At 65.6% G+C, this 56081-nt stretch carries 59 protein-coding genes (2 of these 59 only partly in view); 34 read left to right on the top strand and 25 right to left on the bottom strand.

Annotated features, from left to right (window positions below; translation table 11 throughout):
• The 3 genes from QGN30_RS19030 to QGN30_RS19020 form a co-directional block, all read left to right on the top strand.
• Nucleotides 1-35, top strand: partial view of a class I adenylate-forming enzyme family protein gene (locus QGN30_RS19030; RefSeq protein WP_014379521.1) — the 3' portion only. 1465 nt of this gene lie to the left of the window's left edge; the window shows 35 of its 1500 coding nt (coding positions 1466-1500); its start codon lies beyond the left edge, outside the window; it ends in the stop codon at nt 33-35.
• 33 nt (nt 36-68) lie between these two features.
• Nucleotides 69-371, top strand: a complete 303-nt coding sequence (locus QGN30_RS19025; protein ID WP_009953773.1) for a hypothetical protein — start codon at nt 69-71, stop codon at nt 369-371.
• A 69-nt stretch (nt 372-440) separates the two neighbouring features.
• Nucleotides 441-1172: a spirocyclase AveC family protein gene (locus tag QGN30_RS19020; protein WP_009953774.1), complete on the top strand. Its 732-nt coding sequence runs from the start codon at nt 441-443 to the stop codon at nt 1170-1172.
• 45 nt (nt 1173-1217) lie between these two features.
• Here QGN30_RS19020 and QGN30_RS19015 read toward each other — a convergent pair whose 3' ends face one another.
• Both QGN30_RS19015 and QGN30_RS19010 read right to left on the bottom strand, forming a co-directional pair.
• Nucleotides 1218-2159, bottom strand: coding sequence for a class I SAM-dependent methyltransferase (locus tag QGN30_RS19015; protein ID WP_009953775.1), 942 nt, complete (start codon nt 2157-2159; stop codon nt 1218-1220).
• Between the two features lie 98 nt (nt 2160-2257).
• The gene (locus QGN30_RS19010) at nt 2258-3487 is read right to left on the bottom strand and encodes an amidohydrolase family protein (protein WP_009953777.1); all 1230 of its coding nucleotides are present in this window, start codon (nt 3485-3487) and stop codon (nt 2258-2260) included.
• A gap of 147 nt (nt 3488-3634) precedes the next feature.
• Here QGN30_RS19010 and QGN30_RS19005 point away from each other — a divergent pair, with 147 nt between their 5' ends.
• From QGN30_RS19005 to QGN30_RS18990, 4 genes are read left to right on the top strand one after another with little or no spacing between them, the layout of a single operon-like run.
• Nucleotides 3635-4246 (top strand): TetR/AcrR family transcriptional regulator, encoded by a 612-nt coding sequence (locus QGN30_RS19005; RefSeq protein WP_009953778.1) that lies wholly within the window; start codon nt 3635-3637, stop codon nt 4244-4246.
• A complete protein-coding gene (locus QGN30_RS19000; protein ID WP_009953779.1) occupies nt 4243-4683 on the top strand; it encodes a pyridoxamine 5'-phosphate oxidase family protein in 441 nt (146 codons plus the stop codon). Before QGN30_RS19005 ends, QGN30_RS19000 begins: the two co-directional genes overlap by 4 nt.
• A gap of 25 nt (nt 4684-4708) precedes the next feature.
• Entirely contained in the window at nt 4709-5035 is a 327-nt protein-coding gene (locus QGN30_RS18995) for a hypothetical protein (RefSeq protein ID WP_009953780.1), read from the top strand.
• A 36-nt stretch (nt 5036-5071) separates the two neighbouring features.
• The gene (locus QGN30_RS18990) at nt 5072-5218 is read left to right on the top strand and encodes a hypothetical protein (protein WP_009953781.1); all 147 of its coding nucleotides are present in this window, start codon (nt 5072-5074) and stop codon (nt 5216-5218) included.
• A 5-nt stretch (nt 5219-5223) separates the two neighbouring features.
• Here the strand turns inward: QGN30_RS18990 and QGN30_RS18985 are convergent, their stop codons facing one another.
• The 3 genes from QGN30_RS18985 to QGN30_RS18975 are packed head-to-tail and all read right to left on the bottom strand — an operon-like array spanning nt 5224 to nt 7886.
• On the bottom strand, nt 5224-6252 hold the full coding sequence (locus QGN30_RS18985) for a DUF2889 domain-containing protein (RefSeq protein WP_009953782.1): 1029 nt from the start codon (nt 6250-6252) through the stop codon (nt 5224-5226).
• A gap of 10 nt (nt 6253-6262) precedes the next feature.
• On the bottom strand, nt 6263-6697 hold the full coding sequence (locus QGN30_RS18980) for a Zn-ribbon domain-containing OB-fold protein (protein WP_009953784.1): 435 nt from the start codon (nt 6695-6697) through the stop codon (nt 6263-6265).
• Nucleotide 6698: 1 nt separating this feature from the next.
• Nucleotides 6699-7886: a thiolase family protein gene (locus QGN30_RS18975; protein WP_009953786.1), complete on the bottom strand. Its 1188-nt coding sequence runs from the start codon at nt 7884-7886 to the stop codon at nt 6699-6701.
• 110 nt (nt 7887-7996) lie between these two features.
• Here QGN30_RS18975 and QGN30_RS18970 point away from each other — a divergent pair, with 110 nt between their 5' ends.
• The 3 genes from QGN30_RS18970 to QGN30_RS18960 are packed head-to-tail and all read left to right on the top strand — an operon-like array spanning nt 7997 to nt 11211.
• Nucleotides 7997-8455 carry a MaoC family dehydratase gene (locus tag QGN30_RS18970; RefSeq protein WP_009953787.1) on the top strand — a complete coding sequence of 153 codons (459 nt, stop codon included), beginning with the start codon at nt 7997-7999 and terminating at the stop codon, nt 8453-8455.
• Nucleotides 8449-9645 (top strand): thiolase family protein, encoded by a 1197-nt coding sequence (locus QGN30_RS18965; RefSeq protein ID WP_009953788.1) that lies wholly within the window; start codon nt 8449-8451, stop codon nt 9643-9645. The genes QGN30_RS18970 and QGN30_RS18965 overlap by 7 nt, the downstream gene beginning before the upstream one ends.
• Before the next feature lie 3 nt (nt 9646-9648).
• Nucleotides 9649-11211 carry a class I adenylate-forming enzyme family protein gene (locus tag QGN30_RS18960; protein WP_009953790.1) on the top strand — a complete coding sequence of 521 codons (1563 nt, stop codon included), beginning with the start codon at nt 9649-9651 and terminating at the stop codon, nt 11209-11211.
• 10 nt (nt 11212-11221) lie between these two features.
• On the opposite strand, the gene QGN30_RS18955 is transcribed toward QGN30_RS18960, so the two are convergent.
• Together QGN30_RS18955 and QGN30_RS18950 are read right to left on the bottom strand one after the other, a co-directional pair.
• Nucleotides 11222-12520 (bottom strand): TetR/AcrR family transcriptional regulator, encoded by a 1299-nt coding sequence (locus tag QGN30_RS18955; RefSeq protein ID WP_009953791.1) that lies wholly within the window; start codon nt 12518-12520, stop codon nt 11222-11224.
• Nucleotides 12521-12549: 29 nt separating this feature from the next.
• On the bottom strand, nt 12550-12864 hold the full coding sequence (locus tag QGN30_RS18950; protein ID WP_009953792.1) for a hypothetical protein: 315 nt from the start codon (nt 12862-12864) through the stop codon (nt 12550-12552).
• A gap of 121 nt (nt 12865-12985) precedes the next feature.
• Between QGN30_RS18950 and QGN30_RS18945 the strand changes: the two genes are divergently transcribed.
• On the top strand, nt 12986-14185 hold the full coding sequence (locus QGN30_RS18945) for an amidohydrolase family protein (RefSeq protein ID WP_009953793.1): 1200 nt from the start codon (nt 12986-12988) through the stop codon (nt 14183-14185).
• On the opposite strand, the gene QGN30_RS18940 is transcribed toward QGN30_RS18945, so the two are convergent.
• Nucleotides 14182-15336, bottom strand: coding sequence for an acyl-CoA dehydrogenase family protein (locus tag QGN30_RS18940; protein WP_009953794.1), 1155 nt, complete (start codon nt 15334-15336; stop codon nt 14182-14184). The two genes, QGN30_RS18945 and QGN30_RS18940, sit on opposite strands and share 4 nt — an antisense overlap.
• A 220-nt stretch (nt 15337-15556) precedes the next feature.
• On the opposite strand from QGN30_RS18940, the gene QGN30_RS18935 reads away from it, so the two are divergent.
• The 3 genes from QGN30_RS18935 (at nt 15557) to QGN30_RS18925 (ending at nt 19357) form a co-directional block, all read left to right on the top strand.
• A complete protein-coding gene (locus QGN30_RS18935; RefSeq protein WP_009953795.1) occupies nt 15557-15751 on the top strand; it encodes a ferredoxin in 195 nt (64 codons plus the stop codon).
• Between the two features lie 76 nt (nt 15752-15827).
• Complete coding sequence (locus tag QGN30_RS18930) at nt 15828-18122, top strand: acyl-CoA dehydrogenase family protein (RefSeq protein WP_014379524.1); 2295 nt, start codon at nt 15828-15830, stop codon at nt 18120-18122.
• A 44-nt stretch (nt 18123-18166) separates the two neighbouring features.
• Complete coding sequence (locus tag QGN30_RS18925) at nt 18167-19357, top strand: acyl-CoA dehydrogenase family protein (RefSeq protein ID WP_009953797.1); 1191 nt, start codon at nt 18167-18169, stop codon at nt 19355-19357.
• Nucleotides 19358-19360: 3 nt separating this feature from the next.
• Here the strand turns inward: QGN30_RS18925 and QGN30_RS18920 are convergent, their stop codons facing one another.
• A complete protein-coding gene (locus QGN30_RS18920; protein ID WP_009953798.1) occupies nt 19361-20368 on the bottom strand; it encodes an acyl-CoA dehydrogenase family protein in 1008 nt (335 codons plus the stop codon).
• Nucleotides 20369-20461: 93 nt separating this feature from the next.
• Here QGN30_RS18920 and QGN30_RS18915 point away from each other — a divergent pair, with 93 nt between their 5' ends.
• Genes QGN30_RS18915 through QGN30_RS18885 form a run of 7 tightly spaced genes read left to right on the top strand, consistent with a single transcriptional unit; the run spans nt 20462 to nt 27745 of the window.
• Nucleotides 20462-21979 carry a class I adenylate-forming enzyme family protein gene (locus QGN30_RS18915; protein WP_014382032.1) on the top strand — a complete coding sequence of 506 codons (1518 nt, stop codon included), beginning with the start codon at nt 20462-20464 and terminating at the stop codon, nt 21977-21979.
• A gap of 37 nt (nt 21980-22016) precedes the next feature.
• Nucleotides 22017-22826, top strand: a complete 810-nt coding sequence (locus QGN30_RS18910; RefSeq protein ID WP_014379527.1) for a crotonase/enoyl-CoA hydratase family protein — start codon at nt 22017-22019, stop codon at nt 22824-22826.
• A 1-nt stretch (nt 22827) separates the two neighbouring features.
• Nucleotides 22828-23679 carry a mycofactocin-coupled SDR family oxidoreductase gene (locus tag QGN30_RS18905; protein WP_020188806.1) on the top strand — a complete coding sequence of 284 codons (852 nt, stop codon included), beginning with the start codon at nt 22828-22830 and terminating at the stop codon, nt 23677-23679.
• A gap of 8 nt (nt 23680-23687) precedes the next feature.
• Nucleotides 23688-24983, top strand: coding sequence for an FAS1-like dehydratase domain-containing protein (locus tag QGN30_RS18900; protein WP_009953803.1), 1296 nt, complete (start codon nt 23688-23690; stop codon nt 24981-24983).
• A gap of 9 nt (nt 24984-24992) precedes the next feature.
• Nucleotides 24993-26135: an acyl-CoA dehydrogenase family protein gene (locus QGN30_RS18895; RefSeq protein ID WP_009953806.1), complete on the top strand. Its 1143-nt coding sequence runs from the start codon at nt 24993-24995 to the stop codon at nt 26133-26135.
• Between the two features lie 10 nt (nt 26136-26145).
• A complete protein-coding gene (locus tag QGN30_RS18890; protein WP_009953808.1) occupies nt 26146-26901 on the top strand; it encodes an enoyl-CoA hydratase in 756 nt (251 codons plus the stop codon).
• Between the two features lie 46 nt (nt 26902-26947).
• Complete coding sequence (locus QGN30_RS18885) at nt 26948-27745, top strand: alpha/beta fold hydrolase (protein ID WP_009953810.1); 798 nt, start codon at nt 26948-26950, stop codon at nt 27743-27745.
• Nucleotides 27746-27907: 162 nt separating this feature from the next.
• Here QGN30_RS18885 and QGN30_RS18880 read toward each other — a convergent pair whose 3' ends face one another.
• Genes QGN30_RS18880 through QGN30_RS18820 form a run of 13 tightly spaced genes read right to left on the bottom strand, consistent with a single transcriptional unit; the run spans nt 27908 to nt 39772 of the window.
• The gene (locus tag QGN30_RS18880) at nt 27908-28759 is read right to left on the bottom strand and encodes a thioesterase family protein (protein WP_014382034.1); all 852 of its coding nucleotides are present in this window, start codon (nt 28757-28759) and stop codon (nt 27908-27910) included.
• A gap of 7 nt (nt 28760-28766) precedes the next feature.
• Nucleotides 28767-29519, bottom strand: coding sequence for an alpha/beta fold hydrolase (locus QGN30_RS18875; protein ID WP_009953812.1), 753 nt, complete (start codon nt 29517-29519; stop codon nt 28767-28769).
• On the bottom strand, nt 29516-30451 hold the full coding sequence (locus QGN30_RS18870) for an LLM class F420-dependent oxidoreductase (protein WP_009953813.1): 936 nt from the start codon (nt 30449-30451) through the stop codon (nt 29516-29518). Before QGN30_RS18870 ends, QGN30_RS18875 begins: the two co-directional genes overlap by 4 nt.
• Before the next feature lie 11 nt (nt 30452-30462).
• Nucleotides 30463-31626, bottom strand: a complete 1164-nt coding sequence (locus tag QGN30_RS18865; protein ID WP_009953814.1) for an acyl-CoA dehydrogenase family protein — start codon at nt 31624-31626, stop codon at nt 30463-30465.
• The gene (locus tag QGN30_RS18860) at nt 31626-32216 is read right to left on the bottom strand and encodes a flavin reductase family protein (protein ID WP_009953816.1); all 591 of its coding nucleotides are present in this window, start codon (nt 32214-32216) and stop codon (nt 31626-31628) included. Before QGN30_RS18860 ends, QGN30_RS18865 begins: the two co-directional genes overlap by 1 nt.
• Before the next feature lie 19 nt (nt 32217-32235).
• Nucleotides 32236-33726, bottom strand: a complete 1491-nt coding sequence (locus QGN30_RS18855; protein WP_009953817.1) for an aldehyde dehydrogenase — start codon at nt 33724-33726, stop codon at nt 32236-32238.
• 10 nt (nt 33727-33736) lie between these two features.
• Nucleotides 33737-34519, bottom strand: a complete 783-nt coding sequence (locus QGN30_RS18850) for an enoyl-CoA hydratase/isomerase family protein (protein WP_009953818.1) — start codon at nt 34517-34519, stop codon at nt 33737-33739.
• The gene (locus tag QGN30_RS18845; protein WP_014379531.1) at nt 34516-36123 is read right to left on the bottom strand and encodes a class I adenylate-forming enzyme family protein; all 1608 of its coding nucleotides are present in this window, start codon (nt 36121-36123) and stop codon (nt 34516-34518) included. The genes QGN30_RS18850 and QGN30_RS18845 overlap by 4 nt, the downstream gene beginning before the upstream one ends.
• Before the next feature lie 14 nt (nt 36124-36137).
• Nucleotides 36138-36653, bottom strand: coding sequence for an aromatic-ring-hydroxylating dioxygenase subunit beta (locus QGN30_RS18840; protein WP_009953820.1), 516 nt, complete (start codon nt 36651-36653; stop codon nt 36138-36140).
• A complete protein-coding gene (locus tag QGN30_RS18835; protein ID WP_009953821.1) occupies nt 36650-37945 on the bottom strand; it encodes an aromatic ring-hydroxylating oxygenase subunit alpha in 1296 nt (431 codons plus the stop codon). Before QGN30_RS18835 ends, QGN30_RS18840 begins: the two co-directional genes overlap by 4 nt.
• Complete coding sequence (locus QGN30_RS18830) at nt 37942-38382, bottom strand: Zn-ribbon domain-containing OB-fold protein (protein WP_009953823.1); 441 nt, start codon at nt 38380-38382, stop codon at nt 37942-37944. The genes QGN30_RS18835 and QGN30_RS18830 overlap by 4 nt, the downstream gene beginning before the upstream one ends.
• Complete coding sequence (locus tag QGN30_RS18825; protein ID WP_036390512.1) at nt 38379-39497, bottom strand: thiolase family protein; 1119 nt, start codon at nt 39495-39497, stop codon at nt 38379-38381. The genes QGN30_RS18830 and QGN30_RS18825 overlap by 4 nt, the downstream gene beginning before the upstream one ends.
• Before the next feature lie 29 nt (nt 39498-39526).
• Entirely contained in the window at nt 39527-39772 is a 246-nt protein-coding gene (locus QGN30_RS18820) for a hypothetical protein (RefSeq protein WP_009953826.1), read from the bottom strand.
• A gap of 195 nt (nt 39773-39967) precedes the next feature.
• On the opposite strand from QGN30_RS18820, the gene QGN30_RS18815 reads away from it, so the two are divergent.
• Genes QGN30_RS18815 through QGN30_RS18780 form a run of 8 tightly spaced genes read left to right on the top strand, consistent with a single transcriptional unit; the run spans nt 39968 to nt 48212 of the window.
• Nucleotides 39968-40894, top strand: coding sequence for an alpha/beta fold hydrolase (locus tag QGN30_RS18815; RefSeq protein ID WP_009953827.1), 927 nt, complete (start codon nt 39968-39970; stop codon nt 40892-40894).
• Nucleotides 40891-41712: a 2-oxo-hept-4-ene-1,7-dioate hydratase gene (hpaH, locus tag QGN30_RS18810; RefSeq protein ID WP_009953829.1), complete on the top strand. Its 822-nt coding sequence runs from the start codon at nt 40891-40893 to the stop codon at nt 41710-41712. The genes QGN30_RS18815 and hpaH overlap by 4 nt, the downstream gene beginning before the upstream one ends.
• A complete protein-coding gene (locus QGN30_RS18805) occupies nt 41709-42473 on the top strand; it encodes an aldolase/citrate lyase family protein (protein WP_009953831.1) in 765 nt (254 codons plus the stop codon). Before hpaH ends, QGN30_RS18805 begins: the two co-directional genes overlap by 4 nt.
• A gap of 45 nt (nt 42474-42518) precedes the next feature.
• Complete coding sequence (locus tag QGN30_RS18800) at nt 42519-43691, top strand: acyl-CoA dehydrogenase family protein (protein ID WP_009953832.1); 1173 nt, start codon at nt 42519-42521, stop codon at nt 43689-43691.
• 6 nt (nt 43692-43697) lie between these two features.
• Nucleotides 43698-44726, top strand: coding sequence for an acyl-CoA dehydrogenase family protein (locus QGN30_RS18795; RefSeq protein ID WP_014379533.1), 1029 nt, complete (start codon nt 43698-43700; stop codon nt 44724-44726).
• Nucleotides 44723-45883, top strand: a complete 1161-nt coding sequence (locus tag QGN30_RS18790; RefSeq protein ID WP_009953835.1) for an acetyl-CoA acetyltransferase — start codon at nt 44723-44725, stop codon at nt 45881-45883. The genes QGN30_RS18795 and QGN30_RS18790 overlap by 4 nt, the downstream gene beginning before the upstream one ends.
• On the top strand, nt 45884-47383 hold the full coding sequence (locus QGN30_RS18785) for a class I adenylate-forming enzyme family protein (RefSeq protein WP_009953836.1): 1500 nt from the start codon (nt 45884-45886) through the stop codon (nt 47381-47383).
• Between the two features lie 13 nt (nt 47384-47396).
• Entirely contained in the window at nt 47397-48212 is an 816-nt protein-coding gene (locus QGN30_RS18780) for a mycofactocin-coupled SDR family oxidoreductase (protein WP_009953837.1), read from the top strand.
• A gap of 9 nt (nt 48213-48221) precedes the next feature.
• On the opposite strand, the gene QGN30_RS18775 is transcribed toward QGN30_RS18780, so the two are convergent.
• The gene (locus QGN30_RS18775; protein WP_009953838.1) at nt 48222-48758 is read right to left on the bottom strand and encodes a PaaI family thioesterase; all 537 of its coding nucleotides are present in this window, start codon (nt 48756-48758) and stop codon (nt 48222-48224) included.
• A gap of 224 nt (nt 48759-48982) precedes the next feature.
• Here QGN30_RS18775 and QGN30_RS18770 point away from each other — a divergent pair, with 224 nt between their 5' ends.
• Nucleotides 48983-51448 (top strand): CaiB/BaiF CoA transferase family protein, encoded by a 2466-nt coding sequence (locus QGN30_RS18770; RefSeq protein ID WP_014382035.1) that lies wholly within the window; start codon nt 48983-48985, stop codon nt 51446-51448.
• A gap of 4 nt (nt 51449-51452) precedes the next feature.
• Here QGN30_RS18770 and QGN30_RS18765 read toward each other — a convergent pair whose 3' ends face one another.
• Nucleotides 51453-52139, bottom strand: coding sequence for a TetR/AcrR family transcriptional regulator (locus tag QGN30_RS18765; RefSeq protein WP_009953840.1), 687 nt, complete (start codon nt 52137-52139; stop codon nt 51453-51455).
• 136 nt (nt 52140-52275) lie between these two features.
• Between QGN30_RS18765 and QGN30_RS18760 the strand changes: the two genes are divergently transcribed.
• From QGN30_RS18760 to QGN30_RS18745, 4 genes are read left to right on the top strand one after another with little or no spacing between them, the layout of a single operon-like run.
• A complete protein-coding gene (locus QGN30_RS18760) occupies nt 52276-53412 on the top strand; it encodes an amidohydrolase family protein (protein WP_009953842.1) in 1137 nt (378 codons plus the stop codon).
• A gap of 4 nt (nt 53413-53416) precedes the next feature.
• The gene (locus QGN30_RS18755) at nt 53417-54616 is read left to right on the top strand and encodes a thiolase C-terminal domain-containing protein (RefSeq protein WP_033722644.1); all 1200 of its coding nucleotides are present in this window, start codon (nt 53417-53419) and stop codon (nt 54614-54616) included.
• Entirely contained in the window at nt 54613-55068 is a 456-nt protein-coding gene (locus tag QGN30_RS18750) for a Zn-ribbon domain-containing OB-fold protein (protein WP_009953845.1), read from the top strand. Before QGN30_RS18755 ends, QGN30_RS18750 begins: the two co-directional genes overlap by 4 nt.
• A 4-nt stretch (nt 55069-55072) precedes the next feature.
• Nucleotides 55073-55282 (top strand): hypothetical protein, encoded by a 210-nt coding sequence (locus tag QGN30_RS18745; RefSeq protein WP_009953846.1) that lies wholly within the window; start codon nt 55073-55075, stop codon nt 55280-55282.
• A 280-nt stretch (nt 55283-55562) separates the two neighbouring features.
• Here the strand turns inward: QGN30_RS18745 and QGN30_RS18740 are convergent, their stop codons facing one another.
• On the bottom strand, nt 55563-56081 hold the 3' portion of the coding sequence (locus tag QGN30_RS18740; protein ID WP_020188803.1) for a TetR/AcrR family transcriptional regulator. Its footprint extends 84 nt past the window's final position; only the last 519 of its 603 coding nucleotides appear in the window; its start codon lies off the right edge, out of view; its stop codon occupies nt 55563-55565.

Here is a 56081-nt window from a genome sequence, read left to right as displayed (position 1 = left end):
TCGAAGACCTCAAGCCGGCGGCAGCCGAGCACTGAATCCGTCTCCCAGACAACAACAAGGAGTCCGACATGATCAAGAACGGCACGCGCATGCAGAGCCAGGTGTGTGACACCCAGGTGATCGTCGTCAAAGCCGCTGAGAGCCTGGACGATCTGCGTTGCGGGGGCCGGCCCATGCTGCCGCTGGACGCCGAGCGGCCTGCCGACGCCGCGCCCGACCCAGCCTTCGCCGACGGCAGCACGATGGGCAAGCGGTACGTCGACGACGGCGACGCCGAGGTGCTGGTCACCAAGGCCGGCGCCGGTTCACTCAGCGTCGGGACGACGCCGCTGGTGCTCAAGGAAGCCAAGCCGCTGCCGGCGAGCGACTGATAGACAATGACACATCTAGGCCGCGGCGCGTACGCCGCTGGGCCGTTACCTCCGTCGAACGTCCCGTGGATGGTGGAGGTTGGCGGGTGGATCGCCTTCGGCCTGGTGGCCGTGTTCCTGCTCTACCGCTGGCGCAAGAATGGCCGGCCCGACACGGCTGCGCTGCTGTTCATCGGGTGCTTCACCATGTGGTGGCAGGAGTTCTACGCCGACTGGGGTGCTTACCTGTACTACAACCCGGATCTGGCGCTGCTGCCCTGGGGAAAGACCCCGTACACCACCCCCAACAAACCGGTGTACGTGCTGGCCGGCTACGGCTGGTTCTTTGCCGGCGGATTCGCAGCCGTGTTGAACCTGTTCCGATGGTTCCGGCGTCGCTATCCCTCAGCGAACTACCTTGCCGCCCTGGCGATCACCGTGTTCGTTCCGTTCATCCTCTGGAACTTCGTGACGGCGGACGGAGTTTCCTACGTGACGAACTGGTTCCAGTACCTGGAATCGATCGGACCGACCATCCACACCCACAAGGGTGGTCTGCAGCTGATCTATCAAGGTGTCCCGCTGGCCATCTTCGCCGTCGCAGTGGTCGCCAGCCTCGACCGGCGCGACGTCGCCGGGCGCACGTGGTTCGAGCGGATGCTGGGCGTGCGACCCGTCATCACCAGCTGGGCGCAGCGCGCACGCCAGGTCGTCGCCTGGATCGTCGGGATGAACGTCCTGTACGCGGTGTTCCTGACCCTCCCGCTAGTGATCGCGCGCATCCTGTTCTTCCCAGACCATCCCTGGGTGCCCAACCCGTGACGTCCGAGCAGGCGATCGATGCGTGGATCGCCAATCACGGTCACCTCAGCGCAGCCGGCCTTCGATGAACACGCTTTCCGGGACGGCGGCATCGAGGCCTGCCGGGACGGCTCGGTTGCTTGCGGCCATCAGATCCTCTGCGCTCGTCGCAGCGGTGACAGTCCAGCCATGCGCTTGCAGCCAGTCGACGACCTCGGTTCGCTCTTCTTCATAGAGCAGGTTGCCAGACTCGGTAATGTCTTTGCCGCCCAGCCTGATTGCGGCCTGTCGGTAGCGTTCCGTCTGCTCCTCGCGGCGCGCGAAACTCTCTGGGCTGAAGAACTCGTTGGTGAACGCTTCGACCGCGACACGGCTCCCGGGAGCGCTGAGCGACTGGATTCGATCGAACAACAGGCCCTGGGCATCGGCTGTTAGATAAGGCAACAGCCCTTCCGCCGACCACGCCGTCGGGGCCGACGCGTCAAACCCGGCCTGCGCCAGTGCCTTCGGCCAATCCAGACGGAGGTCGATGCCGACGCTGACATGAGAAGCGATCGGGTCGACCGCATGCGATTTCAAGGTGCCGATCTTGAATTCCAGCACCTTCGGCTGATCGATCTCGTAGACCACACACCCAGCCGGCCAGGCGAGTCGCCAGGCGCGTGAGTCCAGACCGGCCGCCAGGATCACGATCTGCCGGATACCTTCGCCGGCCGCCGCCAGAAAGTAGTCGTCGAAGAACTTCGTCCGGCACGCCGTATAGCCCAGCATCGCCTGCATCCGGTCCTCGAATTGTGGATCGGCACCGACCAATTCGGCCGGTAACTCATCGTCCAGATAAACCCGCCAGATGCCGTCGCCGGCCGCTTCGAGGAACAGTTTTGCGTAGGGATCGCTGATCAGCGGATCGGCGCTTCTGGTCTCCGCGGCCCGCCCGCCGGCAACCCCTAACGCGGTAGCGCCGACGCTCTCATTGATGTCCCACGTGTCATTGTCGGTTCTGGCCATCACGGTCCCTTTCGTGGCTCTCGGCGAAACGAGCTATTCCGAGCCTACCCGAAAAGTTAGCCGTGCTTACTAAATGGACCATTAGCGCTGCGTGTACCTCAGGCGTTCGCCAATTGCGGGGGCTTGACGGCCTCCGGGTCGGGGTTGGCGATCGGCAGCCCCATGAAGCGACGGGCGTTGTCACCCATGAAGTCATAGGTGCGACGCTCGTCCATACCCTCGGCGTACTGCCAATAGCGCTTCGGCTCCGCCAAGCCTTCGGGATGCGGCCAATCCGAGCCGAACATCACCTTGTCCCATCCGACGGTCTGCACGACGTCGGCCACGGAACCCTCCCAGAACGGGCTGACCCAGATGTTGCGTCGGAACACGTCGTGCGGATGCTCGGGGAAATTCTGCGGCATCTTGCCGTATGTCGACTGCAGGTCGTCGAACAGCGGCTTGATCCACGCGCTGCCGTTCTCGACGCTGGCGATCCGCAGCTTCGGGAATCGGGTCAACGTGCCGTGGCAGATCAGGCTGGTCAACATGTCGGCGATCTCTCGGTGGCCCAGCGCGGTCCACTTGAACGCCGACATCTCGAACGCGCTGCTGGTCGACGGCGGCTCCCACCTGTCGATGTACTCCTGCAGCGGAGGTTGGCTGGCGTGCAACACGATTGGCAGACCTGCGTCCTCGACGTCGCGCCAGAACGGGTCGAACTCGGGAAGCGCGGGGGAGCGCCACCCCTTGTAGCCATTCACCGGCGCCGGCTTGATCAGCGCGACCTTGGCGCCGTTGTCGAGGATGTACTCGAGTTCGCGACGCGCTTCGTCCACGAGTCCCAGGGTGAGTACCGGTGTCGAGTAGACGCGGTTGGCATGGCTGAACCCCCAGTGCTCCAGCATCCATTGGTTCAGCGCATGGATGATCGCCACGGTCAGGTCGGGATCCTCGGCGGCCGAATGCTCGACCAGATTGGCCAGCGTGGGGTAGTTCAGGCACGCGTCGACGCCCTGGCGGTCGAGTTCGGCAATTCGGTCTTCGGGGTTGCGCGCTCCCGGGGGGGTGTCGATGCCGCGGCCGGACATCTCTCGCATCGACAGGCCCTCGGGGTTCTGACCCGAGTAGAACTTCTCGTGCGCGCCGGGGGCCGCGACCCGTTCGAACGTCGGGTTCGGCATGTAGTCGGTGATCTTGTTCAGGATCGCGATGCGGGTGTGCCTGCCGATCTGGACGAACTGCACCTTGGGCTGGAACTCCTTCGGCAGATATTTCGTCAGCGCATCGGGGGTCTCATACATGTGCTGATCGGCATCGAAGATCGGTGCGTCGGTGAACTGCGTCATCGTGGTGCCTCTCGCTATTCGACTTTGGGCTTGGCTATGAGCTTCGCCTAACTTGACACTTGTGTCAAGTTCAGACGATTCCACGTCATGATTCGTCTAATAGGTGCATTGATTGCAGTTGACGACACTGTCATATAAAGTCGCCGCATGACGGTGACCTCGGCTTCGGCCGCCGAACGGGAATCGGACCCCACCCGCGGTGAACGCACCCGCGCGGCGATCCTGAACGCCAGTCGCCGTCTGTTTCTGGAACGCGGCTACGCAGGCACGCCGATCAATGCGATCACTGAGGCGTGTGGCATCTCTCGGGCCGGCTTCTACACCTACTTCAAAGACAAGCGCGAGATCTTCAACGTCCTCGGCAAGAACGCCTACCGCGAAGCCCTAGCCGTCATCGGGGAATGGGCCGAGGCCGACGCAGCGTTCGGCCCAGCCGACATCCGGGCCTGGGTCGGTCATTACTTCGACTACATGGATCACCACGGTGCGTTCGTACTCGCTTCGGCGCAGTCGGCGCCCGACGACGACGATTTCCGAAACTCCCGCAACCGCATGGTGACTCGGGCGTCGTGGAAGCTTGGCCAGGCGATTGCCGGAAACGGCACACACTCGCCAGACGTCATCGGCGTCGCGGTGATGGGGCTGCTGGACCGCGCCTGGCACACGGTGCACCGGCAGACCGTGGCCGTCGACCGCGACGAGATGATCGCGGTGGTCGCGGAGATGATCGTCGCGATGGCAACGCCTCTCGCGTCGTGACCCCGCTGTCGCTCGACGCGCCGGACGTCATCGAGCTCCTCCATGCCCACCACCGCGTGTTTCTCTTCTGCCGCGATGGCGCCGGACGTCCGATCGGCTACGCCATGCGTTCGGTCGCCTATCGCTCCGCCACCCGCTGCCTCTACTTCGCCACCTACGCCAAGAGCGCCAAGGTCCGACACCTGCGCTCCGCTCCCGAGGTCGCCTGCTTGGTCGGCGACCACGAGGGTTGGGTCTCTGTTTGCGGTCATGCGTCCGTCTACCAACCGTCCGCAGCCGAGGTCGACGAACTCATCGGCGAAAGCTCACCGGATCAACGCGTGCCGGAGGCGGTCGTGACGAACGTCCGCGACCGCCTCCTCAGCGGCAAGCGGTGCTTCATCGGCCTGAAGCTCAACCAGATCCGCGCAGCCGATCTCCCCGATCGACGTGCCTAATCCGCGCAGCTCCGGCCCGATTGCGATGGCCGAGGACGAACTAGCCGAGTTTTTGGCGCAAGGGCCGTCCGGCGCGATCTGTGTCGTCGACACCGACGGCCAGTTGCTGGCGCTACCGGCGCGGGTGGTCGACTTCGATTCCGCCACAATCGCCGTCATCGTTGACGGTGTGAATCGTGAGGCCGCACAACGCGCTGAAATCCAGGCGTGCGTGGTGGCTGACACCTTCACCGCCTATCGGGACATTCGCGGTGTGATTTCGCAGGGAACAGTGATCTGGCCACCCGCAGCGAATCACGTGACCACGCTGACGGTTAGCCGCACACGGACGTTCTCGTTCGCCAACGCTTAGAGGATTGAGCGCCGGGATTCTGGCTATTCAGTAGCCATGTCAGGATTCGATACCAGCCAACCGATCACCGACGAGGCGTCCCTCGAGGACATCGACGAGGTTGACGGCGCGACCAGGCCGAAGTCGGCCACACCTCCCGCTCAACCCGACGAGCTGGGTGACGCGACGCCGGGCCCGCGCTGACGCGCTCAGGCTGCTTTCACTAGGCGTATCAACGCCTCAGCGTCGGCGACGCTGCGCAGCAGGTCGTTGAGGTGGGTGCACGTACTGGTGCCCGATAGTTCTCGACGCACACGAAAGTGCAGTTCCTGCAACGTCATTCCGGTGATTCGCGCAGCGCTGGCGACGGCTCCGGGGCATTCCTGCCACGGCAGCACGCGCGGTGTGGCCCGCGAATCGACGATGACGCCGGTCTCGGTGTCCACGACGGCGTCCAGGGTGTACTCGTGGATGATCGTCTCCACCCCGTCACCGCGCACGTAGGTGTCGCGGAACATCGCATCGATGCCGACCCGCCGAGCGCTCTCTTCATAGACGTCGACGCGCCGTCTACGGCGCATGGCGTGGCGCGGCAAGGCCGCCACTTCGTGCCAGGCCCAGGGGTCCCCAGGATCTTGGCCGTGGTCGAGGTCGGGAGCCGCCGGGCCGGTGACGATCACCGGATCGCCCGCCTCGAAGGACGTCATTAGCAGACCCCCGGTCGCGAAACCCGCACACTGGTCTGCGACCGGCAGGTAGTACCCGGACTTCGCGACGTCGCCGAGCAGGTTGGATGCCGACAGCGCGTGGCCGGAGATCAGCGTCGCGACCGGAACGTCGTCGAGCAGCGTATAGCGCAGATCGCGGGCTTGCCGCAGCTCGGGAGCCACCTTGTCGGCCGCCGCGCGAAACCCGCTCATCGCGGGCGCGCCCGCCAGCCGGGACATCGCGGCGACGGCTGGCGTCACCTCGACGTGACGGACGACGCGGGCGACCAGCTCGATGGTGGCCGAGAGTGTCGCGGAGCCGAGTTCGGTCGCCGTTTCGTCGCCGGCTGTCCACAGATCGCGCGCCCGCCCACTCAGATACACCGGATCCAGCGAGCCCTCGTCGCGGGTCATGTCGATCGAGGTGGTCCGGCGCGCGGATCGCGGCCGGCGCGGCGGATTGCCGGTCGTGGGTTCGTGCACGCCGTGCAGGGGATGAAGCCCGAATTGCGGAGAGCCCAGGTCCGTCACCGAATGGACTCTAACTCTCCTCGGCCGGTCGGAACGCGAACGTCAGCAGCGACTGACCGTCGGCGGTCTCCAGGGTGGTGGTGGTCGAGACCAGGCGCTGGCCGATGCGCAGTTCGTCGGCAGTCGCGTCGACGATCAGCGTCTCCACCAGCACGCCCTCGGCCAGCTCGACGAAGCCCACCACATACGGCTGGAACACTTTCGGATCCCGATTGCCCTTGTAGGGCAGCGGTGGCGGGAACTCCTGCGTCGTATAGGTGTACAACGTTCCCGCGGTGGACAATTCGATCGGCTCGATGTCCTGCTGAATGTCGGAGTCGCCGTCGAACAGCTCGGGCCGCTCTGCAGGGAACTTCACCGCACCCGACGAACGCCTGCGCGACGCGAACAGCACCGCACGGCCGCCGTCGACCCGGAACAGTCCCTCGGTGATCAGTGCGGTCATCTCAGGCCACCTCAATGACCATCGCGGCACCCATACCACCGCCGGCGCACATTGACAGCACGCCGATACCCCCACCGCGCCTGCGCAATTCGTAGATCGCCGAGGTGACCATGCGGGCGCCGGTTGCGGCGATCGGGTGGCCCAGGCTGATGCCCGAGCCGTAGACGTTGACGATCTCCTCGTCGAGACCGAGTTCGCGCGCACACGCCACCGCCTGAGCGGCGAACGCCTCGTTGATTTCGAATAGTGCAACATCCTCGAGCTTGCGGCCCGCCAACTCGAGCGCCTTCGGGATAGCTTTGATCGGCCCGCTGCCGGTCCGCGTCGGGTCCAGTCCGACCTGTGTCCAGGACAGCACGCTTGCCAGCACTTCCTGCTGGGTGTCCGGGCTGGCCAGCGCGACCACTGCCGCGGCATCGTTGATCCCGGAGGAGTTTCCTGCCGTCACGGTGAAGCCTTCGATCTCAGGATGCAGCACCTTCAGCCCGGCAAGCGACTCCATCGAACTCCCGCGCCGTGGATGCTCGTCCTCGGCGAAGGTAATCACGCTGCCGTCGGCCTGGGGCACCTGGAGCGGGATGATCTCGTCGGTGAACGCCCCGGTGTCGATGGCCCTGATCGCGCGCTGATGGCTGCGCAGCGCCCACTTGTCCTGGTCCTCGCGGGTGATCCCGTACTGAAGGTTGCAGTTGTGCGCGACGGTGATGGACATGTCCATGGCGGGCGCTTCCGCAGTCGGCGGATGCGACTCGGGGAACCACTGCGCGTAGTCCTCGGGCGACTTGCCTGCGGTGAAGAGCTTGCGCTTCTGCATGATTGGGCCGGTCGACAGCGACTCCATACCGCCGGCCAGGATGGCGCGGCTCATCCCGGACGCGATCTGCCCGGCGCCCACGGCGATGGCCGAAAGACTCGATGCGCACTGGCGGTTCACGGCGAGCCCGGGAATGTCGAGCATGCCGAGGGCCACCGCGATGTAGCGGGCACTGTCGCCGCCGCCCTGCATGCTCTCGGCCAGCACCAGGTCGTCGAAGTCCGCCGCGTCCAGTCCGGAGCGTTCGACGACGGCCTGCACGACGGGTTTGGCGAGCTCGATCGCGGGCATGTTGGCCAGCGTGCCCTTGCGCGCCGTTCCGATCGGTGTGCGGGCAGCGGCCACGATCGCTGCGCGGGACGTGGTGGTGGCCATGTGTCTCCCAAGATCGTTAGAGTTGACGGGCTGCTTGCCCGACGAGCGAGGCCAGTCTATACCGTTAAATAGATATCGGTATATCGGCGCAGGCGACGTTGGGAGCAGCGGTGAAAATGATCAGGTCCGTGGACGATGCACTCGCGACGATCGGTGAGGAACTGGGCGTCAGCCGGTGGGTGGAAATCGACCAGAGCCGGATCGACGCCTTCGCCGACGTCACGATGGATCATCAGTGGATCCACGTCGACGTCGAGAAGGCCAAGGCCGAAAGTCCTTACGGCGCAACGATCGCGCACGGCTTTCTCACGCTCTCGCTCATCCCCGGTGTGAGCAAGGACAACTACCGCGTCGAGAACGCCAAGATGGGCATCAACTACGGCCTGAACAAGGTGAGATTCCTGTCCGCGGTCACCGCCGGTAGCCGCATCCGAGTCCGGTCCGAGCTCGCCGACGCCACCAAGGTCGCCGACGATACCGTGAACCTGACCGTGCGACACACCGTCGAGATCGATGGAGTCGACAAACCGGCCGCCGTGGCCGAACTGATCGCGCGGTTCGTATGGTGACCGGTGGTCCGTTCGACGGCAAGGCCGTCCTGACCGGAGCGGGTAAGTCGCAGGTCGGCCGCAGGCTGGGCCGGACGGGATTGGACCTCACCCTCGAGGCGGTGCTGCGGGCGATCGCCGACGCCGGGCTGAGCGTCGACGACGTAGACGGGATCGCGAGTTACCCGGGACCGGGTGTGCCGGACGCGGGGTTCTCCGGAGCGACCGTCCAAGAGGTCCGCAACGCACTCGGACTGCGCACCCGCTGGTACGTCTCCGCGATGGAGACAGCGGGGCAGATCGGCCCGGCGATCGAGGCGTGCATGGCGGTCAGTCTCGGGCTGGCCAACCACGTCGTGGTCTACCGGTCGGTATGGGAATCCACCGCCGCGCAACAAGCCGGCGGCGGTCGGGCCTCGGTGCTGTTCGGCGGCGGGGAATTGCCCCCGCACCTGGAATGGACGGCGCCCTTTGGCGCACTGTCGGCGGCGAACTGGCTGGCGATGCCCGCCCAGCGCTACATGCACGACTTCAGCCTGACGCGCGAGCACCTCGGCCGCATCGCGATCAACGCCCGCACCAATGCCGGACTCAATCCCGATGCGGTCTATCGCGAACCGATGACGATGGACGACTACCTCGGTGCGCGGATGATCTCCGAGCCGCTGTGCCTCTATGACTGCGATGTGCCCTGCGACGGCGCCACCGCCGTGATCGTGTCGCGCCGTGACGCCGCCAACGGCCTGCCGCGACACCCGCTGACGGTGGAGTCCGTCGGGCCAGGGATGTTCGAGCGGGCGACCTGGGATCAGCGCGGCGACATCACCACGATGGCGGCGCACGATTCGGCGGCCACGCTGTGGGAGCACACCACCCTGACTCCCGCCGATGTCGACATGGCCCAGCTCTACGACGGCTTCTCCTTCCTGACCGTCATGTGGCTGGAAGCGATGGGCTTCTGCGAGCACGGCAAGGTCGGCGAATTCGTCGGCGACGGTTCGTCTATCGCACTGGACGGTTCGCTGCCGATCAACACCAGCGGCGGTCAACTCTCCGGCGGGCGACTGCACGGAATGGGCTTCCTGCACGAGGCATGTGTGCAGTTGTGGGGCGAGGGCGGCGATCGGCAGGCGCCCCGCACCCCCGAGGTGGTGGCAGTCGGTGTGGGCGGCGGGCCGGTGGCTGGATCGATGCTGCTGAGTAGCCGGTAACTCATGTCGAGGGCCGAAGTCGACGACATGACGCTCGGTGACATCGTGACCGACAACGCAGTCCGCTTTCCCGACGTCGTCGCCTACCGGTACGGCCAGCGCACCGTGACCCACGCACAATTATGGGACCGGGCGGTCCGATTGGTGTCGGCGATGGCCGCGGCAGGGGTGAGGCGCCAGGACCGCATCGCAGTGTTGAGCCGCAACAGCATCGAGTTCGGCGAACTGAACGCGGCCGCCCAACTCGGCGGAATTATCATGGCCACCATCAACTTTCGGCTTTCGCCTCCCGAGATGGATGATGCGCTGCGGCGCGTCGCCCCGTCGATCGTGTTCTGCGCCGCCGAGTTCGTGCCGGTGATCGGCGATCTCATCGCGGATATGCCGTCGCCACCGATGTTGGTGGTCATCGGCGGACAAGCTCCGCAGGGGATCACGGGCTACGAACGATTTGTGGAGGAAGGCCGTAGCGGCGAGCACGAGTTCGTGGCCCGGCCCGACGACATCGCGTACCTGCTGTTCACCAGCGGCACGACCGGCGCATCCAAGTGCTGCATCCTCGGACAGCGAGAGATGCGCAGGGTCGCATTCACCATGAACAACGAGATGCGTTGCGGCAGCGCCGATCGCGGGCTGATCAACATGCCGATGTTCCACTTCGGTGCGCTCGGGATTATCGGTGGGCTGCATGCTCGAGGCGGAACCGTGGTGCTGCAGCAACAGTTCGACGCGGCCGATGCGGTGCGGCTGATCGCCGACGAGCGCATCACGGTGCTGCATCTGGCGCCGGTCATGCTCAGGGCGCTCCTCGATGAGGTGAGTGATCGCTTGGCGGTGGAATCGGTTCGCACGGTGGTCTATTCGGCCGCGCCGATGACCGCGGCTATCCTGCGGCGGGCACTCGCCGTTCTGCCGGACGCGGGTTTCCTCAACCTTTACGGACAGACGGAAGTCATTGTCTCTGGACTGCCACGGGAACTGCACATCCTCGACGACCCCTACGCTGCCGAGCGGCTGAGCTCGGTTGGCTTCCCATTTCCCGACACCCGGGTACGTGTGGTCGATGCGGACGGTGGCGTCCTGCCCGTGGGGCAGGCAGGTGAGATCGTCGTGCGGTCCGACTCGATGTTCCGCGGCTACTGGCAGGACGCGGCGGCGACGCAGGCGACGCTGCGGGACGGGTGGTGTCGCACCGGCGACATGGGTCGACTGGACGAGCGCGGGCTGCTCTATTTGATGGACCGCAAGAAGGACGTGATCATCAGCGGCGGGGAGAATATTTATTCGCCCGAGGTCGAGGATGCGGTCAGTGCGGTTGACGGGGTGGCCGCTTGCGCCGTCGTCGGGGTGCCCGACGACAAGTGGGGCGAGGCGGTCTGCGCCGTTGTGGTGCCGCGCGGCGGTGCGTCGCCGACGCTGGAAATGGTGCAAGAGGGGGTCCGGCAGCGGTTGGCGCGCTACAAGGTGCCTCGTCGACTGGTGTTGGTCGCCGATCTTCCTGTACTGGCCAGCGGCAAGGTGGATAAGAAGCGACTGCGCGCCGAGCTGAAGGCCGCCGCCGGCTGAGCTCCTGTGTTCACGCTTCACGCAGGAGCGAACGGCGCAACAGCTTGACCATCAACTCAGCGGCCTGCTCGTCGCTGTTCGGTCCGCTAGCCCCCGTCGGCTCGGACATCCGGCCCAGGACCGCCACGAACACCGCGCCTGCCACGTCAGCGTCGATGCCGGGCGGCAGGTCGACGGTGGACAACAACGCGGCAACCGCCTGGAAAATCGCGCCAATACCGTGGTCCACATCGGCGTTGGAGAGCTGTTCTGCGACCGTGCCGTCGAACCACGCCCGGATCACGCCGCGGTAGGTGCGATGGAATCGGACGTAGCCAAGCATCCATTCGGTCAGCGAATCCGCGGCCTTGGCAGGCAGGGCGGCGGCGTGCTTTTCGATCTCGGCGACCGCTCGGCGGGTCAGTTCGGCCAGGATCTTGTCCTTGGTGCTGAAGTACCGGTACAAGGTCGCGCGGCTGACATCGGCGGCGGCCGCGATCTCCTCCATGCCGATGGCGTAGTAGCCGCGTTCGGCGAACAACGCCGAACTGACCGACAGCACATCCTGCGGAATCGGCGATCCCGACGCCTCGACGGCCGCCGGTGTCGCCGCGGCATAGTCGAGGGCGCGGGGCGTGGTTCGTGCGCATCCGTCTCTTGCCGGTGCTACCACCTGCAACACGTCGGCTGGGGTCTCGGGGAACAGCATCAGCTGCAATGCACCGGTCAACGACCACGTCACGGTCGCGCGAGCGGGCAAAGGGAGCATGTCCCGGTACCGGTAGAGGTGAACCATGTGGGGGATCCGCCCGAGTGCTGCGGCCGCATCGTCGGCTTCCAGATCCCGCAGGCGTGTCCGCCGCAGCCGATCGGTGACGGTCTGATGGAACTGGGCGGCGGCCGAGCTGGCATCGATGACGGCCAACCCGGTGGCCGTGCCGATGCCCGGAAACTCGGCGAACACCGCGGCGTGGGCGTCGTAGATATCCGCCCATGCGACGAGCCAACGGTGCAGCGCATCCACTCCGTCGACTGTCGGGCCGAGTTCACCGAGGTGTTCACCGTGTGCCAGCACATCGCGTTCGGCCAGCGCACTCAGTTCGCGGAAGATCTCTTCCTTGCCCGCGAAGTATTGATACACGGTCGCACGAGAGGCGCCGGCCGCCCTCGCGATGGCGTCAAGTGAGGTGGCGTGAAATCCGTTGGCCAGGAACACTTCCGCGGCGGATCCGAGTATGCGCTCGCGGGTGTGCAGGCCGCGGCGTCCCACACCGTGATTGGCGGCGGGGGCATAGCCGGAGCGCCGCAACTTGTCGGGAGTGCGAGCCATGTGTGAATTATCCGTACGCGCCGACACGCTCATCGGGCCGACGGCGCTCCGGGCAGGTTGCGCTTGGCTTTGCCCGGATAGCCGAAGAACTTCTCGAAGTTGGCGTCGTTGATGGGCTGCGCGCTGTTGCGGGCTGCAGCGGACCGCAGTGCATCGAGGCGGGCCTGGGCCTTCTCGAGCGCCTCGACCGGCCCGGATTGCTGCAGGCCTTGCACCTCTCGCGCAGCCGCGGCGATTTCCAGGCGCAGTCGTTCGCCCGCTTCGCCGAAGGTCAACAGGTCGTGGTCGTCTTCATCGACCTTGTTCCGGCCTGCGTCTTCGGCGGGTCGGTCCGTGGATTCCATGTCGCGCCTCTCAACTGCTGGACGAATGTGGCATGTGTCATATAGTCTGTGAGACGAACCGTCAGAAAACAAGACGATATGTCAGAAAAATACGACCGATCGTCAGATGCGAAGGAGCATCATGCCGCTTCAGGATGACCACCAGATCGTGTCCGTTGATGACCACTTGGTCGAGCACCCACGCGTGTGGCAGGACAGGTTGCCGCAGAAATACCTCGAACAGGGCCCGCGCATCGTCGAGGAAAACGGCATGCATCTGTGGCACTACGACGGTCAGGTCTTCCCGACCATCGGCCTGAACGCGGTCGCCGGCAAACCGCCCGAGGAGTGGGGCATGGATCCCGTCCGCTACGAGGACATGATTCCGGGCTGCTACGACCCCGTCGCGCGGGTCGCCGACATGGACCTCGACGGTGTGCAGTCGGCATTGTGCTTCCCGTCGTTCCCGGGATTCGGCGGCGGCACGTTCCAGCGTGCCGAGGACAAGGACCTGGCACTGTTGTGCGTCAAGGCGTGGAACGACTTCTACATCGACGAGTGGTGCGCGGTGGCGCCCGAGCGCTACATCCCGCTGGCGATCCTGCCGACATGGGATATCGACGCATGTGTGGCCGAGGCAGAGCGCGTCGCCGCCAAGGGTGCGCGCACGATCTCGTTCCCGGACAGCCCGGTGCCGCTCGGTCTGCCGTCATTCCACTCCGATCACTGGGACGGCTTGTGGCGGGTCTGCTCAGACGCCAAGATGCCGGTGTCGCTGCACTTCGGGTCCGGCTCGTTCGTGCCGGGTTTCTCGTTCTCGACGATCAAGCCGGTCCCGGGTCAGATGGCGGTGCCCGACGCACCGTTCGCGGTCGCGACGGCACTATTCTCCACGAACCTGATGTGGTCCACGGTCGACCTGCTGTTCTCCGGCAAGCTGCAGCAGTTCCCGGATCTCCAGATCTCGCTCGCTGAGGGCGGCATCGGTTGGGTGCCTTACATCCTCGAGCGAACCGACTACGTGTGGGAGCGGCACCGCTACTACCAGAAGATTGACTTCGACACCCGGCCTTCGGATCTGTTCCGCAAGCACTTCTGGGGATGCTTCATCGACGACGAGCACGGCCTGACGAACCGGCACAGCATCGGCATCGACCGGATCATGCTCGAGATCGACTTCCCGCACAGCGACTCCAACTGGCCGAACTCGCGCAAGCGGGCAGCCGAGGTCCTTGCCGACGTGCCCGACGACGAGTGCAGGCTGATCGTCGAGGAGAACGCCCGCCGGATGCTCAACTTCCCGCGGGTGGGTGCGGTCGATCGGCAACTCGCCGGCGTCTAGAGTTTGCCCCGCGAGACCAGCTGTGCGGCAATGACGTTGCGCTGTATCTCGTTGGTGCCCTCGCCGACGATCATGAGAGGTGCGTCGCGGAAGTAGCGCTCGACGTCGTATTCGGTGGAATAGCCGTAGCCGCCGTGGATTCGGACGGCGTTGAGCGCGATTTCCATGGCTACCTCCGACGCGAACAGCTTGGCCATCCCGGCCTCCATGTCGCATCGCTCACCGCTGTCGTATTTCTCTGCGGCGTAGCGGGTGAGTTGGCGCGCCGCGGTGAGTTTGGTGGCCATGTCAGCCAAATAGTTGCCGACCGACTGGTGCTTCCAGATCGGTTGGCCGAAGCTCTCCCGCTCCTGCGCGTATTTCAGCGCGTCTTCCAGCGCTGCGCTCGCCACCCCTAGCGCCCGCGATGCAACCTGAATCCGGCCCGTTTCGAGGCCTTTCATCATCTGGGCGAATCCTCTGCCTGGTTCATCTCCGAGGATCGCCGCGGCCGGTACGCGGCACTCGTCGAACGACAGCTCGCAACTCTCCACGCCCTTGTAGCCCAGCTTAGGCAGGTCGCGTGAGACGGTCAGACCCTGACCGTGTTCGACCAGGACTATCGAGATGCCCTTATGGCGTGGCTGCGCTTGTGGATCGGTCTTGCACAGCAGTGCGATGAGGCCGGACCTCCGCGCGTTACTGATCCAGGTCTTCGCGCCGTTGATCACCAGCTCGTTGCCCTCGGCTCGTGCGGTGGTCGTCATCGCCTGCAGGTCGGAGCCGCCACCAGGTTCGGTGAGCGCCATCGTGGCCCGCATCTCCCCGCTCGCCATGCGTGGCAAGTACTTCTGTTTCTGTTCTTCGGTGCCGTACAACGAGATCAGCTTGGCGACCACGGTGTGTCCGCCCATCGCGCCGGCCAGGCTCATCCAGCCACGGGCTAACTCCTCGGTCACCTTCACATAGCAGGGCATCGATACCGGTGAACCGCCGTATTCCTCGGGCACGGCAAGCCCGAAGATTCCGATCCGCTTCATCTGTTCGATCCACGCTTCCGGGTACTCGTTGGCGTGCTCGACTGCGCGGACCGTGGGCTTGACGTCGCGGTCGACGAAGGCCCGCACGGTTTCGACCAGCATGGTCTCTTCATCGCTGAGCGCGACTGTCATTGCAGCTCCTATCGAACATAGATGTCAGAACCAAGTGGAACATAGCTCAGTTGATCGCCACAAATATCCACTGACTCTGCGATATGAGTCAGGAATATGTATCGACACAAGTGTCAGAATAAGTGTGGACTAGAGGTGTGTCGAAATAGCTAAAGCTTTAGCCTTATGCTGAAAACTTGGATGAGACCGTACGCCTGGACGGTCGAGCGGAGGAGGTCGTATGAAGGTTCGGCTCGAGCAGTCGAAGTGCGTGGGCCATGCCCAGTGTTACGCCGTCGACCCGGATTTGTTCCCGATCGACGACTCCGGCTACTCCATCCTGGGGGAGCGTGAGGTGCGACCGGAAGACGAGCAGCTCACCCGCGACGGGGTCGCGGCATGCCCCGAGCTTGCTCTCATTCTCGAAGACGGCTGACGGGCGCGCTTGCCAAGCGGCTGCATTAACCGGCACACTCCAGACATAGTTAACCAAGTTGACTTTGTGGAGTGCCATGCAGACTGCTGATTGGCGGCCGCGTCTCGAGTTGCTGCTCGCCGAGTTTCGTCGTCGTCAGGCCGACGTCGCTCGGTCGGGCGTTGAACCCGACCGGATCGAGGTGGCCCGCGCTTGGCACGCCGAACTCGTCGACCACCAGCTGGCTGCGCCTGGGTGGCCCCGCGAGGTCGGTGGACTCGACCTATCGCTGGCGGATCAGCTGGACTACTACCGGATGACCACGGATGCGGGTGTGCCACCGCATCCGTGTCCGCTGTCGTTCATCCTCGCCCCCACGCTCATCGCGCACGGCACCCAGCAACAGAAGGATCGCTTCCTCATACCGCTGCTGCGCGCGGATGAGTTCTGGTGTCAAGGGTTTTCCGAGCCTGGGGCGGGCAGTGACCTGTCGTCGCTGTCCACCCGCGCGGTCCGCGACGGCGACGTGTACCGGGTGACGGGGCAGAAGGTGTGGACCACGATGGCCGATCGCGCCGACTGGATGTTCGCGCTGGTGCGCACGGGGTCGGGGGGCAAACCATCGGACGGGATCACCTATCTCTTGATCCCGATGAAGAGCCCCGGGATCACCGTGCGTCCCCTGCGCGACATCAGCGGCGCGGCGCATTTCGCCGAGGTCTTCCTCGACGATGTCGCGGTGCCCGTCGAGAATGTGGTCGGCGACGAGGGCGCGGGGTGGTCGATCATGCGCACATCGCTGGGCCACGAGCGTGCCACCGCCTTTCTGGCCGACGAGTTCAAGTACCGGCGCACGGCCGACCGGGTGATCGATCTTGTCGTCGCACAACGGCTTGACGACGACCCGCTGGTCCGCCAGGACGTTGCTCGGCTGGAATCCGGGGTCCGCACCATCGCAGCCAACAGCGCCCGCGCGCTGGCCGCGGTTCTGCGCGGCGAGGATCCCGGCGGTATGGCGTCGGTGAACCGATTGGTGAAGTCGGAGTTTGAGCAGCACATGCATGCGCTCGCCCTGCGCGCGGCCGGTCCCTATGCGGCGCTGGGCAGCCGCGCACCCGACGCCGTCGACAAGGGGCGTTGGACGTTCGGCTATCTGATGAGCCGTGCGACCACGATCGGCGCGGGCACCGCGGAGATCCAACGCAATACCATCGCCGAGAGCGTGCTCGGGCTGCCGTCACACCGCGGCGAGGGCACCCGGGAAGCGGCCGTCACGCCCGGCGCCCCGCTCGCCGTGCCCGAGGAAGATGAACGGGAGCTGCGCGAGGTGCTGGCGGCGACACTGCAGGCCAAAGTGGACGAAGCAGCATTGCTCGACCGCAAGCGTCCCGTCGATGCGGCCGAGCCCGAAGTGTGGTCGGCGCTCGTCGAATTCGGCCTACCGGGCCTTGCTGTCGATGAAACCTTGGGCGGCGCCGGCGCCCGACCGCGGTTGCTGTACACGGCCGTCGAAGAGGCCGCCAAGGCATTGGCCCCGGCGCCGCTTGTCCCGACCGTGATCGGGCTCGACGTCGCGTTACATTGCGGCGCAAAGGCTTTGGTTAAGCGAATCACGGGCGGTGCAACGGCGGCGTTCGCCGTACCCGTCAACGACAGCGGCTGGGTGACCAGCGGCCCCGAGCTGCCCGAGTGGGACGGAACTGGTCTCTCCGGTGTGGTCCCGATCGTGGCGGGAGCACCACACGCCGAGGTGCTCGTGGCATTGGCTCGCGTCGCAGCCGGGGTGGGTGAGGTATTGGTGGCCGTCGACGCGTCCGCCGACGGCGTTGAGGTGACGGCCCAGCAGCCGCTCGACCTCACCGGCACCGTCGGCGCGGTGACCTTCAGCGGGGCGGCGGGGGAGGTGCTGGCCGACGGAACCGATGTGCCTCGGATGTTGGCCGCGGCGCGCCGCCGGGCGGCCCTGGCCGTGGCCGCGGATTCCGTTGGGGTTGCGTCGCGCGCGCTGGCGATGGCCGTTCAGTGGGCACGCGAACGGCATCAGTTCGGCCGCCCCATCGGCAGCTTCCAGGCCGTGTCGCACCGGTGCGCCGACATGCTGGTCGCACTCGAGGGCGCCCGCAGCCAGATCCTCGAGGCCGTCGAGTCCGACCTCGAGGAGTCGGGTTACCTGGCGGATTTGGCCGCCGCGGCCGCCCTCGATGCCGGTGTCGCCGCCACCGAGGGTGCGTTGCAGATCCACGGCGGCATCGGCTTCACCTGGGAGCACCCGATCCATTTGCTGCTGCGCCGCGCTCGGGCCAACTCCGTGTTGGTTGGCCGTGCCGACGCGCTGCGAGACCGGGCGGCCGGCGAACTGTTGGCGCCGTACCGACAACGGCGCTCCGAATAACGTTGAGGCGCTGAGACGTTCGTAATCAACAGGAAGACGGAAACGTGGAATACGGAATGGGTCCCGAACTGGAGGCCTTTCGCGCGGAGGTGCGGGCTTTCATTGCGGAGCATGCACCGCCCATACCGCCGCGGGCGGGCGTGCGCAGCGCTGAGAATGAAGCCGAACTCAAGGCGCTTCAGGATTGGACGGCGCGTCTGTTCGAAGCCGGCTACGTCGGCGCCGACTGGCCCGTGGAGTTCGGCGGCCGCGATGACCGCTCCGCTGAACACGCCATCGTGGTGGGCGAGGAGCTGGCCCGGGCTGCGGTGCCGGGCGTGCCGAGCGGTAACGCGCTGGCATCGCATGCGCTGATCCACTACGGCACCGATGACCAGCGCCGCAGGCATCTGCCCGAGATCCGCGCGGGTCGACAGCTGTGGTGCCAATTGTTCAGCGAGCCCGGTGCAGGAAGCGATCTGGCGTCGCTGCGTACCCGCGCTGTTCTCGACGGTGATACCTATACCGTCAACGGGCAGAAGGTGTGGACCACCGACGGACACTGGGCCGACTACGGATATCTGTTGGCGCGCACCGATTCCGACGCCCCCAAGCACAAGGGCATCAGTGCGTTTATCCTCGACATGTCCAGCCCGGGCATCACGGTGCGCCCGCTGCGCGAGCTGACCGGCACCTCGGACTTCAACGAGGTCTTCTTCGATTCCGTCGAGGTGCCGGCCGAGGCGATGATCGGAGAACCGGGACAGGGCTGGGCGATCGCAAACGCCACGTTGGGGCATGAACGTACCAGCGTGGGCGCCGCGGTCGTCAAGTTGAGGCTGGCCATTGAGGCATTGGTGCAACTCGCCTCGCACGTCACCGTCGACGGTCGCCTCGCGATCGACAACGACCGTATTCGTGATCGGATCGGCGAGTTCAGCGCCGAGGTGGAGGCGCTGTCCGCGCTGACGTACGCCAATCTCACGCGTTGGCTGCGTGGCACCGAGCGCATGCACGACGGCGCGATGGCCAAGCTGATGTTCAGCGAGCTGAATCTCGAGATGGCACGCTTCGCAGTCGAACTCGGCGGCGAGGCAGGCGTTTTAGTGGAGGGCGACCCGGACGTTCTCGACGGCGGTCGCTGGCAGGACGAGTGGTTGTACGCTCGGGCCTACACCATCGCCGGCGGCAGTTCGGAGATCATGCGCAACCTGATCGCCGAGCGGGGCTTGGCGCTGCCGCGGGATCGGCGCTGAATGTCAAGCCGTGAGCAGCGCCGCGCGGTGTTCGGCGACGCTCCCGTTGAAGGCTTCGTCGACCTTGATCCGGCGCAGGAACAGATGCAGATCGTGTTCCCAGGTGAAGCCGATGCCGCCGTGCACCTGCAGCGCCGTTCCGGCCACCTTGGCGGCGGCGGACTTCGTGTACGCCGCCGCCGCGGACGCGGCCCGGGACCGGGCAGCGGCCGACGCGGTGTCCAGTGCGAGCGCCGCGGCCCACAGCGTGGCCCGGCCGGCCTCCACCGCGACTGCCATGTCGGCGCAGTGATGCTTGACTGCCTGGAACGACCCGATCGGCGCGCCGAACTGCTCCCGCTGCTTGGCGTAAGACACCGTCATGTCGAGCAGTCGGGCCGCCGCGCCCAATGCGTCGAACGCCCGGTGCACCGCCAAAGCGTCGCGCAGCAGGGCCAGCGTGCCGGCAGGCAGCCGCGTCCAGTCGGCGATCGTCGCGTCGAGGTCCACGCGTGCCCACGAACGGCTCAGGTCGAGCGTCGACATGCCCGACAGCGTCGGGGCATTCAGGACCGCCAGGTACTCGCCGTCGTCCACGTGGCCTGCCACCGCGATGGAGTCCATATCGGCGGCCATCGGCACCGGACGGGTGATACCAGCCAGCCCCAGCGCATCGCCATCAAGAAGGGCGTCGGGACCGAGCGTCAATCCGGTCAGTTCGCCGTCTCCGGCGGGCGAGTCGACGTGGTCGAGCAGCCAGGCCGCGATATTGAGATCCGCGACCGGGAGCGAGCTGGCCGCGTATCCGTGCTCCTCGGCGAGGATGGCGAGATCCACATGGGTGCCGCCCATTTCGGGAGTGAGCAGCTCCAGAAGACCCGATTCCGCCGCATGCGCGACCGCCGCAGGATCGACGGTGACCGCAGCCGAGTCCAGCGTCGCGCGGACCCTGGCGATGGGGTCGTTTTTGGTGAGCCAGGCCCGCTCCGCCGCGGCGAGTTGATCCTGTTCGTCCGTCAAGCCGAAGTCCATCGCAAAACCTTTCACAAAGTTGACCTAGTAAACCATGTCCACTAGTTTCAGGAGAACGGCTATCCGCCGCGGAAGTCGATCCGGAAAGTCACGATGACGAGCATTGACGATGCGCTGGGACGGCTCTGGGACGCCGACGACGACGACCGCATGTTGGAGTGCGACGGACGCTGGGCGTCTTGGGGTTCCGTTCGGTCACTCACCGAGCGGATCGACCGGGAACTGACCGCCGCCGGGTGTCAGACCGGCGGCCGAGTCGCCGTCGTGCTATCCAATCGAATGGAGTCTGTCGCGGCGCTCATCGCCATCTTTCGGGGCGGACGGACGTTGGTGACCATCAGCCCGCTCCAGCCGCCGGACCGGCTGAGCGACGACCTCGGGGCGTCCGCCGCTCCCTTCGTCCTTGCGCCTGCCGCGTTGTGGTCCGACGAGGTGTTCAACCGCGTCGTCGCCGATCTCGGGGCGACCGGCTGGAGGCTCGACGACGGCGAACTCGACCTGCAGGTACGGGGCACGACGGAAGCGGTGAGCGGCGATCCAGCGGTAGCCATCGAGATGCTGACTTCGGGCACGACGGGTGCCCCGAAGCGCATCCCGCTGACCCGCGCGCAGCTCGAGGCCTCCCTGGCTTCGGCGTTGCGGCACAACGATCGTCCGGAAGTGAGAACCAAGCCGCCGCTGACCGGAGCGGTCGGCCTGGTGACGTTGCCGATCGTGCACATTGGCGGGCTCTGGTCGTTGTTGCAGTCACTGGTCGCGGCCCGGCCGATCGCGATGCTCGATCGATTCACGGTGCCGGGTTGGCACGCCGTGGTGAAGCAGTATCGGCCCGCGGTGGCAGGGCTGCCCCCGGCGGCCATGCGATCGGTGCTCGACTCCGACATTCCGCGGGAGGACCTGGCGAGCATCCGAGCCATCAATGCGGGTACCAGTCCCGTCGACCCAGCGTTGGTCGATGCGTTCTTCGAGCGCTACGGCATCCCGATCCTCGTCGTCTATGGCGCGACCGAATTCTCCGGCGCCGTGGCCGGATGGACGGTGAAGGACTTCCACTCGCGGTGGGCCGACAAGAAGGGCAGCGTCGGACGCGCCTTTCCCGGTGTGCGGTTGCGGGTCGTCGACGACGATGGCGCCGCGGTCAGCCGGGGGGTCACCGGCAGGCTGCAGGTTGCCACGCTGCAGGCCGGCGGCGCCGGAGACTGGATCACGACCAGTGACCTAGGGCATCTCGATGAAGATGGTTTCCTCTACATCGACGGCCGCGCGGACGACGTGATCGTGCGCGGCGGTTTCAAGGTGTCCCCGGAGACGGTCGTCCGCGCATTGCGTGCGCACCCGGCGGTGGCAGATGCCGCCGTCGCGCCCATGCCGGATCAGCGGTTGGGCCAGATTCCGGTTGCCGCAGTTGAATTGCGCCCAGGCGCCGCCGCCGATGGCGAGGCGCTCCGGGAACACTGTCGGGCCACACTGACGCCCTATGAGGTGCCCGCCCGCATCTTCGTCGTCGACGAGTTGCCTCGTGGAGCGGCACTCAAGGTCGATCGTCGGCGTTTAATCGCACTGCTCGAGGACCTTGGCGTGCCGATCGGTCAACCGGCCGCCGCAGGCTGAAACTCCGGCACTGCCAATCCAATCGGAAGGAGACATTATGGCTGAAACCCTGACAGAGGTGACCCGCCAAGCCGCCGTCGTCGAGCGGCGGGGCAACGTCGCGCTCATCACCATCGACCGGCCAGATGCGCGCAACGCCGTCAACGGCGCGGTCAGCACGGCCGTCGGTGACGCACTCGAAGCGGCGCAGCGCGATCCCGAGGTGCGGGCCGTCGTCCTTACGGGTGCCGGCGAGAAGTCGTTCTGTGCCGGAGCAGACCTCAAGGCCGTCTCTCGCGGCGAGAATCTCTACCACGCGGAGCACCCTGAATGGGGCTTCGCCGGTTACGTGCACCACTTCATCGACAAACCCACCATCGCCGCAGTGAACGGCACCGCGCTCGGCGGCGGCTCAGAGCTCGCCTTGGCCAGCGATCTGGTGATCGCCTGCGAGAGTGCGAGTTTCGGACTTCCTGAGGTGAAACGCGGCCTGATCGCGGGTGCGGGCGGCGTGTTCCGGATCGTCGAGCAGCTGCCACGCAAGGTCGCGTTGGAGTTGGTGTTGACAGGTGAGCCGATGACAGCCTCCGACGCCTTGCGGTGGGGCCTGATTAATGAGGTCGTGCCGGACGGCACCGTCGTGGAAGCCGCCTTGGCGCTCGCCGAGCGGATCACCTGTAACGCGCCACTGTCGGTACAAGCCAGTAAGCGGATCGCCTACGGTGCCGACGACGGGATCATCGGCGCCGAGGAACCCAAGTGGGAACGCACGATTCGCGAATTCACCGAGTTGTTGAAGTCTGAGGACGCCAAGGAAGGTCCGTTGGCCTTCGCAGAGAAGCGTCAACCCGTATGGAAGGCACGCTGAAATGGGTCGAGTGCAGGACAAAGTGGTTCTGGTTACCGGAGGAGCCCGCGGTCAGGGCCGCAGCCACGCCGTCAAACTGGCCGAGGAGGGCGCTGACATCATCCTCTTCGACATCTGTCACGACATCGAGACCAACGAATACCCACTGGCGACATCGCGTGATCTCGAGGAAGCCGGTCTGGAGGTGGAGAAGACCGGCCGCAAGGCCTACACCGCCGAGGTCGACGTGCGAGACCGGGCGGCCGTCGGCCGCGAACTCGCGAACGCGGTCGCCGAATTCGGCAAACTCGACGTGGTAGTTGCCAATGCCGGCATCTGCCCACTGGGCGCTCATCTGCCGGTTCAGGCCTTCGCCGATGCCTTCGACGTCGACTTCGTCGGCGTCATCAACACCGTCCACGCCGCGCTGCCGTACCTGACGTCCGGCGCGTCGATCATCACCACCGGATCGGTCGCCGGCCTCATCGCAGCCGCCCAGCCCCCCGGCGCCGGCGGCCCGCAGGGCCCGGGCGGCGCGGGCTACAGCTACGCCAAGCAGCTGGTGGATTCCTATACCTTGCAGCTCGCCGCACAGCTCGCCCCACAATCCATCCGCGCCAACGTTATTCACCCGACAAACGTGAACACCGACATGCTCAACAGTGCGCCGATGTACCGGCAGTTCCGACCAGACCTCGAGGCGCCGAGCCGCGACGACGCCCTGCTGGCCTTCCCCGCCATGCAGGCGATGCCCACCCCCTACGTCGAAGCCTCGGATATCTCGAACGCGGTCTGCTTTCTGGCCTCGGACGAATCCCGGTATGTCACGGGCCTGCAGTTCAAGGTCGACGCCGGCGCAATGCTGAAGTTCTAGGAGGACCGATGACCACCACAGAAAAGCACAGCGCCGACGCGGCCGCCGAAGAGGGCCGCATCACCGACGAGGACATCGAACGCGCCAAAGGGCAGATCGGAATTCCCGTTCACCAGCGCGACGAAGCGTGGAACAAGCTGCCGTCGGCCGACGCCATCACGCACTTCGCCTTCGGCTGCGGTGACGACAACCCGTTGTTCCACGACCCGACGTACGGGCCGTCGACACGCTGGCACGGACAGATCGCATCGCCGACCTTCCCGATCGCGACGGGCCTGGATCAGACCCCTAAGTTCACCGATCCGGAGCGGAAGAAGCTGTTCCGCGGTCTGTTTCGCGGAACTGGCAAGTACTACTCGGGGGTGAAGTGGACGTGGTACCGCCCGATCTACGCGGGCAGGCCGGTCTTAGCGGAGAACTACACCCTCGACGTCCAGGTGAAGGAAAGTGAATTCTCCGGTGGGCGTTCGGTCAAGGAAACCTTCCGTTACCTCTACGTCGACATCGACGGCAACCCGATCGCGACCCGCGACGAGTCCTACATCAACGCCGAGCGTCACGGCTCGAAGAAGTCCGGGAAGCTTAAGGACATCGCGCGCAAGCACTGGACTCCCGAGGAGTTCGCCCAGGTCGAGGAAGAGTACGAGGCAGAGCAACGGCGAGGCGCTGATCCCCAGTGGTGGGAGGACGTCTCGGTGGGCGACGAACTCCCCGGAATCATCAAGGGCCCGTTGACTGTCGTCGACATCATCTCGATGCACATGGGGTGGGGCTGGGGCGGCTATGGCGTGGGGCCGCTGAAATTCGCCCACCAATTACGCAAGCGGATGCCCGCTTTCTACCAGCCGGATGAGTATGGCGTCCCCGACGTCGTGCAACGACTGCACTGGGATGCCGAACGCGCTCAGGCACTTGGTATTCCGGCGCCGTACGACTATGGTCAGATGCGCGCGGCGTGGGTAAGCCACCTGCTGACCAACTGGACCGGTGACGACGGCTGGCTGGCTGAGATGGATCTGCAACTACGCGGCTTCAACTACCACGGAGACGTGCACCGCTGCACTGGCACGGTCACCTCAAAGGGCGAGGGGGCTGAAGACCCAGTGTCGCTGGACGTCTTCGCCACCAGCCAGCGGGGCGAAACCACCACGCGAGGCACCGCCAAGGTGTTGCTGCCGTCGAAGGCGACCGGTGCTGTTGTGCTGCCGATCCCGGATGCCGATCTGCGAAGGCGGGGAGCACAGGTCGTTTCGCGAGTTTCTGGCAAAGTCGGTGAAGAAATGCGACGACTGTATGGAGAGTGAGATCACCACATGAAAAGACTCGTTCTGGAGCCGGAGCACGAGGCATTCCGCGAGACGGTCCGGCAGTTCATCGAGCGTGAACTCGTGCCAAACGCCGAGCGTTGGGAAGCCGACCGCATCGTCGACCGCTCGGCGTTCGTCGCCGCTGGCAAATACGGGTTGATCGGGTTCAACATGCCCGAGCAGTACGGCGGCGGGGGAGTCGACGACTTCCGGTTCAACGCGGTCATCGACGAGGAGATCGCCCGATACGGAGGGCCGTCGCCGTCGTTGAGCCTGCAAAACGACGTTGTGGGCCCGTACTTCTCGTCGTTGGCCAACGATGAGCAGAAGGAGCGCTGGCTGCCGGGCATCATCAGCGGCGAACTGATCGTCGCCGTAGCGATGACCGAGCCTGGCGCGGGCAGCGACCTGGCCGGGATCCGCACCTCGGCCGTCCGCGACGGTGACGACTGGATCATCAACGGCGCCAAGACATTCATCTCATCCGGCATCAACTGCGATCTGGTAGTGGTGGTATGCCGCACAGACCCCGAGGCCGGCCACAAGGGCTTCACATTGCTCGTGGTCGAGGCGGGCATGGAGGGCTTCAGCCGCGGCCGCAAGCTCGAAAAGATGGGGTTGCATTACCAGGACACCGCCGAGCTAGCCTTCGAGAACGTTCGGGTGCCATCGGCGAACCTGCTGGGCAAAGAGGGACGCGGCTTCTATCACCTGATGCACAACCTTCCGTCGGAGCGGTTGTCCATCGCCATCTCAGCCATCGCCGGCGCACGCGAGACCTGGCGGCAGACCTTGCAATACGCCAAGGACCGCAAGGCTTTCGGCCAGTCGATCGGCAGCTTCCAGCACAACCGATTCCTGTTGGCCGAGATGGACACCGAGCTCGAGATCGGTGAGCAATACATCGACAGGTGCCTCCAGGCGGTAGTGGACGGGGAACTCACCGCAGTCGAGGCATCGAAGGCAAAATGGTGGTGCACCGAGACCGCCAAGAAGGTGATCGATGGCTGCGTGCAGTTGCACGGCGGCTATGGCTATATGACGGAATACCGCGTCGCGCGCGACTATATGGACAATCGCATCATGACGATCTTCGGTGGCACCACCGAGATCATGAAGGACATCATCGGACGCGACCTCGGCCTATGATCCCGTTGCGATGAACGGCATCTCGGTCGAGCACGACGGCGCGGTGCTGCGGATCCGGCTGGACCGACCGGAGAAGCTCAACGCCGTCGACACCCCCATGCTCGAGGAGTTGTCGGTTCACATTCGCGATGCCGAGGCAGACGAATCAGTCCGCGCGGTGCTGCTCACCGGTGCCGGTCGAGCATTCTGTTCCGGCGGCGACCTGACCGGCGGTGACACTGCGGGCGCCGCTGATGCCGCCAACCGGGTGGTCCGGGCGATCACCTCGCTACCCAAGCCGGTGATCGCCGGTGTCCATGGAGCGGCCGTTGGCTTCGGGTGTGCGCTGGCGCTCGCCTGCGATCTGGTGGTGGCCGCGCCAGCGTCGTACTTTCAGTTGGCCTTTACCCGGGTCGGGCTGATGCCGGACGGGGGTGCGTCCGCGCTGCTGCCATTGCTGATTGGTCGAGCGCGCACCGCTCGCATGGCCATGACCGCGGAAAAGATCTCCGCTGCAACCGCATTCGAATGGGGGATGATCTCGCACATCACTTCCGCGGACGAATACGAGTCGGTGCTGACCGACGTGCTGCGGTCGGTCTCCGGCGGTCCAACGTTGGCGTTCGGCTGGACGAAGCGTGCGCTGGCCGCAGCGACCCTGGCCGAGCTCGAGCCGGTGCAAGCTATCGAAGCCGAGGGGCAGTTGGCGTTGGTCGAGACCGCTGACTTCAGAGAAGGGGCACGCGCCTTCCGCGAACGGCGCACCCCAAATTTTCGTGGCCACTGAGCACAGGAGAGTCGACGTGACAACCCAGACAGTACGAGTAGACAACTTGGACATCGAATACACCGACAGCGGAACGGGTTCGACGATCCTTTTCGTCCACGGCGTCTATGTCACCGGCGCGGTGTGGAACGACGTCGTGGCTGAACTAGGGGAGGGCTGCCGCTGCATCGCGCCGACCTGGCCGCTGGGCGCGCATAGCACCCCCACCGGCGGCGCCGACCTGGGCGCTGAGGCGGCAGCGCGGCGCATCGTCCACTTCATGGAAGCCCTCGATCTGACCGACGTCACCGTGGTGGCCAACGACACCGGTGGTGGACTGGTGCTGGCATCGCTGGGCGATCCAGGTCTGGACACATCCCGCATCGCCCGTCTGGTACTCACCAATTGCGATAGCTACGAACACTTTCCGCCTGGCTCCTTCGCTCAGATCGTCAAGCTGTGCCGTCTCAGCTCCCGGGTGGGTGGAGGAATTGTCCGCCTGTTGGCCACTGAACCAGGGCAGAGCTTCTTCCTGAAGGCGGTGTCCAAGCACCCGCCCTCCCACGAGCGGCAACGGGAGATCTTCGGCGCGTTCGCCACCAGCCGAGCGGCCCGTCGCGACGCGGTCATGGTGACCGCCTCACTGGATCCGGCGCTGACTCTGCGTGCCGCACCTGCGATCAAGGCGTTCGACAGACCCGTCACATTGACATGGGGCACCGAGGATAAACTGTTCCCCCTCGACCATGCTCGCCGGCTACGCGACGCGTTTCCACATGCCGCGTTGATCGAGATCCCGGATTGCTCCGCCTTTGTCATGATCGATGCGCCCGCGAAACTCGCTGAGGCGATCCGCAACGGATGACCGGCTAAGCCCCAATGATCACGGTTCCAGAGCCGGCAGCCTAGATGGTGCGTGCCCAGCATTTCCAGGGCAATGCTTGTGCGCCGCAGGGAGGTATCGATGCACATCAAGTCCACGACTTGATCGAACTGAAGCTCGAGGGTGCCATCACCTGAGCTCCGGTCAGCTCACCACCATTGACGGTGGTGGCGTGAATCCCGGGTTCGACAACGCCGTTGCCATCCCGCTGCCGATCGGCCCGGTTTCGTCAAACAGGGTCGCCACCCCAGTGGCGACCCCCGCATGGCTGTAGTGCGTCACCGACGCCAATCCGATGTAGACACCTTCCGGCACGCGACTGAGCGTGATCGTGTAGTCGGCGTTGATGAACTGCAATCCCTCAGTACCCCAATTGGTTAGCGAGCTGGTGACGTCTCCGGCCATGACGGCGCGAGTGAAAGGCGATAATGGCTCGTCATCGACGAGAAACTTCGTCTCCCGCATCCACGCGAATTTCTGGCCGTGGTGTCGCCACTCTTTGATGCCGACACCCGGACTCCCCGCGACTGGGTCCCGGCCGAACGAGTGAAACACCATCGGGGCATCGTCATTCAGCACGTCGGGCTCCGCGGGCACTGCGGGCATCGTGACGGGTGACGTCCACACGGTGTCCACGGCATGCTCACTCCGGCGGAGGAACAATGCGCTGGCCCGCGCCACGATCACGTCGTTCTGAGTCATGACCGCGTCGACCAGTCGAAGTCGGCGGCCGTCACGCACAACCGAGGAATGCATCTGCAGTGGTTGCAACGCCACCGGCCTGAGCAGGTCGACGGTCAGCCGGGCGGGTTGAAGGTCGACATCGTCTACTTCTTGCTCGACCGCTCGCCCCAACAACCCACCGATGTAATTGCCGCTGAGCGACGGACCCCATGGCCCTCTCGCCAAAGAAGTAGGCACATAGCATTTTCCGTCGGTGACGAAGAAGCACGTCGGTGCTGGGTCGGATTGATTCGTCGATGATGAGTCTGTCACCTGATCTCTAGCCCCTTAACCGGCATCGCTCGATGAGTATCTCGGCCAATCGCACCGGATGGCTGAACATCACCTCGTGGCAGGCATCGACGGGGATAACGGTATCCACCCCGCCGAGTGCCGCGATGCTGGCGTGCTGTGAGGCCACCGACAGGGCGCGGTCGCGGGTGGTCAATATCCAGGTGCGCGGCACATCGGTGGGTAGTCCGCTGCGGTCGACCGGCTCTCCGGGTATCCGCGCTGACTCCGCTTGCAGTTTGGACATCGTCAGCCGGCGCTGCGCGGGGGTCATGCCGTTGCAGAACGCCCAGCGTGCCGCCGGCGTTGGAATCTTCATGGGTCTGCCGATACGCGCGGCGCGCCGAGCGAAGACCGCCAGCGGTCCGCCGAGTGTGTCCGCGATGGCCGAGCCCTGCGGCGGAACGAATGCCGTTGCCAGAATCATCTCCCGGACTCGGGAGGGACCGAGCTTAGCGACGACGCCGGGGACGGTCACACCCGCCATCGAGTGGCCCACGATCACGATGTCACCGAGACCCGCTTCCTCGATGTCGGCGACGACAGAGTCCACCCAATCGGCGATCGTGACGGTCGCGAGGTCGCCTGGCTTATTGCCGTGTCCGGGCAGATCCACTGCGAGAGTGCGTAATCCGGGTTCCTGGCGGCGCAATTCGGCGATGACGAGATCCCAGCAGTCACCGGCGTGCTCGCCGCCGTGGACGAGCACGAGGTCGGGCAGGGACTTGACGGCGCCGTTCATCGGGAGTTGATCAACTGGGAGCTCAGCATGTCGATGTCGGTCCGGAAGTCTGTGTAGCTCCTGCTGGCCGGCTCGATGGTGATCCACGTGACACCCGCCTCGGCGTAGGCGTCCAGCCGCGGCTGCACCGCGGCGCAGAATCTCTCGCAGTTGCCGCTGGCGAGCAGGTGCGCTTCGAACGGAACGAAGGCGACGTCAGCAGCGCCGCGGCCCGCTTCCGCCCGCTGCTTGTTCACCCTCGCGATCCAGTCACCAAGCGTGTCGATGTCCTCGAGTGGGCGGGCGCGGGTGATCGCGGCCATCTCGCCCGACGCGGCCATCGGCATCCAGCCGTCGGCGACCTCCACGACACGACGTTGCGCGGCCGCGCCGTTGCCACCGATCCAGATCGGCGGACCACCCGTCGTCAGCGGCGGTGGCAGCGCGACATGTCCGCTGACCCCGAACTCCGGCCCGTCATGATCGACGCCCGCCCACGTCGCCTTCCACGCCGCGATCGCCTCGTCGAGCAGTGCGCCGCGCCGGTCGAAATCGGCTCCTAGCGCTTCGAATTCGGCCTTGAGATAGCCGGCTCCCGTGCCTAATGTGAACCGACCACCCGAGAGCAGATCGAAGCTCGCGGCCGCTTTGGCCGTCAGATACGGGTTGCGATAACCCGACACCAGAATGTAGGTCATCAATCGGATGCGGGTGGTGGCGGCCGCCGCGAAGCTCAGCGACACGAACGGATCGAAAGCGTGGTGGCCGCCGCGGGCCAGCCACTCCCGATCCGGATAGGGGTGTTCGGACATGGAAAAGCCATCGAAGCCGGCCTCTTCCACCAGTCGTGCGACGTCCCCGATACCGGCGCCTTCGCACCAGCGGTTCCAGTGCTTGACGGCCCGCATCGGAAACATCAGGTTGTATTGCACTTCGGTCCCTTTCAGCTCCATTGTCGCCGCGGCTATCGCACCAGCGATCGCGCGATGATCTCGCGCTGGACTTCCGTCGCACCTTCGCCCAGACGCTTGACGCGCAGGTCGCGAAACCATCGCTCCAGCGGCAGTTCGGTAGAGATTCCCAGTGCGCCGTGAATCTGGATGCACCGATCCAGAACTCGGTATGCTGCTTCGGTTCCGAACATCTTGGCCACCGACGCATCCACCCGGACGTCGCGTCCGAGGTCGGCGTTCGATGCGGCCTGGTACATCAGCAGCCGTGCGGCCCGCAGGTCTACCTCACTGTCCACCAGCATCCACTGGATGCCCTGCTTGTCAGCCAGCCTGCCGCCGAACACGTCTCGGTCCCTGGCCCATCGGCAGGCCATGTCCAGCGCGCTCTGCGCAATGCCGATCGGCCCGGCGGCGTACACGATGCGGCCGTGCACCAGGAACTCCCCGGCTAACGAAAAGCCCTGTCCCTCTTCGCCGATCAGCTGTTCGGTCGGGAGCCGAACGTTATCGAAGTGCAGTTCGTAAGGGGCGAAGGACGCCATCACGGGGATCCGGCTGAACGTGACTCCTGGGGTGCCCTTTTCGAGAATGAAAGCCGAGATACCATGGCGCCCCTCACCGGTGCGGGCATACACCACCCCCCAATCGGCGTCGGGAGCATGTGAAATCCACATCTTCGAGCCGTTGAGCAGGTAGCTGCTGCCGTCACGCGTCGCCTTGAGCTTGATCGCCCGCGCCGGATCCGACCCACCGGAAGCCTCGGTGATCGCGGTGTACGCCTTGGACATGATCCCATCGATGACAGGTCGGGCGTACTTTTCGAACTGTTCGGGTGTCGCCTTGAACATAATGTTGGGGGGGTTGCCGCCGAAGGCTCCGAGGGCCGGAAAGAAGGCCCCCATCCGGCATTTCGCTGCCTCCTCGGCGACCACCACTTGGCCGAGGACACTGAGCCCGGCGCCGCCGTACTCCTCGGGCGTCTGCAGTGACCACAGTCCGGCCTCCCTGGCTTTTGCCTGCAGCGCGACGAGCTGTTCGCGGGGTAGCCCGACTGTGTCGTGGTCCAGCTTCTCCTCGACGGGATGCACATGCGCATCCATGAACCGCCGCACCGTATCGCGCAGCATCACCAATTCTTCCGGCAGCTGCCATGCGCCAGAAGGCCCTTCGGACATCAGACCCGTGCCGCAGCAGCAGCCCGCAGGTCGCGTGCACTCTGCAGCTGCGGCTCGTGGTTGGCCTCGTACTGCTCGATCCACTCCTGCGGCAACTTGCCCCATGCCTCACCGATCCGCAGCCGCTGTTCGGAGCTGAACACCTCCGCGGCGACGACGTCACCCACAAAGATGGTGTTCTCGTCGTTGTCCAGCGACCCCGTGATGCGGCATTCCACGTAGCTGTGTGCGTCAAGCAGGATCGGCGCACCAGTGACGCCCGGCTTGCTCCGCAGCTTGGAGATCTTGTCACCGTCCCGGCCCGAGCTGCCGCCGAGGGTCATCAGGATCTCCATCGACTTCTCGATCTCGTGCGGGCCGGCTGACAGCATGTGCATCACGAAAATGCCGGAGTTCAACAGCATGTCGTGCGTCCTATTGTATTTGGTCAGGCTGACGGTCGCGCGTGGCAGCTCCGGCACGATGCTGGCCGAGCCGGCCGACAGCGACATCAGCCCATTAGCGAAACCGCCGTCAATCGTGGTGACCGCCACCGGAAACGGCCGCAGTCCGGCCAGCACCTTGTCGGCGGCCGCGAGATTCAGCGTCATGTCTTTCCCTTTTGTCGATTCAGCCGAGCGTGAACGGGTCGCGAGTCTCTCCGGACAGCTCCACCCAGACCGCTTTGGTCTCGGTGAAGTCCTTCACGGCGTCGATGCCGTTCTCCCGTCCGATGCCGCTGTAGCCGATGCCACCGAACGGAACATGAGGCGCGACGACTCGATAAGCGTTGATCCACACCGTGCCGGCCCGCAGCTTGGCGGCCACCCGGTGCGCGCGGTGGACGTCCTTGGTCCACACCGCCGCGGCCAGTCCGAACTCGGTGCCGTTGGCCGCGGCGACGGCTTCGTCTTCGTCTTCGAAGGTCATCACCGCCAGCACGGGTCCGAAGATCTCCTCAGCGACGGCCCGCATCGACTGGTCGACGCCGGTCAGCACCGTTGGCTTGACGAAGAACCCGCCGAGGTCGCTGGCGGGCTCGCCGCCGTAGGCGACCGTCGCCCCCTGCTCACGTGCAGAAGCGAAGTGCGACAGCACCTTTTCGTACTGCGGCAAGTTGGACACCGGACCCATCTCGGTCGTCGGGTCCTTCGGGTCGCCCAGTTTGATGGTCGCAGCCCGCGCGACGATCTTCTCCACCAACGCGTCCGCGACGCTGCGGTCTACCAGCAGGCGCGAGCCCGCCAGACACGTCTGGCCGGTGGCGGCGAAGACGCCGGCGATCACCCCGTTGGCCGCGGCGTCGAGGTCAGCATCGGCGAACACCACTTGCGCCGACTTGCCGCCGAGTTCGAGTGAGAACCGGGTCATGTTCTCGATCGCGGCCTTGCCGACGTGAATGCCGGTGGCCGTCGACCCGGTGAACGCGACCTTGTCGACGCCCGGGTGCGACGCCAGCGCGGCGCCCGTCTCCGGACCCCAGCCGGTGACGACGTTGATCACGCCCGGCGGAAAACCGGCCTCGGCGAACAGCTTTGCGAACGCCAATGTCGACGTCGGGGTGTGATCGCTTGGCTTGACGACGAACGTGCAACCCGCGGCCAGCCCGGCGGCCAACTTCCAGGTCAACAGCAGTAGCGGTGAGTTCCAGGGCGTGATCGCGCCGACCACGCCGACGGGCTCATGGCGGGTGTAGACGAAGTAGTTGGGCTTGTCCACCGGTATGACGTCGCCCTGCAGCTTGTCTGCCAGCCCGCCATAGTAGAAGTAGTAATCCGGCAGCGACCGCATCTGGCCGACCATTTCGCGAACCAGCTTGCCGCCGTCACGCACCTCGAGTTCGGCGAGCTGGTCGGCTTCGCGCGCGATGATCTCACCGAGTCGGTGCAGCAGCTTGCCGCGGGCGGTCGCAGTGAGCGCACCCCACGGTCCATTCAGCGCGGCACGGGCGGCGGCGACGGCGCGATCCACATCGGCCGCCGCGGCATCGGGCACGCGCGCCCAGGGCCTGCCAGTGAAGGGGTCAACGCTGTCGTAGGTCAATCCCGACGCAGCGGAGGATGGTTCGCCCCCAATCAGGAGGTCGAACTGGACCAACGTCTCGGTCGCGGTGTCGGTCATCGCCTCCTCCTCATCTTGTTCGGGGTTTCTTCTTGTTGTTCAACGAGTCCGGGGTAGCCCCGGCGTTGCCAAGGTCGGTGAAGAACTTGCCGTGCCGGGCGGCGACACTGGGGGTCAGATCACGGGCCTCCCACATCGCGCGAACGGTGCCCTGCACGCCATTGGGTCTGCGCGCGGCGATTTCGGAGGCCAGTTCGAAGGCGCGGACGCGTAATTGGTCGTCCGGGACCACCTCGGTCACCAGCCCGATTCGCAGCGCGGTCTGCGCCGACATCCGCTCCTCGCTGCCGAGCAGCGCCCAGCGCATCACCTCGCCGTAGGGCACGCCAAGGGCCAGCATGCCCATCGGCTCCAGCGCCGAGACGATGCCCGCGTTGGCATGTGGGTCAAAGAAGGTGGCCGTCTCACTGCAGATCGAAAAGTCGCACTGGTTGACGAAGTACATGGCGCCGCCGGCCACGATGCCGTGCAGTGCCGCGATCACCGGCTTCCACACCTTGTGTGCCTTCGGCCCCAGCAATTCTCCCGGATCCTCTTGATTGAAGATCGGTCGGTGCTTCCACCAGGTGCCCTCGGTCACGTCGATGCCGGTGCAGAAGGCGCGCTCGCCGTTGGCGCACAGCACCGCGGCCCGGATGTCCTCGTCGTCGCGCACTCGGGCCCACACCGCGGCGAGTTCGGCGGCCATCTGTTCGGTGAAGCTGTTCATTTTCTCGGGCCGGTTGAGCGCCACGGTGGCGACGTGGTCGGCGACCTGGAATTCAATAGTGGCAAGGTCGGTCTGCTCGATCATCGTCGCTCCTCGGTCGATCCGGTCGATACCGGCATCTTCCCACCCGACTGGCTGACGTGGTTCACCTGGTTAGCGATCTCGCGTTTGAGGATCTTGCCCGCGGGCCCCAACGGGAACTCACGCCAGAACACGAACCGGCGCGGCTGCTTGTAACCGGCCAATTCCGCGCGGCACAACGCAGCCAGTTCCGCAGTCAGTGCGTCCTGATCGCCGACGTGGGATTTGGCAATCACGGCGGCCACCGGCGTCTCACCCCACTCGGGGTCAGGCACCCCGACCACCGCAACCATGTCGACATCGGAGTGCTGCGCGATCACCCGCTCAATCTCCGCCGGGTAGACATTGAACCCGCCGGAGATGATCAGATCGGTCTTGCGACCGGTGATGTGGAGGTAGCCCTCCTCGTCAAGGTAGCCCAAGTCGCCGGAGCGCAGCCCATCAGAACGGAACGTCTCGGCGGTCTGCTCGGGCCGGTTCCAGTAGCCAATCGCGTTGGCGGGGCTGGTGATGACGATTTCGCCGACATCGCCGGGCGGGGCGTCGTTGCCGTCGACGTCGATGACGCGGATCACGCACATCGGGGTTTCCTGTCCGCATGAGGTCGCGATCGAGGTTTTGCCGGCGACGATGTCGCGGTGATCTTGCGGGGTGAGGATCGTTGCCTGTCCTCCGCATTCGGTGAGGCCGTAGCGCTGTTGCAGCTCGCAGCCGAGCAGGTCCATCGCCTTACGTGCCAGGCCCGGCGGCACTGGGGCCGAACCATAGGAGATGCGCCGTAGGCTCGACATGTCCCGCGGTGGGCCGTCTTCGAGGATCGCCAGCGTCCGGTGCAGCATCGTCGGGATGAAGGTCGTGAACGTGATCGCACTGCGTTCGATCTCGTCGATCACCGCCTGCGGGTCGAATCTCTGATGGATCACCATGGTCTGACCGAGATAGAGCCAAGACACCGTGCGGACCATGCCGCCTGCAGTAAAGAACGGTGTCGTCGCGAGCATGACGTCGGAGCGGTTGGCCTCGGTGACCAGGTTCGTGTCGGCCGCCTGGTAGAGCAGGGCGCGATGAGTGTGCATCACACCTTTGGCGCGACCGGTGGTACCGCTGGTGTACAAGATGAACGCCACGTCGTCCGGCGTGATGTCGCGGCGCTCGGCGCCGGGCTGCGCTTGCGCCAGCGCCGTCTCGTAGTCGGTGACCAACTCGCTCGTGCCGAGCATTGAGTGCGCGCCCACGCCTAATATCAGTGCCAGCTCGGTTAATTCGCCCAGGAACTTGTCCAAGTGGTCGGCGTGGATGATCACCGCTCGTGCGCCGGAGTCGTCGCGGACGTGGGCGACTTCGTCGGGAGCCAGCCTGATGTTCACCGGCACCGTGATCAGCCCGGCTTTGGCCAGGCCGAACGAGATCTCAGGCCATTCGATGCAGTTGCGGGCGATCACCATCACCCGGTCGCCCGGTACCAGCCCCCGTCCGATCAGGAAGGCGGCGAGCCGCCGGGCTCTGTCGTCGACCTGCGACCAGGTAAGCGCCCGGTCGGCATCGACCAGCGCACGCTTGTCGGGGTAGCGGCGGGAGTTGTTGGTCGCGATGTCACCGATGAGCATCAGATGAAGTCCGTTCAAATTAGGAAAGCGAGTGTCTCGACCGGGCCGCTTGCGTCGATCAGGTGCACGATCTTGCGAATCAGCCGGGGGCCGTCCTGTGACAAGCGAATCGTGTGGATAACCCGGCCGGCCCAGAAGCGTTGACGTAGACGGTATTCGAATAGAGCGAAGTTGGATTCCACAGTGACGGAGTCGGCGGCCGTTTCCACCACCTCGCTGTTGGAGACCACGCGCCGCATTACCGACGGCGGTGTCTGGGAGTGCCGGTTACCCGTGTTGAGCTGAGCCACCCGGCTTTTGATCCGTCGTCGGTTGTCGTTGATGTAGGCCAGCGTGGTGCGCGGGTCATCGTCGGGGTGCATCGGGACGCGGTACTCGACCGTGTCGTCGTCATCGGCCCACAGCGCTTCCCACTCCGAGTAGCGGCCCTCGTCGGCCAGCCGCGCTTCCAGATAGAGAAACGACAGGATCTCGGGGGCGGGCAGCGCGCGTAGAGCGGGACGTGCCTGGGCTTCGGAGTTGACGGTCATGCTTCGCTTCTCCCACCGACGACCGAGGCCCAATGTGAGTAGAAACCGCGCTGGGGAGTCTCGGCGCTCTTGTCGCGGTTGATGATTCCAGTCATGTCGTCGACATCGCTTTCTATGCCGCGGGCCAGCATCAGCCACTCCGGCAGCTCTGCGGCGAGCCCGGCCTGGTTGCGCATCCCGATCTCTCCGTCGTCGGCGATCAAGAACCCCGCAGGACCCATCGCCCCCTCGGAACGGCGCAGCGTGCGCTCGTTCAACGCATCCTGGCCGGGTATCAGGACCGCGGTGGTGTAGGCGATGGTGCGGTCGGGCGCCTGCGGTTCGACGAACATCACGTTCATCTCGGCGAGGAAGAGGTTGGGCCATATCAACGTGTGTGGTGGACCCACCACCAGTGCGTCGTGCGCCTGCTCGGGGCCGTACGCACCCTCCAGCGCGCCGACGTAGTCGGCGAGCTTGGCTCGCGGGATCCTGCCGTACCAGACGAATTCCTCGTCGAGTTTCCGGTATTCGTCGCTGTAGTCGATCTCGGAATGGCCGTTACCGAGGTCGCGGACCAGCACGTCGACCTTAGTCGGGACGTGCGACACCTTGGCGGGCTTGATCGCGTCGTACACCGAGGCATGGGTGAACAGCGCGTGGTAACCGTCGACGTTGTTCTCCACCACCATCTTCCAGTTGGCGTGGTGCAAGTGCTTCATCCAGTTGGCCCGCAGGTCGATCTCGCGGGTGGGGGACAGGTTGAGCAGACGGTCGATGGCGCGTGTTGCCTTGCCAAGGTGCTCGGTTAACGAGATACCGTCTGGCGCCAATGATGCGAAGACGAATCCGCCGTAGCTGTCGACCCGAGGCGCCTGGGCAAGGCCCAGCTCGGAACGCACCTTGTTGAACTCCTCGCCGTAACCCTCACGCATCGGAACACCCTGCAGAGCACCGGTGTTGCCGAATGTCCAGCCGTGATACGGGCACCGGAACGAGTTGGCGTTGCCCTTCTCGGCGTTGCACAGCTTGTTGGCACGGTGAGTGCAGCGGTTGAGCATCACGCGAACCACGCCATCCTTACCGCGTGCGACGACGACCGGGTCGTGGCCGATCATTCGGGTCAGGTAGTCACCCGGCTCGCTGACCTCGCTCTCGTGGGCGACGTAGACCCATCCGGTCTTGAAGATAGTGTCCATTTCGCGTCGGAAGATCTCGGTGGACGTATACACGGTCCCGTGCACACGGTCGTGGCGGATGACACTGCCGACGTCGAAGTCGTCGACGGCGGGGGCGGATTCAAGTGTCGTCACTGGTCCTCCAGAATGTCGATGGCCGGGATGGCGACGTCGCCGAGGTGGCGGAAACCAATATGGACTGTTGTGCCGATGGGCGGTGCGGTGTCCGCAGGTTGCACGGTCGTCATCACAATCCGGTGCCCACTCGTCAGCTCGACGTCGACGACGGGGTAGGGCACCAGGCCGTGCACCAGGCCCGCTTCACGCCGGTGCATGAGCGTCGCAGCGTGTACGGTCCCGCGTAAATCAACTGTGCGCCAGTCTTGTTCGGCGTTCCCGCATTGGTCGCAGACTTCTTGATCGAGCTCGAGTGGCAGGGCGCAAGCCGCGCAGAACGGCAATGCGAGCTCATTGCGTGCGGCCGCTCGGTACAGCGGCGCCAGCATGTCGTCATCGGCGGCGGGCGCCAGTGCGCTGTCCAGCAGCCAGTCCTCGACCGCGGTGGCGGTCATGCGGCACGCTCCAGCACCAACGCGGCATGGTGGTCCATTCGGCCGCCGATACCGCCGACCAGCGCCACCGTGGCCCCGGGAACCTGACGTTGCCCGCCGGTGCCGCGCAGCTGAATCATCGCCTCCGCCAGGGGCGTCATGCCCTGCAGGTAGAAACCGGACAGCTGGCCACCGCCGGTATTGGTCGGCAGTGTGCCGCCCGGCCCGGTGTGGCCGTCGCGCACGAACGCACCCGCGGGAATGTCACCGGTGAGCCGGTATTCATCGAGCAGCACCAGGGTCACAATCGAGAACGGGTCGTACAGCTCGGCGACGTGCAGGTCTGATCGGGCCATGCCGGCCTGTTCGAGTGCGTCCTGGACCGCGCGGCCACCGCCGCCGAACCACGACTCGGCTCCGGAGCGACGGCGCCGCACCGGATGGTCGCGCCCGGTGCCGCGAACCCGCAATCGGGCGCCCCCGACCGAGGGCCGCCCGGTGAGCACGACGGCGACCGCCCCGTTCACCGGCCGAGCACAATCGAGCAGTCGAAGTGGTTCGGCAACCATCGGGGAAGAGTCATAGCCGGCGTCGTCGAGCGGCTCGCGGTTGACCGCGTCGGGATTGCCGCACGCCCATGCCCTTGCCGTGGTGGCCACGGAGCGCAGCGCGTCGGTGCGGGTGCCGGTGACGTGCAGCCAGCGCTGGGTAAGCAGCGCATACGTCGGGACTGAGCCAAGCAGCCCCGAGGCCCGCTCCAGTCCGCGCACCCCGACGTTGCCGCCACTGTGTGCGTAGGTCGAGCCCGCGCCGCGGCCGGCCACCAGGGGCGCGTCGGCGAACACGCACAGTATGGTTGCCGCCTCAGCGGTGAGGATCGCGTGGCGCGCGCGCTGGATCATGGCGATGGTCGTGGCGCCCTTGATCTCGACGTGCTCCAACAGGCGCAGATCCGAGAAGCCGGCCGCGGCGGCGAAGCCGACGCCCAGTCGTTCCGGCCGAACCCCCTGCGACGAGCCGACCAGGATCCCGTCGATGTCAGCCCGCTCGAGTCCGGCGTCGGCCAATGCGGCGGCGCTCGCCTTGACGGCCAGTTCGAGCGGCGTCGCGCCGGGACGCAGCGACATCGCGGTCATGCCCAGACCCACCAGGTCGGCGGCGGCGCTCACGGCCGCTCCGTTGAGCGGCGTTCGCCGCGGTAATTGCCCACCCTGATCCACTCCTCGCGGTCTTCGGCGGTGGCCATGGTGAAACTGGCCAACTCCAAGGGGCACAAGAAGACCTGCTCGCCGCCCTCCAGGTCCTCGACGAGCAGGCGGGGGCCGTTGCCGTTGACGTCCAGCGACAACCGCACGGCCGCGAACTCGTTGACCAGGTCGGCGAGGACGCGGCGTCCGGCCGGAGTGTTCACCTGCCCAGTATTACCGCATACAAGTGTCAGAATCAATGGAATGGAGCGGAATGACTCTAGGCGTATTACTTGCAGGCCGAGCGGTGGGAGCCATTCCCTACATGGGAACATAGAGCTTGTGCGACGATGAGGGGCATGCATCGCGACGCCAGCGCCAGATGACATATATGTCAGATACGAAGATTTGAGAAGGTGATGATGAGCCAAGCACCAGCACCGGCCGACGCGGTCGATGTGAGCCGGGTCGACACCGAGAACTACCGCAGCATCTGGATGTACCTCAAGGAGCTCGAGTTCCGGCAGGGGTTCATTGACATCCCGGTCAATGGAGTCCTCGTCCGTACCCGCTATGCCGAGGCCGGCGGTCCGGACAAGCCGCACGCCATCCTGCTGCACGGCACCGGCGGGCACTGGGAGACCTTCGCGCCCAATCTCGCCGCACTGTCGCAGCACTTCCACTGCGTGGCGATCGACATGGTCGGCAACGGGTTCTCCGGAAAGCCGGACTACGACTATGAGATCGCGGTTTACGTCGAACACGTATTGGGGGTGATGGACCACTTCGGCATGGCGTCGGCCAACTTCATCGCCATGTCGCTGGGCGCGTTCGTGGCGTCCGCGGTCTGCGTCGGCCACGCCGACCGGGTGGAGAAAGTGATCCTGATGTCGCCGGCCGGACGGGAAGCCTCGGCGTCGAACATGGCGCGCATCCGCACGGAACGAACCAAGGCGGTCAACGAGCCGACGTGGGAATCGCTGCACGCCGTGTTCGCTCACCTGATCGCCGACGAAGCCAATCGGCTGCCCGATCTCATCGGCCTACGCCAGGCCGTGTATCGGCGCGAGGACACCCGCAACACCATCGACCGGCTGCTGATCCTGCAGGACGAGAAGGTGCGTCACCGCAACCTGATTCCCGACGACAAGTGGCGCGGCATCGAGGCGCCGGTGATGATCGTGGCATCGGGCAAGGACCACGGCGTGTATCAGGACACGGCGCGCACCATCGCCGACCTGATCCCGAATTCGGAGGTGTTCGAGATGCCCTCGGTGCGGCACTGGCCGCATTTCGAGGATCCCGAGGCGTTCAACGCCGCGGCGATCGAGTTCCTTACGAGATGAGCAGACCCGCCGAGGACGAGCTCGCCGACATTGCCCGGCGGCTCTACGAGGCCGAGCAGACCCGCACGCCGATCCGGCAGTTGTCGTTGGACTATCCCGACATGACCATCGAGGACGCCTACGCGGTGCAGCGGGCACTCGTCGCGCTCAAGGTCGCCGACGGGCGAGAAGTCAAGGGTCGCAAGATCGGTCTGACCTCGAAGGTGATGCAGCGGGCGGTGTCGATCGACGAACCGGATTACGGCGCGCTGTTCGACGACATGTTCATCGAGGATGGCGGCCGCATACCGCTGGGCCGTTATATCCGTCCGCGCGTCGAGGTCGAGTTGGCGTTCGTAATGGGCGAGCAGCTATCCGGCCCCGGCGTCACATTGTTCGACGTGCTGCGGGCCACCGAGTTCGTGACTCCCGCACTCGAAGTCCTCGACGCCAGGGTGCAGATGTCGGACCCCGAAACCGGTCATCTGCGCACCATCGTTGACACCATCGCCGACAACGCCGCGGACGCCGGTCTGGTCCTGGGCGGGCGGGTGTTCCGCCCGTTGGACGTCGACTTGCGCTGGGTGGCGGCCCTGCTGCTGCGCAACGGCACCATCGAGGAATCCGGGGTAGCCGCTGCGGTGCTCAACCATCCCGGCAATGGCGTGGCCTGGCTGGCCAATCGGCTTGCTCCACACGGTGTTTGGCTGGAACGCGGCGAGGTCATCCTGTCCGGATCGTTCACCAAGCCGGTGTTCGCCGAACCGGGGGACACCTTTGTCGCCGACTATGGACCGCTGGGCACGGTGTCGGTGACGTTCGATTCGGAGGCATCGTGACAAACCGGTGGACACAGCGCATCGGCGACGGTGACCCGCGCATCGGCATGTGGGTGGCCTCGGGCAGCGGTTACGTCACCGAAATCTGTGCAGGATCCGGGATCGACTGGCTGCTGTTGGATCAGGAGCACGCGCCCAACGATGTGCGCACCACGCTCGAACAGCTGCAGGTGTTGGCCGGCTACCCGGACGTCGACGTGCTGGTGCGTCCGCCCTCGGCTGACCCGGTGTTCATTAAGCAATTGCTCGACATCGGGGCTCAGAACATCATCGTCCCGATGATCGATGGCCCCGGTGAGGCGGTCGCGGCGGTTTCCGCCACGCGTTATCCGCCCAACGGCATCCGCGGGGTCGGCAGCGCGTTGGCCCGAGCGTCCCGTTGGAACCGCATTTCTGACTATCTCGTCACCGCTGACACGGCCGTGTCGTTGACCGTCCAGGTGGAGAGCGTGGCCGGTCTGGCACAGCTCGGGGAGATCGCCGACGTCGACGGAGTGGACGCCGTCTTCATCGGACCGGCCGACCTGGCAGCCTCGATGGGCAAACTTGGGCAGCCGGAGCATCCAGACGTCGTGAGCACCATAGAAACCGCGCTGGCGACCATCGTGGAACACGGCAAGCGCGCCGGAGTTAATGCGTTCAGCGAGCCACTGGCGCGCCGCTACATGGCGGCCGGGGCGAGCTTCGTGCTCGTAGGAGCGGACGTGGCACTGCTGGCCCGTGGCACCGAGCAGCTGGCAGCGAGGTATCGCCGCCAATGAACGACGCATTGTTTCTGACTGTCGTGTCACCTAGAATTCCGGATCATGGATCTCGACTTCACGCCTGACCAGCTCGAGTTCCGTGACCAGGTCCGCACATGGCTCGACGAGAACAAACCGGCTGAACCCCGCCCGCGCGACGACGCGGGGATCCGTGAATACGACCTTGCCTGGCAACGCACTCAGGCCGAGGGCGGCTGGGCCGGCATCGCCTGGCCCACCGAATACGGCGGCAAGGGGCTGACGCTGCTTCAGCAGTTGATCTGGTACGAGGAGTACGCCGCGCGGGGGTTCCCCGGCATCGATGCATGCTTCGTTGGTAACTCGCACGCCGGGCCAACCCTGATCACCAGGGCCACCGACGAACAGAAGTCTTTTCACTTGCCGAAAATCCTTGGTGGTGAAGTGATTTGGTGTCAGGGCTTCTCCGAGCCCGACGCCGGATCGGACCTGGCGGCATTGCGTACCAAGGCGGTGGTGGACGGCGAGGACCTGGTGGTCTCGGGGCAGAAGCTGTGGACCAGCTTCGCCACCGTCGCCGATTACCAGGAGCTGCTGGTGCGCACCGACAACACCGGCAGCAAGCACAAGGGCATCACCTGGGTGATCTGTGACATGAGCACGCCGGGCATCGACGTCCGCCCTATCGAGACCATCGAGGGCGGCTCGGAATTCTGCGAAGTGTTTTACGACGATGTGCGAATCCCGCTGAGCAACGTGGTCGGCGATGTCGGCGAAGGCTGGTCGGTTGCGATGGCCACCCTGTCCTTCGAGCGCGGCACCGCGTTCACCGCCAACCAGGTGCGGCTGGCGAAGATCATCGAGGACCTCATCGACTATGCCCGCGACCATGTCGGGCCGGACGGCCGCAGGCCCGCCATCGCCGACGACGACATCGCGCGACGGCTGGCGCGGGCCCGCGCCTCGGTGGCGTCGCTGCGGGCGCTCACCTACACCAATATCTGCGAGGCCATGAAGACCGAGACGCCCGGCCCGCGGGGTTCGATCGTCAAGCTGATGTATGCCGAATTGGCCAAGGAGATCGGCAGATTGGCGATGGATGTTGTCGGTCCCGCCTCGGTCCGGTATTCATCGCGCTGGGACGTCGACGGCTGGGTCGGTTACTACTACTACAGCTTCTCCCAAGCCATCGGCGGCGGAACGTCGGAGATTCAGCGCAACATCGTCGGCGAACGAGTGTTGGGGCTGCCGCGATGAGAGGAGATGACGGTGGACCTGCTGCCCGGAGCTGAGCAACTCGAAATCATTACGGCAGCAGGAGAATTCCTCGCCGATCGGATGCCAGTGGACCGGATCCGCGCTAATCGTCACGCCGAAGCGCCGATTCCCGAGTCACTGTGGCGAGAATGCGCCGAGCTGGGCCTGCTCACACTCGGGCTCGACGAGGCGTCCGGTGGGTCGGGCCGGCGGTTGGACGACGAGGCTCTGCTGTTCGTTGAGCTCGGCAAGCGGCTCGCGCCGGGGCCGTTCCTGGCATGCACGTTGGGCGCCCGGGTGGCCGCCCGTTGCGGCGACGACGCGCTGGCGCAGCGGATCGGCTCCGGGGCGGCATCGGTGGCCCTCGCGGTATTGCGCGGCGACGGCGACGTGCGCCCGGTCAAAGGCACTTTCGATTTGTTCGACCCGGCGGGTGTCTCGCACGCCCTGCTGGTGGCCCGCAGCGGTGCCGCACTGGTCGGCATCGATTCCTTCGGACCGCTTAAATCCGTGACCGCCGCAGACCCGGGTACCCGAATATCCTCGGCCACGGTCGAATCCGCCGAACCCCTGCACTGGTTGCCCGCCGAGGACGAATGGATCTGGGGACGCGCCACGGTACTCGCGGCGGGCTATCTCACCGGATTGGCCGCGGCCGCCGCAGCGTCGGCGACCGAACACGCCAAGACTCGTGTGCAGTTCGGCAAGCCGATCGGGGTGCACCAGGCGATCAAGCACGCCTGCGTCAATATGGAGATCGCTGCCGAGGCCGCTCAGGCGCAAACGTTCTTCGCTGCGATCGCTGTCGGCAGTGGCCGCGCCGACGCCTTGATGCAGGTGCTGTCGGCCCTCACGGTGGCCGGGTCGGCGGCCGTCGAGAATGCCGCCGCGGGCATCCAGGTGTTCGGCGGGATGGGCTACACATTCGAGAACGACATGCACCTGTATCTGAAGCGCGCGCACGTGTTTCGGCACTTGTTCGGTGAGCCCACCGACGTGCTGGCCGAACTGCTGGCCCAGGACCGCGCCCAGTGAGCGGCGCCGCTGGGGCCGCAGCCATCGCGGGCGTCGCCCTGTCCGACGTCGGCCGGGTCGACGACAAGGGACCCTACGAGCTGATCGCCCAGGCCAGCCGCCGCGCCCTGGCGGATGCCGGTCTGACACCCGATGACGTCGACGGGTTGGCCTCCACCGGCCAGGGCACACTGCCCCCGGTCGATGTCGGCGAGTATCTCGGTCTGCGGCCCCGCTGGATCGACTCCACCGCGGTCGGGGGAGCGTCGTGGGAGGTGATGGCCGCCCACGCGGCTGATGCGATCGCCGCTGGGCACGCCGACGTGGTCCTGCTGACGTACGGCTCGACCGCCCGCTCGGATCTTCGAAAGGGATTGCGGGGGGCCAACATCAACTGGGGCGCACGCGGACCCCTACAGTGGGAAGCGCCCTACGGCCACACCCTGATCTCCAAGTACGCCATGGCTGCGCGGCGGCACATGTTCACTTATGGCACCACGATCGAGCAGCTGGCCGAGGTCGCTGTGTCCGCGCGGTTCAACGCGGCCGACAATCCCGATGCCTACTATCGCGAACCGATCACTATCGACGACGTGCTCGGCGGACCGATGATCGCCGACCCGTTCACCAAGCTGCACTGCTGCATTCGCAGCGACGGCGGGGCCGCGGCAGTGCTCGTCAGTGCGGAACGTGCGAAGGATCTACGTAGTAAGCCAGTTTGGGTGCTGGGTTCAGCGGAAACGACCTCGCACATGCTCACCTCCCAGTGGGACGACCTCACCGTTGGCCCGGCCGCGGTCAGCGGACCGCTGGCCTTCGCCCGCGCCGGGGTCTCGCCGTCCGACGTCGACGTCGCCGAAATCTACGACGCGTTCACCTACATGTTGCTGCTCACCATCGAAGACCTCGGCTTCTGCCCCAAGGGGGAGGGGGGTGCCTTCGTCGAGAAAGGTGCGCTGCGCCTGGGCGGCGCGCTTCCCACCAACACCGACGGTGGCGGGCTGTCGGCGTGCCACCCCGGTCAGCGGGGGTTGTTCCTGCTGGTCGAGGCTGCGCGACAGTTGCGCGGCGAATGCGGCCCGCGCCAAGTGCCCGATGCCAAGATCGCCTGTGTCAGCGGCACCGGCGGCTGGTTCTGCTCCAGCGGCACAATGATTCTCGGCGCCGAGGAGCCGTAGGTGGACCGCGCACCGCTGAGCTCCGACGTCGTGGATACCCGCGCGATGTTGGAGCTGGCGGCCGCCGTTCACGGCGATATCGAGGCCTACGTCGAGCCGGGGGCGCGAATCACGTTCGCGGAGTGGATCGGTCGGGCTCGTAGCGTCGCGACCCAGTTTGCCGACCTCGGCGTCGGCAAGGGCGATGTGGTCGTGCTGTGGCTGCCGTCGGGCATCGACTACGCGACGTGCTACGCCGCGGCGGCCATGATCGGTGCGATCACCACCGGGCTGAACCCGCGACTGGGCCGCAGAGAGATCGAATCGATTCTGCAGCAGGCAGATCCGGCGTTGGTCGTCGCTGACGGACTGCTTGATGCGTTACCCGGCACCGGGCATCGGCTGCTGTCGCGGGATGCGCTGTGCCGTGACACATCGCGCTCGGCGCCGCCTTCGGTGGAGTTGAATCGCCGGGACGTTGTTGCGTTGATCTTCACCAGTGGCACGACGGGGACGCCAAAAGGTGCAGCCTTCGACGCCGACCGGCTGGCCGCGGGCGCGGCAGCGTCAGGCGTGATGAGCGCGCCCTATGACCGGCGGCTCACGTCCACGCCGTTCGCCCACGCCGGCTACATGTTCAAGCTCTGGGATCAGTTGGTCTGGGGCAGCACGCTGGTGGTGCCCCCGACACCGTGGTCGGCCCAGGGCATGTTCGACGTCCTTCGCGACGAGCGAGTCACCGTGGCGGGCGCGGTGCCGACCCAGTGGGCCAAGCTGCTCGACGTCGATGGAGTGACCTCGAAGGCATTGCCGCACTTGCGGATCGGAGTGGTGGCCACAGCGCCGGCGCCACCCGAACTGGTACGCAGGGTCGCCGAGGGCATCGGGGTCCCGCTGGTCGTGCGGTACGCGATGACCGAGTGCCCGACCATCAGCGGCACCGAACCGGACGACGCCCCCGAGGTTCAATTCCGCACCGTGGGACGGCCTGCCGCGGGAATGGACGTGCGGATCGGATCGGACGGCGTACTTGAGGTGAGCGGCCCGTGTGTGATGCGTGGCTACTGGCGCAACTCGGAACTCACCGCAGAGGTGCTGCGCGACGGGTGGCTGCGCACCGGCGACGTCGGCGTGCTCGGCGACGACGGCAATATCACACTTGTCGGGCGCCGCGGTGACATGTACATCCGGGGTGGCTACAACGTGCATCCCGGTGAGGTGGAGCGGACGCTCACCGGGCACCCCGGCGTGAAACATGCCGCCGTGATTGGCCGTTCCGCACCCGTGATCGGAGAAATCGGCGTCGCGTGCGTGGTACCCGCGGACGCCACCGGTCCGCCGACACTGGCTGAACTGCGCGCCCACGTGGCAAGTGAACTGGCCGACTACAAGGCCCCCGACGAGCTGCTCATTGTTGATGAGCTGCCCTTGACGGCGATGCTCAAGCCGGACCGGCTAGCCCTGCGCGAATTGATCACCCAGCGTGACAGAGATATTCAGCGTCGACAATCGACACGATGAGAGGAATCTAGCTATGGGAAGACACGACGGACGGGTGGCGTTCATCACCGGCGCGGCGCGAGGGCAGGGCCGCGCCCATGCCGTTCGGCTCGCCGCCGAAGGCGCCGACATCGTGGCCGTGGACATCTGCCGCGACATCGACTCGATGGACTACCCCAACGCCACGCCCGACGATCTCGATGAAACCATCAAGCTCGTTGAGAACCAAGGTCGGCGGATCATTGCCCACCAAGCCGACGTCCGCGACGCCGATGCCTTAAAACAGGCCGTCAACGAAGGCGTCCGCGAGTTCGGCCGTCTCGACATCGTCCTGGCCAACGCCGGCATCATCAGACTCGGCGGCGAGGGAGACCGCAGCCAGATCTTCCGCGACATCGTCGACGTGAACCTCATCGGAGTCTGGAACACCGTCGAGGCCGCTATCCCCGCCCTCATCGACGGCGGCCGCGGCGGATCCATCGTGCTGACGAGTTCCAGTGCGGGATTGAAGGGCACCGGTACCGACCGGGCAGGCGGACAGGCTTACACCGCCGCCAAGCGGGGACTGGTCGGGCTCATGCAGGTGTGGGCGAATGAGTTGGCGCAGTATTGGATTCGGGTCAATACCATCCACCCCACCGGCGTGGCGACCGGCATGGTGATGAACGAAACCATGGGCAAGCTGCTCGAGGCCAACGACACGGCAGTGGCCGCCATGCAGAATGCGCTGCCGATTCAGATCCTGATGCCCGAGGACATCGCCGGCGCAGTGGCGTGGCTGGTCTCCGACGAGGCGAAATTCATCACCGGGGTGGCGTGGCCGCTAGATGCCGGATTCGCGGTGCGCTGAGCGGACGGCTCAGGGCTGGTCGGGTCGCAGGACGATGAACAGTCCCTCTGCTTCGGCGCACAGAGTGTCACCGTGAGTGATCGTCGCCCGCAGAATCCGCTTACGTCCTTGCTCGCTGACGAACCAGGCGCGCACCGCGAGCTCCTCGCCGATCGGTGTGATCGATCGGTAGTCGGTGTGCAAGTAGGCGGTTCGCGCAGGCGCCCGGTCGCCGCTACTGGCCAGCCGGCCGAGCACCTCATCGAATAGCAGCGAGATGGCCCCGCCGTGCACCGCGCCACCACCGCCGAGGAAATAGCGGCCGAATGTGACCACCCCGTGCACGCTCTGGTGGTCGCCGCCGAGCGGAATGAAGTTGGGGGACATGGTTTGTCCGCGGCCGGGCAGATCAAGCCGGCGGGCGAAGATCTGCCTGCGCTCAGGTACTGCAAACTGGGCCACCCGGTTGGCCCACCCGTTCAAGTCCTGTGTGAGGTCCACTGTGGTCGCCACGTCCGGAGCGGCCGCTGCCACATGGTCGAGGAAATTGCGCAGCGCGGCGATCATGTCGCCGTACTCAGCACCGCCACCCGGGCTGCTTACGGTCGGCTCCTGCCAGGTCCGCATGGGCGGGAAACCACCCTGTGTCTGCCGTTCATGGATCACTTCGCACACCCCTCAGTCACGCGGCAAGACTAATGCATTGACATTAATCTTGGTCGCTGCGATGCTGGCGTGGCGTGCGTCACAACACGTCGAACGAGACCTGCCAGCACACCCTAGGAGCGAACATGCCGGAAGTCGGTACGGCGTCGGGCGGTCCACTGGCTGGTCTCGTGGTGGTCGACCTATCGACAACGCTGCCCGGAGCGCAGGCGACGCAGTTCCTCGCCGACTGCGGTGCCGAGGTGATCATGGTCGAGCCGCTCGACGGTAGTCCGCTGCGCGAGCTCGCGGGCTGGCCCGCCCTGCTGCGTGGCAAGCTCAGCGTGACATTGGACCTGCATGACGAGGCTGATCTGGAGCGTCTGCGTGCTTTGCTGCGCCGCGCCGACGTCATGGTTAACACCATGCGGCCGACCACGGCCGAGCGCATCGGACTTACCCCCGACGCATTGTCGGAGGCCTACCCGCGACTTGTCGTGGCGACGATCACGGGCTGGGGATCGACCGGGCCGTTTCGCGACTACAAGGGCTGGGAGGCCCTGGTGATGGCGAAGACGGGTGTCATGCACGAAAAGCGCGGACTGACCACGAGGCCGGGACCGGCCTACACCACCTTCGCCTATGCCTCTTGGGGCGCCGCCCACGCCGCTGTTCAGGGCGTGCTTGCCGCGCTCCTTGAGCGGGAGAGCAGTGGGCGCGGCCAAACCGTCGAGACCAATCTGGTGACCGGCATGGGTTCGATGGATCCGTACAACTGGTTTTACGAGATGGTGCTGGAACGGTATCCGGGCGCCTTCGAACCGATGGACGCCGCCTACGACGACCAGGGCCGGCCCCAGGCCTACCTAATCTACGCACTCCTGGTCTGTCCGACGAAGGACGGTCGCTGGCTACAGTTCGCTCAGGTGTCGCCCAAGTTGATCGGCGCTTGGCTGACTGAACTGGACCTGCTGGGGGACCTCGCGGACCCGAAGTGGCAGGGTTTTCCGATGCTGCCGACCCCCGAACTTCGCACCGAGTGGTGGGACATGATGATCGAGCGGGTGGGGGCCCGCACGCTCGCCGAATGGCAGCGGGCCATGACAGAAAACCTTGACCTGAGCGGCGAACTGTTCCGAACTCCCGAGGAATCACTGGATCACCCGCAAACCGCTCACGAAGGCCGCGCCGCGACCGTGATCGATCCCGATCTCGGGCCGGTACGGCAGCCGTCGACCCTCATTCACGCTGACGGCAAGCCGTTGACCCCGCTTCGGCCGGCTCCGCGAGTCGGCGAGCACAACGACTCGGTCACCTTCGAGCAGCTCGGCCAAGTGCGCAGGGCCGCACTACCCGCACGGCACGCGGACCACGACGCACCGCCGCTGACGGGCGTGACGGTGCTGGAGTTCGGCAGCATGTTCGCGGGACCGTACGGCGCGACCCTGCTGGCCGACCTGGGCGCTCGCGTCATCAAGGTCGAGCCGCTGGAAGGCGACAACATCCGCAATCTGGTCGCGTTCCCCGAGGCGGGCGGCGCAAAAGTGTTGCAGGGCAAGGAAAGCGTCGCGATTGACTTCACCAAGCCCGAAGGCCTTGAGCTGGTGTACGAACTGGCCAAGCGGTCCGACATCGTGCTGCAGTGCTTCCGTGGCAAGGCCGCCGAGCGGGCGAAGATCGACGAGGCGTCGCTGCGGGCGGTCAACCCGGACTTGGCGTTCGTGACGACCTCAGGTTACGGGGTCGACGGACCCTTCGCGCACCGCGCCGCCTACGCGCCGTCGGTCGGTGCGGCATCCGGGCTGGCGCTGGTCGACAGCCACGACACGGGCGAGCCGGCCACCGACTTGGATGACCTGCACCGCCGAGCGGTCAAACTGCACGCGGGCGGGGCCGTGCCCGCAGTGCAATCTGACGGCATCGCCGCGCACGGTGTCGGTTCTGCGCTGCTGGTCGCGCTGTATGCCAAGCGGATGGGACGACCGATGTCCAACGTGGTCACCACGATGCTCGCCACCGCGCAGCAGGCGATGATCGCCTACAGCGCAAGCTATGCGTCCCGTCCCGCCGAGGCAGCCGCCGACGAACAATTCTTCGGCATGAATGCCTTGTACCGGATGTACCGCGCGGCAGACGGTTACGTCTTTCTCGCCGCACCGTTGCCGCGCGAATGGCCGGCGCTGACGAAGGCGATGTCGCCCTACGTCGACTTGCACGCCGACGAGCGTTTTACCGATGCCGAATCTCGCGCGGCGCACGACGACGAGCTGATCTCCGTACTGACAACCGTGTTCGCCAACAAGACCAAGTTGGAGTGGGAGCACGAACTGTCCGCCCAGGACGTCGGCTGCGTCGAGGTGGTGGAGGCCAATTCCGAGTTGGTGCTGCAGAGCGATCCGTACTACGAGGCAGGCTATGCCGTGGACGCCCACAGCCCGATTTTCGAGGAGCACCGGCGGCTCGCACCGCTGTGCCGGTTCTCGCGCTCGCGGACACGGGCCGACGCGGGATGCACCATCGGGCAACACACCGAGGCGGTGCTGCGCGAAATCGGACTGGACGAGGCGGCGATCGCCGACCTGAGAGCCAGAGAGATCGTCGGCGGCGGCTGAGCGTTCAGTTATCGTCGCGCTCAGCGATCAGCGCGCGGGTCTCGTAGGACACCGGCGCCGTCAGCATTCCGACCCAGGTGTCCACGTAATTGTGCAGCTGCGCTTCGCTGAGTCCATGCCCCACGCGGGCGGAGGCGGCCAGCACGTTGATCAGACTGATGTACAGCTGAAACGTACGGCCGCGCCGGATCCGCTCAGGCAGGTCCTGCAGCGCGGCGTCTACCAGTTTCTCCAGCTTCTCCTGTGTCCATTCGTCGTCGACGTGGTCCGGCCAGTAGTCGCTGCGGGCCCGCGGATCCTCCATGAGCCGGGCCAGGAACGGCGCGAACATCTCGCCCGCGGCGATGCTGTTGGCCAGTGGGCGCACCATCAGCCACACCACGGCGCGCGGGTCCGCCTCTTTTCCTTCCTCGCGCATGCTCGCGAGCATCTTCTGGCGATCGATCCCGAGGGACGCCTGGCGGTAGGAGATTAGGGCGCGGATCAGACCCTCGCGAGAGCCGAAGTGATAGCGAATCACCGACGTGTTGGACTGCCCGGCCGCTAGTTGGATCTCCCTTAACGTCACCGCCTCGATGCCGCGCGTGGCGAACAGCCGCTCGGCGACCTCCATCAACATCACCCGGGTCGACTCACCCGACGCGTTGCGCCTCCGCGCGCCCGCGGCCGACTCAGTTCGCAGCTCCGCCATGGGCCTCCTCCAGTCCGCCTAAGTCTTACTGGCGTCGCACCTTGGACCAAATAATAATGGCTATGTATTAGAAATACTGGACTTGCGCGAGAGCAGCTGGCATCATCCGAAGGAGCGACGGATCCGTGGAGGGCCAATGAGCATGATCTGGACGAATTCGGGTGACTCCCACTTCCTGGAGCCCGACGACCTGTGGCAGTCCCGGTTGCCCAAGGCGCTCGCCGAGCTGACGCCGCACGCGGAGAAGGATCCCGACGGCGAGTACGAGACGGTCTCGGTCGACGGACAGATCTTCCGGCGCAAGCTGCCGTCCTCGGCGATGGAGGCCTTCATCGAGGAGAGCATGAAGCCGCAGGGCATCCGCGACGCGAAGGCGCGGTTGGCGGACTTGGACAAGGAGGGTGTCTGGGGTGAGGTGATCTTCCCGTCATTGGGCATGTGGGGATCGACTTTCCGCACCCCCGAACTGCTCAAGGCGTGCATGCGCGCCAGCAACGAATGGGCACTCGAGGAGATCTGCGCGGTGTCACCGCGCTATGTGGTGACCGCCCAGGTGTCGACACTGATCGTGGAGGACGCAATCGAGGAATTGCATTGGGCCGCAGGCAAAGGCTTCAAGGCCGTGTTCTTGCCGACCACTCCTCATCCGAGCGCTCCGGACTGGCACCGCAAGGAGTGGGAACCGTTCTGGGCGGCAGCCGAGGAAGCCGGCATGGTGATCGCGTTCCACATCGGCACCGATCCGGTCGACATGACGGTCGGTGGCGCGAGCGGCGGGGCGGGCATGGTGTACCGCGGGCCGGGCGGGGCCGTGATGAATTACGCCGAGACCACGTTCTCCGGTCAGCGGGCGGCGATGAAGATGGTCGCCTCCGGTGCCTTAGACCGCCACCCCGACCTCCGGGTGCTGATCTCCGAAGGTGGCGCCACCTGGGTGCCGTTCCTTGGCGACCGGATGGTCGAGGGCTATCGCCAGCACCATATGGCGGTGCGGCCCAAGCTGAATCGTAGTCCGAAGGAGATTCTCTACAGCCAGGTTTATGCGTCATTCCAGCACGACGAGACCGCCGTCGCCGCTTACGAGCACATGGGCTACAAGAACGTGATGTTCGGCAGCGACTACCCGCACATGGAAGGCACCTTCGGGCACACCCAGGACACCCTGAAGGGACTGTTCGACGGGGTCAGCGACGAGACCCGGCTGCGCATCACCCAGGGCACGTTCTATGAACTGTTCCCCGACGTGCCGCCCATCCCGGCCGAAAAGTTCTGAGCGCGTGGCTACTTCGTCTGGACTGCGCGACGTTGCGATTGTGGGTGTCGGTGCCACGCCCTATTACAAGCGCGGCGGGTCATTACCGAAGTCGATCACCGAGTTGGCCGGCGAGGCCATCCTGGCGGCGTGTGATGACGCCGGCCTTCCCGTCACCGACGTCGACGGGTTCGCCTACTACTCAGGCGCCAGCGCGGGCTACACGGAGAAGATGGACACCGCCGACTTCATGGAAACGCTTGGCATTCCGGAAGTCCGGTTCACCGCCGCACTGACCTCCGGCGGCGGCGGCTCCGCGGGCGCGATCGGCCTGGCGCGGGCGGCCATCGTCGCCGGGGACGCCTCGGTGGTGGTGACGGTGATGGCGCTGCAACAGTCCAAACAACGCCTGGGCTCGGTGTTTTCGGCCATGGACCCCGATCCGATCAACTCGTTCCTCCAACCATCCGGCCTGTTCGGGCCCGGTCAGTTGATGTCGGTGCTGGCGCGCAGGCACATGCACCTCTACGGCACGCGCCGCGAGGCGTTCGCCGAGATCGCACTCTCCACGCGGGCGAATGCGTTCAATCGCCCAAAGGCCATGCATCGCCAACCGCTGACGTTGGACGACTACTTCAATGCGCGGATGATCGCAGAACCTTTGTGTCTCTACGACTTCTGTCAAGAGACCGACGGCGCCGTCGCAGTCATCACCACCAGCATGGACAGGGCCAGGGATCTGCGGCAACCGCCGGTGCCGGTGGTTGCCGCCGCCCACGGCGGCGTCCGCGACTGGGGCAGGGCGTTCGCCTGGATGGGCATGCCCGACGAATACTTCGCCTCCTCGGGCAATGCGCCCATCGCCAAGCGGCTCTACGAGCAGGCCGCTATCAGCGCCGCCGACATCGACGTCGCCCTGCTCTATGACCACTTCAGCCCGATGGTGCTCATGCAGCTCGAGGACTACGGATTCTGCGGCAAGGGGGAGGGCGGCGCGTTCGTCGAAAGCGGAGCGATTCGCTACGACGGTGGCTCGATTCCGGTCAACACCCACGGCGGTCAGCTCTCCGAGGCCTACATCATCGGGATGACCCACATCATGGAAGGAGTCGAGCAGATGCGCGGCACCGCCATCAACCAGGTCCGCGACGCCGAACTCGCTCTGGTCACCGGCGGGCCGGCAAGCCTGCCCGTGAGCGGGCTGATTCTGGGACGCGCCGCATGAGCACCGCCGCGGTCACCCTGGCCACCACCATTCCGGGCGAACACGTGCGGATCGCGGTCAACAAGGACACCGAGCCGTTCTGGATCGCCGCGAAGGAGCGGCGGTTGGTGGCCCCGCAGTGCGGCGACTGTCAGACCTTCCGGCTGCCCCCGACACCGTTTTGCCCCAATTGCCAATCAAACGCGGTGAACTGGGTCGAACTCAGCGGCCAGGCGGTCGTCTACAGCTTCGCCGTCGTGCACGGCTTCCCGGGCATGCCCGATCTGTTGTTGGTGCCCGCGGTCCTCGACCTGCCCGACGCGCCCGGTGCGCGACTGGTCTCGAACATCGTCGACGTCGCACCCGCCGACATCACGATAGGAATGTCTGTGCACGTTGATTTTTCACCGATTACGGATGGCTGGATGCTCCCCGTCTTCCGAGCCGCGGCCTCCCCCAACGCCAAGGAGTAACGCCATGTCCGATGACAGCGCTCTCCACGAAAAGCCCCTGGAGTTCCTCACCAGCATTGCCAACACCGGAGGATCGTGTGACGGCCAGGCAATCCTGCCTGTCAATGGTCACTTCCGTTGTACGTGCTCGTGCGGCGACTGGGACGTCGACGTCGACGATCCGCAGGAAGGCCTGCGGCAAGCCCGCATTCACACGGGCAGTGCGGCCGAATAATCGTTGAGGAGCTGGATGTGCATTCGGGCAGAATCTCGCGTTACCGGTGCCCTATGGCCGGAGCGGATCGGAAACAGAACCTTCACATGCGGCCGCCCGGCGACAATGCCGTTGCCATCACCAATTAGCCCGACACTGGACTGCCCGGACCCTGAAGGCTCTGCTTAAAGATTGTGGCGAGCCCACCGCATACTTCCCGAGACTCGCAGCAGGGCGCATCTATTCGATGTTTGCGGTATGCGCCAAGAGCATCGTCTTCGAGTCGTTACCGCGGCGATTGCTACACCGCCGAGGCGATTCGCGTCGCCTCGGCGAGTTCTCGGATCAGGCGGCCGATGTCCTGCTCGAGCTGTCGCCAATCCGGTTCTTCGGGCACAAGGTAGTCCGAGGTATAGACGACCGGGATGCCGATGAGCATTCGGGTAAGGGCGTCTTCGGGGAGGCCTCGGAAGTAGCCCTGTTGCTGGGCCTGCTGAATGGCTTGATGGAACAACCCGGTCGCCGACGCGGCGATCGCACTCACTCGGGTTTTCGTATTCGGGTCGGCGATTACGGTCATGAAGGACGCGGACCGGAAACCGGCGATCTCTGCGAAGAGTTCAAAGGGCGCGATGCACATAGCGATGATCCGATCGATCGGATCTTCAATGTCCTGGGCCGCCAGCCAGGCCTGCTGAACTCGCCTGTACTGAGTCCCGGTGGCCGCCGCCAAGAGCGCCGACTGGCTTGGAAAGTGCTTGTACACAACGCCATAGGAGATGCCCGCACGGCGCGCAATCTCCCGCATCGGAGCCGCCGT

The sequence above is a fragment of the Mycobacterium sp. 3-98 genome (assembly GCF_035918355.1).
Taxonomy (GTDB): Bacteria; Actinomycetota; Actinomycetes; order Mycobacteriales; family Mycobacteriaceae; genus Mycobacterium; species Mycobacterium intracellulare.
This window is presented reverse-complemented; position numbering and strand designations above follow the sequence as displayed.

Coding starts and splice junctions, on each gene's coding strand:
- QGN30_RS19025 (WP_009953773.1), top strand. CDS start 69: ATGATCAAGAACGGCACGCGCATGCAGAGCCAGGTGTGTGACACCCAG.
- QGN30_RS19020 (WP_009953774.1), top strand. CDS start 441: ATGGTGGAGGTTGGCGGGTGGATCGCCTTCGGCCTGGTGGCCGTGTTC.
- QGN30_RS19015 (WP_009953775.1), bottom strand. CDS start 2,159: ATGGCCAGAACCGACAATGACACGTGGGACATCAATGAGAGCGTCGGC.
- QGN30_RS19010 (WP_009953777.1), bottom strand. CDS start 3,487: ATGACGCAGTTCACCGACGCACCGATCTTCGATGCCGATCAGCACATG.
- QGN30_RS19005 (WP_009953778.1), top strand. CDS start 3,635: ATGACGGTGACCTCGGCTTCGGCCGCCGAACGGGAATCGGACCCCACC.
- QGN30_RS18995 (WP_009953780.1), top strand. CDS start 4,709: ATGGCCGAGGACGAACTAGCCGAGTTTTTGGCGCAAGGGCCGTCCGGC.
- QGN30_RS18990 (WP_009953781.1), top strand. CDS start 5,072: ATGTCAGGATTCGATACCAGCCAACCGATCACCGACGAGGCGTCCCTC.
- QGN30_RS18980 (WP_009953784.1), bottom strand. CDS start 6,697: ATGACCGCACTGATCACCGAGGGACTGTTCCGGGTCGACGGCGGCCGT.
- QGN30_RS18975 (WP_009953786.1), bottom strand. CDS start 7,886: ATGGCCACCACCACGTCCCGCGCAGCGATCGTGGCCGCTGCCCGCACA.
- QGN30_RS18965 (WP_009953788.1), top strand. CDS start 8,449: ATGGTGACCGGTGGTCCGTTCGACGGCAAGGCCGTCCTGACCGGAGCG.
- QGN30_RS18960 (WP_009953790.1), top strand. CDS start 9,649: ATGTCGAGGGCCGAAGTCGACGACATGACGCTCGGTGACATCGTGACC.
- QGN30_RS18955 (WP_009953791.1), bottom strand. CDS start 12,520: ATGGCTCGCACTCCCGACAAGTTGCGGCGCTCCGGCTATGCCCCCGCC.
- QGN30_RS18950 (WP_009953792.1), bottom strand. CDS start 12,864: ATGGAATCCACGGACCGACCCGCCGAAGACGCAGGCCGGAACAAGGTC.
- QGN30_RS18945 (WP_009953793.1), top strand. CDS start 12,986: ATGCCGCTTCAGGATGACCACCAGATCGTGTCCGTTGATGACCACTTG.
- QGN30_RS18940 (WP_009953794.1), bottom strand. CDS start 15,336: ATGACAGTCGCGCTCAGCGATGAAGAGACCATGCTGGTCGAAACCGTG.
- QGN30_RS18935 (WP_009953795.1), top strand. CDS start 15,557: ATGAAGGTTCGGCTCGAGCAGTCGAAGTGCGTGGGCCATGCCCAGTGT.
- QGN30_RS18930 (WP_014379524.1), top strand. CDS start 15,828: ATGCAGACTGCTGATTGGCGGCCGCGTCTCGAGTTGCTGCTCGCCGAG.
- QGN30_RS18920 (WP_009953798.1), bottom strand. CDS start 20,368: ATGGACTTCGGCTTGACGGACGAACAGGATCAACTCGCCGCGGCGGAG.
- QGN30_RS18915 (WP_014382032.1), top strand. CDS start 20,462: ATGACGAGCATTGACGATGCGCTGGGACGGCTCTGGGACGCCGACGAC.
- QGN30_RS18910 (WP_014379527.1), top strand. CDS start 22,017: ATGGCTGAAACCCTGACAGAGGTGACCCGCCAAGCCGCCGTCGTCGAG.
- QGN30_RS18905 (WP_020188806.1), top strand. CDS start 22,828: ATGGGTCGAGTGCAGGACAAAGTGGTTCTGGTTACCGGAGGAGCCCGC.
- QGN30_RS18900 (WP_009953803.1), top strand. CDS start 23,688: ATGACCACCACAGAAAAGCACAGCGCCGACGCGGCCGCCGAAGAGGGC.
- QGN30_RS18895 (WP_009953806.1), top strand. CDS start 24,993: ATGAAAAGACTCGTTCTGGAGCCGGAGCACGAGGCATTCCGCGAGACG.
- QGN30_RS18890 (WP_009953808.1), top strand. CDS start 26,146: ATGAACGGCATCTCGGTCGAGCACGACGGCGCGGTGCTGCGGATCCGG.
- QGN30_RS18875 (WP_009953812.1), bottom strand. CDS start 29,519: ATGAACGGCGCCGTCAAGTCCCTGCCCGACCTCGTGCTCGTCCACGGC.
- QGN30_RS18870 (WP_009953813.1), bottom strand. CDS start 30,451: ATGGAGCTGAAAGGGACCGAAGTGCAATACAACCTGATGTTTCCGATG.
- QGN30_RS18865 (WP_009953814.1), bottom strand. CDS start 31,626: ATGTCCGAAGGGCCTTCTGGCGCATGGCAGCTGCCGGAAGAATTGGTG.
- QGN30_RS18860 (WP_009953816.1), bottom strand. CDS start 32,216: ATGACGCTGAATCTCGCGGCCGCCGACAAGGTGCTGGCCGGACTGCGG.
- QGN30_RS18855 (WP_009953817.1), bottom strand. CDS start 33,726: ATGACCGACACCGCGACCGAGACGTTGGTCCAGTTCGACCTCCTGATT.
- QGN30_RS18850 (WP_009953818.1), bottom strand. CDS start 34,519: ATGATCGAGCAGACCGACCTTGCCACTATTGAATTCCAGGTCGCCGAC.
- QGN30_RS18845 (WP_014379531.1), bottom strand. CDS start 36,123: ATGCTCATCGGTGACATCGCGACCAACAACTCCCGCCGCTACCCCGAC.
- QGN30_RS18840 (WP_009953820.1), bottom strand. CDS start 36,653: ATGACCGTCAACTCCGAAGCCCAGGCACGTCCCGCTCTACGCGCGCTG.
- QGN30_RS18830 (WP_009953823.1), bottom strand. CDS start 38,382: ATGACCGCCACCGCGGTCGAGGACTGGCTGCTGGACAGCGCACTGGCG.
- QGN30_RS18825 (WP_036390512.1), bottom strand. CDS start 39,497: ATGACCGCGATGTCGCTGCGTCCCGGCGCGACGCCGCTCGAACTGGCC.
- QGN30_RS18815 (WP_009953827.1), top strand. CDS start 39,968: ATGATGAGCCAAGCACCAGCACCGGCCGACGCGGTCGATGTGAGCCGG.
- hpaH (WP_009953829.1), top strand. CDS start 40,891: ATGAGCAGACCCGCCGAGGACGAGCTCGCCGACATTGCCCGGCGGCTC.
- QGN30_RS18800 (WP_009953832.1), top strand. CDS start 42,519: ATGGATCTCGACTTCACGCCTGACCAGCTCGAGTTCCGTGACCAGGTC.
- QGN30_RS18795 (WP_014379533.1), top strand. CDS start 43,698: ATGACGGTGGACCTGCTGCCCGGAGCTGAGCAACTCGAAATCATTACG.
- QGN30_RS18780 (WP_009953837.1), top strand. CDS start 47,397: ATGGGAAGACACGACGGACGGGTGGCGTTCATCACCGGCGCGGCGCGA.
- QGN30_RS18775 (WP_009953838.1), bottom strand. CDS start 48,758: ATGATCGCCGCGCTGCGCAATTTCCTCGACCATGTGGCAGCGGCCGCT.
- QGN30_RS18770 (WP_014382035.1), top strand. CDS start 48,983: ATGCCGGAAGTCGGTACGGCGTCGGGCGGTCCACTGGCTGGTCTCGTG.
- QGN30_RS18765 (WP_009953840.1), bottom strand. CDS start 52,139: ATGGCGGAGCTGCGAACTGAGTCGGCCGCGGGCGCGCGGAGGCGCAAC.
- QGN30_RS18760 (WP_009953842.1), top strand. CDS start 52,276: ATGAGCATGATCTGGACGAATTCGGGTGACTCCCACTTCCTGGAGCCC.
- QGN30_RS18750 (WP_009953845.1), top strand. CDS start 54,613: ATGAGCACCGCCGCGGTCACCCTGGCCACCACCATTCCGGGCGAACAC.
- QGN30_RS18745 (WP_009953846.1), top strand. CDS start 55,073: ATGTCCGATGACAGCGCTCTCCACGAAAAGCCCCTGGAGTTCCTCACC.